This is a genomic window from Pseudomonas sp. GW823-FHT02C02 (assembly GCF_058797635.1).
Genome location: NZ_JBXAJV010000009.1, coordinates 1 through 57,671, shown reverse-complemented (window position 1 = coordinate 57,671; position 57,671 = coordinate 1). Strand labels below are relative to the sequence as shown.

Genomic DNA, 57,671 nt, shown 5'->3' with positions numbered 1-57,671 from the left:
GTTCGACGAACTGCAAATGTTCTCCGGCAGCCAGGACCGCTTTGACTACAAGCTGGTTGGTCGCAAGGAAATGTACATCCCGTACAACGCTTACAAGTTCTACTTTGGCGTCGGCAAGCAGGAAGATCAGTTCATGCCGCACCACGCCAACCCGGCGAACGAGCGTTGGGAGCTGCATCGGGTGTGGGTCGTGGAAGCGACGTTGAAGCCGGGCATGCGCCACGTCTACAGCAAACGCACCTATTACCTGGATGAAGATACTTTCGGGGTCGGCCTGTATGACGCCTGGGACAAGAGCGGCGCGTTGTATCGCTCGATCTTCCTCAGCGGCGTTCAGCTCTACGACAAAAACATTCCCTACAACGTGAAAAACGTCGTGTATGACTTCAACAAAGGCATGTACGCGTTGCTCAACGATGGTTTGAAAGGCGGCTACAAGTTCATCGACAAACCACTCTCCGAGCGTGACATGAACCCTGAAGCCATTGTGGCCCGGGTCACCCAGCGCTGATGTGATTTCGCCTGTCCTGCCTGCCGGTTTGCGCATCAAGCCGGGCAGGCAGAACAGGTGAGTTTGCCACGCGGGATGGTTAAGGAATAAAAATAATGACTAGCCCTTGCCCTGCTTCTTTTCTTCTTTCTACTTCGCGCCTGCTCCTGGCTGTCGCGTTGACGGTCGGCGCGAGCTCATTGCTGACAACGCCTGCCTACAGCGCCGCCGCGTTGTCGGCCGACTCGCTCGACGTGCCAGCGCAGCGGGTCGATGAACACCTGCCCGCACCCTTGCTGTCGGTCGCCACGGCGGGCAACACGATGATCGGCGTCGGCCTGCACGGGTTGATCCAGCGCTCCACCGATGAAGGCCGCACTTGGCAACAGGTCGCTAGCCCGGTGTCCAGCGATCTGGTGCAAGTACGGTTTCGCGGCGAGCGTGATGGCTGGATCGTCGGTCACGATGCGGTGGTCATGCACACCACCGACGGCGGTGAAAGCTGGCAAGTGCAACTCGACGGGCGCCGCCTGTTGACCTTGCTTAACGCTTACTACGGCCCTCGCGCTGAACAAGGCGATGAAGTCGCCGCCCAGATGCTCAAGGAAGTGGCGATGGCCGCCAGTACCTCGGCGACGCCGGACGTGTTGGCCGCACCCTTTCTCGATGTGATGTTCGATGAGCACGGCAGCGGGTTTGCCGTGGGTGCCTTCGGCATGTTGTTGCACAGCACGGACGACGGCCAGAACTGGCAACCGTGGACCGAGCGCAGTGACAACGATCGGCGCATGCACCTGTATGGCCTGGCGGAACAGGCCGGCACTTTTTACATCGGCGGTGAGCAGGGTCTGCTGCTGCGCCTGGATGGTCAGCAACAACGTTTCGTGAAAATCGATACGCCCTACACAGGCACGTACTTCGGCGTGCGCGCCTTCGACGGTCTGCTGCTGGCGTACGGACTGCGCGGCAATCTGTTTGCCAGCCGTGATGACGGCCAGCAGTGGCAGCCGGTGGCAACCAATCTCAATAGCAGCCTCGTCAGCATCGTCGAGCAGGGTGATGCCTTGATCGTCGTGAGCCAGGGTGGGCAACTGGTCAGTGTTGACCGGCAGAGTTTGCAGGTCACGCCGCTGGCAGACGCGCGGGTAGGCGAGGTGTATGCAGCCAGTGCCACCAAACAGGCTGGGAGCCTGCTTGTCACGCGCTTCAGCGGCGCCAAGGTCATCGATATCGCCCAGGCCAACTAACGCCGTCGGCACGATTCCCCTACGAGAAAGAAAAAATGGTCGAGCAAAAATTCAACAGCGGGATGCCAGTGATTGCCAACCTGGAGGACTTTGACAAAAACTCCGGTGGCTGGTTTGAACGGGTCATTTTCCGTCATCGCATGGTGGTCGTCGTTGCCTGCTTGCTCGCCACGGTGGTGTTGGGCTTCTTTGCTACACGGCTTCAGGTGAATGCCAGCTTCGAGAAAATGATTCCCAGCTCCAGCCCGTACATCAAGAATTACCTGGCCTATAAAAACCAGTTACCGGGCCTGGGTAACAGCATTCGCGTAGTGGTGGAAAACAAATCCGGTGATATCTACGACGCCGACTATCTGCTGGCGCTGCAAAAGGTCAACGACACCCTGTACCTGATTCCGGGAATCGACCGCTCCTGGATGAAATCGCTGTGGATGCCCATCGTTCGCTGGAAAGAAGTGACGGAGGAGGGCATTGATGGCGGTGCGGTCATGCCATCGGATTACGACGGCAGCGACAAGTCAATCAAGGCCCTGCGCCGCAATATCATGCGCTCCGGGATCATTGGCAACCTGGTGGCCAACGACGGTCAGTCGAGCATGATCGTCGCGCCGCTGCTCGATACCAATCCGCAGACCGGGCAACCCCTGGATTACGGTGATTTTTCCAAGCAGCTGGAAGCGCAGATTCGCTCGCTGGAAAGTGACAAGGTGGGCATCCACATTGTCGGTTTCAGCAAGCTGGTCGGCGACCTGATCGACGGCCTGTATTCGGTCATGCTGTTCTTTGGCGCATCGGTACTGATCGCCGGGTTGTTCGTCTATTTCTATACCCGCTGCCTGCGCAGCACGTTGCTGCTGGTGAGCGTGGCGGTGGCGGGGGTGGTGTGGCTGCTGGGTTTGATGCAAATCCTCGGTTACGAACTGGACCCTTACTCGATCCTGGTGCCGTTCCTGATTTTTGCCATCGGGATTTCCCATGGCACACAAAAAATGAACGGCATTCTTCAGGACATTGGCCGTGGCACCCATAAATACATCGCTGCGCGCTATACCTTCCGCCGTTTGTTTCTCACCGGCCTGACGGCGCTCCTGACCAATATCGTCGGTTTTGCCGTGCTGGTGATCATTGATATCCCGGTGATCCGCGACCTGGCCCTGACCACCAGCATCGGTGTCGCCGTGCTGATTTTCACTAAACTACTGCTGATTCCGGTGGCGCTGTCGTACCTGGGCGTCAGTAAGAAAGCCGCGCGTATTGCCATCGCCAAAGATCAGGCGGGCGCAGAAAATCGGGGCTTGCTCGGGCACCTCTGGCACAGTCTCGACCGCTTCACCGAACGTCCGTGGGCCACGGCGGTCATCGCCTTGTCGCTGCTGGTGACCTTGGGTTGCAGTGTGGTGATGATGCACCTCAAGGTGGGCGATCTGGACCCCGGCGCGCCCGAGTTGCGCGCGGATTCGCGCTACAACCTCGACAATGCCTACATCACCAGTCACTACGGACTTTCCAGTGACCAGTTTGTGGTCATCATGAAGACCAACGAAGACAGCTGCCGTCTGTACCAGTCGCTGCAAAGTATGGACAAACTGGCCTGGCGCCTGCGCCAGACGCCCGGTGTACAGACGACCCAGTCGCTGGCCGAAACCGTGCGGATGATCAGCTCTGGCATGGCTGAAGGCAGCCCTAAATGGCTGACCATCAGCCGTGACCAGGCGATCACCAACTCGGCGGTGGATGCGGCGATGATTTCTGCTCCGGGGATCACCAACCAGCAGTGCTCGGTCACTCCATTGATCGCCTACCTGGCCGATCACAAAGCGGACACCCTGAGCCGGGTTTTGAAGGTCTCAGAAGAGTTTGCCAAGGAAAATAACAGTCCTGCTGGCGCTGAACAGCCCGTGGAATTCCTCTTGGCCGCAGGAAATGCCGGCATCGAAGCCGCCACCAACATCGAGGTAGAGAAGGGCATCATCACCATGTACCTGGCGGTGTATGGCGCTACGGCCTTGCTCTGCCTGCTGACCTTCCGCAGTTGGCGCGCAACGTTGGTGGCACTGATTCCTTTGCTGATGACCACGATCATCTGCAAGGCGCTGATGGTCTGGTTGGGCATCGGCCTGAAAGTGGCGACCTTGCCGGTCATCGCCGTGGGTGTCGGTGTCGGGGTCGACTACGCGTTGTATCTGCTCAGTGTGCAACTGGCCGTGCAGGAACGCGGTGGCAGCCTGGCGGTTGCGTATCGCCGCTCGCTTGACTTCACCGGTCGTGTCGTTGCACTCGTTGGCCTGACCATGGCCGCCGGGGTGATTACCTGGGCCTGGTCGCCGATCAAGTTTCAGGCGGACATGGGCATTCTGCTGACCTTCATGTTCCTGTGGAACATGCTCGGTGCGCTGGTGCTGATACCGGCCCTCTCGCACTACCTGCTCAACCCTAAAGGCAACTCCAAGGCCGGCGTGACCCTCGATCTGGAGGACGCGCGCGCCCAGCAGGAACCGCGCAAACCCGCGGCTGGCGCACCTGCACCCCAATTGACTGAGCTCGCCTTACCCCGGCGCGTCCGCTGACTAATAGCCGGGCACAGACCTGGCTGGCAACTGCAAGGAGAGAACAATGTTCGAGTTATTGATGAGTGCCGACATGATGGTTCCGGACCCGGACGGCATGACGGAAATGTTGGTCGACAAGCTCGGCATCTACAAACACGAACGCTGGCGCCAGGCGTTCGATAATCACCCGTACATTGCGCATTTCCTGCGGGTGCACAAATCCCTGGCGGTGTCGCCCACGCGCATCGAACCGCAATGGCACCTGGACCGGCCGAACCCCGGTGATCCGTTGTTCCATGACTTTCTGGAAAGCCTGAAGGATTTCCAGGGGCATCATCGGCCGATGCTCACGCACTCCATCGTGCTGGCCCTGCACGGGGACAAGTTCGACTCGCTGGTCGACAAATTGATGCGTCGTCGCTTGCCGTTCCGCATGGCGCAGCGCACCCCGGAAATGCCCTTCGACCGCTTATGGCTGGGTGCTACTCCCGAGCAACCGTATTACCAACCCACTGTGGATGGCGGTTTGTGCATTGAAATCATGCCGACCGAGCCTTTGCAGATGCCGCCGGAAACCTATCAGATACCGCCGATGCAGCCGCGCGATCTCAAGCCTGGCGACATGGTCCGCGTCACTGCCCGTGGCTTCCTGGTGCGCGATCTCGACGAAACCCTGCGCAAGGTCTCGACCAACCTTGACTGGGAACCGAGCGGGCCTGTCGAGAACATCGGCAGCGAAGGTTACCGCCGTGCGCGAATGGGTTTCACCGTGCCGAACAGTGCCACCCTCGATGTGCTCGAGGCGACCTACTGGAACACCGACGCCGGCCACTACGTCAATAACTGGGGGCCGGGTCCGTACTACATCCGCATCGGTGTCAACGACCTGGCAGCCAAGGCTGAGGATCTGCGGTCTCGCGGCACGCGGTTCCAGTGGATCGAATCCTCGGAGGCCGTCGGTGGCCGTGCGTTGATCAAGATCGATCCACAAGAACTCAATGGCCAGGTCTTCGAGTTCGAGGAGTGCCCTGTATGAGCACAGCGCAAAAACCGCAGCCTCCCGTGCTGATCAACGACGCGGTGCGCCTTGAGCGTGATGCCATGGTGGGCTGGGTGGTACTGACCCGGCCCCGGCAGATCAACGCCATCAACGACGACATTCGTCAGGGCGTGCCGCAAGCACTGGCGCTGCTGCAGCAAGACCCGGACATTCGCGTGATCGTGATTCGCGGGGAAGGGGAGCGGGGCTTTTGTGCGGGGGCCGATATCAAGGAGCGCCGCGGCCCGGAATCGAGCCTGCAAGTGCGCCAGCGCATGGAACAGGTGCGCTGGATCGAAGCGCTGGATGGCATCAGCAAACCGGTGATCGCTGCCATTCATGGTTATTGCATGGGCGGTGGGCTGGAACTGGTGCTGGCGTGTGACATCCGCTTCGCCGCGCCCGATGCCGTGTTCGCCTTGCCGGAAACCGGCCTGGGGCTGATTCCCGGTGGCGGTGGTACGCAACGGCTTTCCCGAGTGGTCGCGCCGGGCCAGGCGTTGGACATGTTGCTCACCGGAGACCGGGTGGGTGCCGAGCAAGCGCAGCGCATTGGTCTGGTCAGTCGCTTGGCCAGTGATAATGCCAGCCTGCTGGACGAAGTCCGTGCCTTTGCTCAGCGCATCGCCAGCAAACCACCCACCGCGTCGGCTTTTGTCAAACAAGCGGCTCGGGCGGCACTGGACATGGACCTCAAACGTGGCCTGGATCTGGAGCTTGATCTGTTCGCCTTGCTGGCCCCGACCAAGGATGCCCGCGAAGCGGCCCAGGCGTTCAGCGAGCGGCGCGAACCGCGGTTTACCGGCGAGTAAAGCGCCACCCAAAACAATAAGGAACAGAACATGAGCACAGGAAAACTGGCAGGACGAGTGGCCATTATTACCGGCTCCGGTGGCGGCCTGGGCGCTGAGTGCGCACGGGTGCTGGCGTCGCATGGTGCAAGTATTGCGGTGGTCGATATCAATTTCGAGGGGGCCACAGCCGTGGCCCAATCACTCCTCGCGGAGGGTCATCAAGCCTTGGCGATCGCCACTGACGTGTCCTCGGAAGACGCCGTGCGGGCGATGGTTGCTCAGGTTAAACAGCATTTTGGCCGTATCGACATTCTGCACAACAACGCGGCGATCCTGAACGCCGAGCAACGTCAGCTGGACCGCGATTTCGTCAATCTCGACATGCAGGCCTGGGACCGCGCCATCGCCGTCAACCTTCGTGGCGCGGTGCTGTGCACCAAGCATGTGATACCGGTCATGCTGGAGACCGGCAAGGGCTCGATTATCTTCGCCACTTCGGGGCTGGGCATGCAGGGCGATATGTCCCTGACCGGCTACGCCACCTCGAAGGCGGGGCTGATGATGCTGCCGCGCATGGTCGCCTCGCAATACGGCAAACAAGGCATTCGCGGCAACGCCGTGCAGATCGGCCTGGCGCCTTCGGAACACGCCATGCCTGAACCCTTGCTCGACATCCTGCGAGACAACCACTGCACCGCCGAGCTGGGCACGCCTCGGCAGATTGCCGATGTGGTGGCGTTCCTGGCCAGTGACGAATCCTCCTTCGTCACCGGCACCACGCTGGTCGCCGACGGTGGTTTCAGCAGCCACACCCCCTCCCTGGTGGCGATGCGCGCGCTGTTTGCGCAGATGGGTCGCACCGGCATGTAACCCTTGCCCGGCGCACCCTGTGCGGTGCGCCGCGGCTGATCTTTGCCGCCATAGCCGCCGTGTGCCGCCGTGGTTGAACTTCGACTTGGAATTAATTGATGAACCAGAACCAAAATGCGAGCACTACGGATTTTGATGTGATCATCGTCGGCGGTGGCACCAATGGCCTTTCGGCTGGCTGCTACCTGGGCTTGGAAGGCAAGAAAGTGCTGGTTCTGGAGGCATTGGACAAGGTTGGCGGAATGGCCTCCTCGGGTTACCTGATACCGGAAGCGCCGCAGCATCTGGTTCATCCCTGTGCCCTGGACATGATGTCGATGCGCGTGCATTCCCATGTACCAGCGGAGTTGGGACTTGATCGACACGGTTTCAAATCGATAGAGCTTGCGCCGGGGTACGTGTACCTGCACCCGGATGGGCAATCTCTGATTTTCTGGCGCGATCGCGAGAAAACCGCCGCTGAGATCCGCCGGTTCAGCAGCAAGGACGCCGAGGCGTTTCTGCAGTTCATGAAAGTCATCGACATGTTCCTCGATATCGCGTTGCCGATGATGCGTGTCGATCCGGCCAAAACAAACCTCGGTGTGAAGCTGAAAATGCTTGGCACCGCGATCAAACACAAAGCCTTGAAACCCGAATTGATGGCGCTGATGACGGGCTCTGCATTGCAGGCGGCGCGTGAGCGCTTCGAACACCCGGTGACCATTTCCGCAATGTGCGCACTCACTGGCCTGGCGGGGGACATCAGCGCCGATGGCGGTGGCATCTATTACGCCTTGCTCGGTTTCCTCCATCGTTTTGGCGTGGGCCGGGTATTGGGTGGCATGCAGCAGTTGAGCAATGCCATGAAGGCTCGACTGGAAGAGCTGGGCGGGCAAGTGCTGGTGTCGGCCAGCGTCAGTGAAATCGTTGCAAGGGACGGTCTGATCAAAGGCGTGAAACTGGCGGATGGTCGCCAGTTCACCGCACGGGCAGTCATTGCTGGCTGCCACCCCAAGCCGGCGCTGGATATGGTTACCCCCGGCGAGATTCCCCAACACCTGTTGACCCGCATCGCCATGGCGCCTGCCAACGGCAAAGGCTCGGGGCCACTGAAGATAGATGTTGCCTTGCGTGGGCAGATTTCTGTGCCACGTTTCGCTGCCATTCGCGGCGATGGCGTGGATTTGCGTAAAACCGTCATGCTGATCGGTACCGAAGAAGCCGTGCTGGAAAACTTCGCCGCCTGCGCCCGTGGTGAAGTGCCGAAGTTGCCCTATATCACCGTGGCCGCACCGAGTGCGGCCGACCCGTCACAAGCGCCAGCCGGGCAAGATGTGTTGTACATCTATCCGCCGGTAATGCCGGTGAATCCCAATGAAGGTTGGGACGCGCTGCGTGACCGGGTGGCCGACCAAGTGCAGGAACAGCTATATGACTACATCGATGGGATCGAGGGGCAGGTGATTGGCCGACACATCGAGGCGGCTCCGGATTTTACTGCGCGCTTGAACACAGTGAATGGCTGCGTGGTGCATATCGACACCACCTCGATGCGCTCGAGCACCATGCGACCGGCGTACGGTTTGGGCGGCGATACCTTGCCGGTGGCGGGACTGTATTTAGGGAGTGCCGGCATTCATCCGGGCGGAGGGGTAAACGGTATGGCCGGGCGGTTGGCGGCCAAGCGGGTGAGTAAGTATTTGCGTAAAAAGGCTGACTGAAGCGCAGTCAGGTGTACATATCCATTCCTGCGGTAACGACCGCTATTGGTTTCGCCCTTACGGCGAGTCACTTGGAAAAGCCCCAAGTAACCAAGGGCTCTTGCCCCTTTCGTTCGGTGCCTCGCTGTGGCTCGGCATGCCCTCGCTCCGGTCCTGCTCCGTGGGCCCGCCGCCATCGGCCATCCATGGCCGGGGGCGGCTAACCCGGCATCCCTGCCGGGTTGCCCACTGCGCAGAACCTGCGCTCGGCCTCTCGAGGGGGCAAGAAGATCAAAAGCCAGATCAAAATCGTGCGAGGCGGCCTGATAGCCGACCTGGTTCTTTGGTCGTGCGCGATCCCTGTAGGAGCCGGCTTGCTGGCGATAGCGGCTGTCCAGTCAATAAACAGGTTGATTGACCCACCGCTATCGCCAGCAAGCCGGTTCCTACACGGTCATATTGCCAATTCAAATCATGTACACGATCAAACCAGCGAAGCACACCCGCTTGACGCCAAGGTCGGCTGTCAGGCCGCCTCGGTTTTGATTTTGATCTGAGGCGCCCCGTTAACTACGCTGGCCGAACGCAGGCATTGCGCAGCGGGGAAACCGGCAAGCATGCCGGTTTAGCCGCGCTGGGCCAGGGATGGCCCATCGCGGCGACCCGCGGAGCAATGCCTGCGTTCGGGCACACCGAGCCTAGGCGAGGTGCCAAGTGGTGGGGCAAGAGCCTTTGCTTACTTTGGGCTTTTCAAAGTGAGTCGCTGTAAAAGCGAAACCAATACCCGCCGTCGCCGCAGAAACGGATATGTACCCCTGAAAAAACTGCGTCATCCCCAACAATCAACCAAGGTCGACTGTTCTATCGGCCCCCAGCGAAATGCTAGCCAGAACAAAGTCCGCCGAGTACTGCCGCCACGTAGCCATGCCTTGCTCGGAGTCCGTATCCAGCCCGGCAAGTGCCGACATCGAATACCGATTGGTAAACCAGCCCGTAGTCACCAACGAAGCGCTGGCCAATAACAAACGCGGGTTGATGCCGGCGCGAAAATCACCACTGGCGGCGCCGCGCAACAGTATCGCGTCAAGCTTGGCAATCAGCTTCGGTGCCATTTCCAGAAAGTGGTTACGCGGTGTTTCGTGGGTGTCATGGTAGCGAATGCCTTCCAGCGCCAGGCTGCCGAGGAAGGGGTCCAGACGGTACTGGTCAAAAAAATGGTTGAGCACGGCGCGCATCGCCACTGGCGGTGAAAGCTCTTCGACATTGAGGTTGACCAGCTCGGACATGATGTTGTCCGAAGACTCATCCAGTACCGCTACAAACAGGCCTTCCTTGGAGTTGTAATAGTGGTAGACCAGTTGCTTGGTGACGCCGGCTTCCCGGGCAATTTCTTCCACGCGCGCACCGGCCAGGCCTTTTCTGGCGAACTCCACGCGCGCTGCCGCGAGCAGGCGATTCATCGTATTGCGTTTGCCCTGTTCGCCACCTTCGCCTGCCTTTACCGCCACCTTGTACTCCTTATGCCTGAATGGGTCTGGCTATTCATACCTTGAAGCATTTTCCCTGAGGGCTTCGTTTGACCCCGAGTCAAACGAAGCGGGTCACCGGTGTAGAGGCAACCGCATACCATGGGGTGGCAGCCGGGCAATCTTGGTATGCAAGAAGAACAAAAACAAGACTGGAGATCCTGATGAGCAACGAAAGCGCAGCGCTGGAGCTGGCAACCGCATACTCCGCCGTGTCGGAAATGTATCGTGGCACCGACCTGGATATTCACGCGGTGTGCCGCGAGCAACGGTTGAAATCGCCCATCTATGAAGGCGACTTCATCATCCAGTTTGGCGTCCCGACCAATGCCGGCACCCAGCAGGGTACTCGCCCGACCTTCGCCTTGTTCAAATACCAGGACGTGATGACGGTTCTGCGCGATGGTGCGACTTACACCAGTGGATTTATTGCCGAAGGACTGGGAGCGTTTTTCGATGGTTTGATCATTCTGGCCATGGACGGTGACGAGCACCGCAAAGTGCGTGCCTTGTTGCAACCGGCGTTCATGCCGGAGACCGTGAACAAGTGGCGCCCACAGATCGACCAGGTCATCCGTGAGGAGTACATCCTGCCGATGTTGCCGGCGAAGAAGGCCGACTTGATGAAGTTCGGTCTCGAGCTGCCGATTCGCGTCATGTACGCCCTGATGGGCTTCCCCTCGGATGAACCCTCCAAGTACAAGCAATACGCGGCCTGGGCCTTGGCAATTGTCGGCGGCAACCAGATTGACCCGAGTAAAATGGTCGAAGCGCGGCGACAGGCCGGGATCGCCGTCAAAGGTCTGTACGACGCGCTTGCCGAGGTCGTGGTGCAACGTCGTGCCGAGGGCAGCCAGGGCGATGATGTGGTCGGTCGTTTGCTGCGCGCGGAATACGAAGGGCGCACGCTGGATGACCACGAGGTGATCACCTTCACTCGCTCACTGTTGCCGGCCGCCGGCGAAACCACCACGCGCATGTTCGGCTCGGTGATGACCTTGCTGCTCACCACACCCGGGTTACTGGACCGGGTCAAGGCCGACCGCTCGCTGATCGGCAAGCTGATGGATGAAACCACGCGATTTGAACCGGTGGCCACTTTCAAAGTGCGCGAAACTGCCAAAGAAGTGGAATTTCATGGTGTGAAAATCCCGAAGGGTTCGTTCGTCCAGTGCATGGTGGTGTCTGCCAACCGCGACGAAGACGCATTTGAAAACCCCGATGAATTCGACATTGACCGCAAGCCCAAACCCTCCTTCGGTTTCGGCTTCGGCCCGCACATGTGCATCGGTCAGTTCGTTGCCAAGGTGGAGATCAGCTGCGCGGTCAACGCAATCCTCGACCTCCTCCCTAACTTGCGCCTCGACCCGAGCCAACCCGTCCCGCAGATCGGCGGCGCGCAGTTGCGTGGCGTGTCCACGCTCCCGGTGATCTGGGACTGAGCCACGCCGCAATCCCGTTTCCCTGCCTCAACAAAAACAACAGAGGGCATTATGAGAACGTTTAAAACCATCCCCGAACGCGGTGATTTCGGCTTCCAACAACTGGTTGGGCCGCACCAGGTCACCGGCGCGTCGATGTCATCAGAGCGCGGCTTCTTCGGCCTGCACCTGAGCAAGAGTTCGCCGTTCGGATCGGTGCGCGATGAGCAAGGCAATATCTATTCCTTCGTCCGCTCGCTGATGGCGCCAAATGGCACGCCGAATCCAACCAAGTTCTTCTACCTGAACAACCATGTCGACAACGTTCACCTGCGCATGGATCACGAAAAAATGGCCCGTCAGGCACTGACGCCGTTGCCGGTGCACAGCCTGGAAGGCGATGTCGCACGTTGGGCCAGCCAACCGGGTGAAGCCGGTAACGCTTGGGAAATAACGGCCAGCAGCGAACGCTTGACCTGGAAAGAAGAAGGCCTGTTTAACCTCGAAGGACGTCTGCTCGGTCCGGGACTGCAGTGGTATTTACCCGGCGTGGAATGGGGCACTTTCTACGTTTCGCAGTTGTGGGACATCGCCGGCGTCTGCGAAGGGCGTCCAGTCAAAGGCGCGATGGCACTGGATCAGTTTTACATGGCTGAAGGCGGCGCCATCCACTTCAAGAAAGACCTGGTGGTGAACAACAACAAGCATGTGATCTGGTGGTCTTTCGTCACCGTTTATAAAGACGGCACGTGGGATACCGGTTCTTTCATGGTCGGTCACGACCACTTGGGTTACGCCATTTTCAACAATGAAAAAGGCGAAGTGCGGGTGACCACCGATATCGAAGGACACACCGAGCACAAGGACGGCAGCTACTTCCTCAAGTCCGCGAAAATTGTGCTTGAGGGCGAGGAAGCGTGGGAGTTCCTGCCGGACGAGAAGGGCGAGATGATCGACTTCGTCGGCGGCTTCCCGATCACGGCGCAGCAGGAAGGCCGTTGGCGCCGGGTGGGCGATACCCGCGAGCCGTCTCACTGGCTGGGCTGGGGCGAATCGGACCGGCGTAACGGCTCGGCCCGCAACGTTCCAGGCAAGGACCTGTAATCAGCCGGATGCGCCGGGTTGCGATCATTATCCGGCGCATACGCTGCATCAGTAGCCTCTCTAATAACAACAATGAGGAATCACGATGAAATTCCGTGACAAAGTCGTGCTGGTCACTGGTGCCGGCCGAGGCATGGGCCGCGCCATTGCCCTGGCCTATGCCCGAGAGGGCGCCAAGGTAGTGGTGTCGGCACGCACCGCTCGATATGGCGAAGAAACCATTGCCCAGATCAAGGCCCTGGGCGCGCAAGCCTGTCTGGTCGGTGGCGACATCGCCGACCGCGAGGCGATCAAGTCAATGGTGCAAGGTGGTGTAGAGCATTTTGGTGGTCTGGATATTGTGGTGCATTGCGCCGCCGATACCAGCCACGGGCTGATCGCCGAAATGGCCGATGACACCTTTGATCACATCGTTCGCAGCAATATTCAGTCGCTGTTCTGGCTGGCCAAGGACAGCGCGCCATACCTGTCCAAAGCGGTCGACAAAGGCCGGCTGATTTTCATCTCGTCCGGCGAAGCCAACCGTAAATACACCCCTCGACTGATTGCCTATGGTTCCAGCAAAGCCTTCATGAATGCCTTCGCCCGTGGCCTGGCGGTGGAATTCGGCGCCATGAACATTCTGGTCAACGTCGTCGAGCCTGGACTGATCGGCACTGACCACATGCTCGAAACCCTTGGCAATGAACTGCCGCATAAACTCGCCGCACATTTCCCGGTAGGGCGTTTGGGCGAATCCGCCGACATTGCCAACGCCGTCCTGTTCCTGACCTCCAACGAGGCTTCCTATATCACCGGCACCTCGCTGCTGGTGGATGGCGGCGCCACCATGATCGCGCTGCCCAAAGTCGAAGAAATCCTCAAGGGCCATTAATCAAGTCGCACGTGCGCGATGGGAGTCAGGTCATGACATCGGATACACGCAGTAGCAGCACCACTGCCCACGCTGGCAATGATTTTTCCGAGTTCAAGCGCGGCTGGCGGGTGGTTGTCCTAGGCCTGTTTGGCATCTGCACCAGCATTACCGCTGCGTTGCTGTACGCCTTCGGCACACTGGTGATTCCACTGGAGCAGGCGTTCGGTTGGAGCCGTGGCGACTTGCAAGCCTCCATCACCTTTCTCTTCGCCGGGGTGGCGATTTCCACGCAACTGGTCGGCTGGCTGTACCGTCGTTTCGGTCTGCGCCGGGTGGCGATTGTTTCGATTGTGCTGCAGATCGTCGGTTACTTTGCGATCACGCGGATTCAGGGTTCAATCGGCTGGTTGTACCTGGCGTTTTTCAGCATGCCCATCATCTGTGCCGGGACCATTGCGATCACCTGGACACAATTGGTCAACCTCTGGTTCGAGCGTAACCGTGGACTGGCGTTGGCTGTGATTCTGTGTGGCACCGGGCTGATGGCGATGATTCTGCCACCCTTGTTGTCGCGGCTGATTGCCGCCTACGGTTGGCAAGCCGGATTTATTGCATTGGGCGCGATGCCGTTGCTGTTTACGCTGCCCTTGGCATTGATGTGGTTGCGCATGCCGGCGCTGCTCGCCAGTCCTGACACGACGACGCAAAAGGAACTTCCGGAGCTGTCCGGCATGTCCTTTAAACAAGCAGTGCGCTCAGGGATGTACTGGGGCTTTAACGTCGCGTTGATATTGTCGGTGTCGTTGACCGTCGGCATGGTCACCAACATGGTGCCGATGCTGCAAAGCAAGGGCCTGAGTGCGCAGCAAGCCAGCCAGATCTTCAGCACCTTTGGTATTTCCATCATCGGCGGACGCTTGTTGGTGGGTTATCTACTGGACCGCTATTCACCTTCGGTGGTGGCCGCCGTGAGCCTGGCGCTACCCGCATTTGGCTGCGCGATCTTTCTCTTTGGCGGCGCGCAGAACACACCGTTGCTGGTGCTGGCGACCCTGTGCATCGGCGCCAGTGCCGGGGCTGAGTTCGATCTAGCGGCATTCCTGATGGCGCGCTATTTCGGCTTGAAAGACTACGCGCGGATTTTTGGCCTGCACCTGTGCCTGATCACCATTGTGTCCGGTCTGGTGCCCATGCTGTTCGGCCATCTTTATGACCTGTACGGCAGCTATTCCGCCGTGCTGGTGTGCTGTTTCTGCTGCGCCATTATCGGCCCGACCATTCTGCTGTGGTTGAGGATGGAGCCGGCATTTCTCGCCCGTCAGCAAAAACTGCGCAACGGCAACACGCCTGAACCCACCCGAGGATGAACGTGATATGAGCATGGACAAATACGCAATCGAGCACTTTCTACACGGGCAGATCGACTGTTGGAACCGGGGCGATAAGGAGGGCTTTTTCGCTCACTACCGCAGCGTCTCGGCCAACGGCTTGAGTATAGAATACGTCGGCAAGCCGCAGGCTGATGCATGGCAGGTGCTGGAAGGCATGTGGGCGCAGCAGCAAACCAGGGTTCGCGTCGAGGTACGCCAGTGCATCGTCAATGGCAATGAAGCGGCGTGCCATCACCTGAACGCCTTTCGCGAGCAGGAAGGTGGCATCGAAACGATCGAGTTGTATCGGTTCGAAGATGGAAAGTTGTCCGTGCGTTATTTCATCAACCAGTAATCGTTGCGCACAGCCTCGTCAGAAAGGCTGTGCGCGTCGGCGCCTAGACACCATCGGTGGAATGGGACAACTGCTGCCATTGCTCGATTTCCGCGAGCATCCTGTTGAGCTTATCACTGACCTGCTGATAAGCGTCGGAGCCCGCCAGATAACGCAACGGTGGATGTTCGCTGTTGGCCAGGTGCACCAGCGCTTCGCCCAGTTTCGCCGGGTTGCCGTTTTCCTGATGGTTGTAGGCGGCCGACGCGCCTTTGACTTTGGCGGTGAAGGCGGCGTAATCCTCCAGCCCACGTTTACCGAAGACTGCTGAGCTGGGGTCGAGAAAGTCGGTACGGAAAACCCCGGGCTCCACCAGCGTGACCTTGATGCCGAACTGCGCTACTTCCTGGGCCAGGGATTCGGAAAAACCTTCCACAGCAAATTTAGACGCGCAGTACAGCGCCGCACCGCCCATCCCGACCACGCCCCCCATTGAAGACACGTTGAACACCCGGCCGCTGCGTTGCTGACGCATGACGGGCAGCACAGTGCGGCAGACGTTGAACACACCAAATACGTTGGTCGCGAATTGCTGGTCGGCGTCGCTGGCGAAATTGTCTTCAAACGGCGCCAGTTGGCCATAACCGGCGTTGTTGACCAGCACATCGATTTGGCCGAAATGCGCCATGGCGGTCTCTACGGCTGCCAATGCCTGGGCTTCGTCGGTCACATCCAGGGCCACGGCCAGCACACGTTCGCCGTACTCGGCGAAGACAGTTTCCAGCGCTTCGATACGCCGGGCGCTGACCACCACGCGGTCACCGTCGGCCAAGGCGGCCTTGGCAATGGCGGCACCCAAGCCTCGAGCCGCACCGGTAATAAACCAGACTTTGTTCATTGCATCGCTCCAGTCGTTGTGCAAAAAAATGCCGCGTCAGCTCTGAGGCGGGCGCGGCAGCGTGCGTGAAAGATCAGCGCAGTGTTCAGTCGCGGTTGGCCGCTTCCCAGGCTTTCAGGTCGAATCCGTCAGCGGCGGCCTCGACCGCCGTCAGCTTGGGTGCGCGGGCGAGAATCTTGCGCGCCGCCATGTGATCGCCCATGCGATTGCAGGATTCCACGGCCACCAGACGGTCATCGCGAAAGCACAGCACTGACGCTTGATGTTCTTCGACTGAACCGAGCACGACGGTAATGTCATAGCCATGGGAGAGACCGGCAATCTGCAGCTTCAAGTTGCCTTGATCAGTCCAGAACCAGGGGAGGGCGCTATAGGGCGCCAGTTTGCCCATCAATCGTGCGGCCACGGCGCGGGCCTGGTCGACGGCGTTCTGCACCGACTCGAGGCGGGTGTGTAACTCATTGTTTTGCAGGCACGGGAAGCTGGCGACATCCCCCACTGCGGAAATTTGTGGGTCAGAGGTCAGCAGACTGGCGTCCACCTTGATGCCGTTCTCGATGTCCAGACCGGCCTCAGTCGCCAGTTGCGCATTGGGAATCACACCGATACCAAACACCACCAGGTCAGCAGGGAGCGCACGTCCGTCACCGGTTTGCACCGCGCACACCTTGCCGTTGTCGCCGTCGATTCGGCTCAAGCCCTGGCGGAAGTCAAAATGCACACCCCAGCCTTCATGTGCCTGGCGAAACAACTCCGACATCTCCCGCGAAACGGCGCGGGCCATGGGGCGCTCGCCCAGCTCCAGTACGTGCACATTAGCCCCTAGGGCAGCGGCCACCGCCGCGAACTCAAGGCCGATAAACCCGGCACCAATCACCACCACGTTGCGCGCCTCTTTGGCCAGCGGCGCCAGGGCATCGGCATCGGCTTTGGTTTTGATACCGAACACTTGCGGCAGCTCTGCGCCGGGAACCGGCAGGGGGCGGTTGTGGGCTCCGGTAGCCAGCACCAAGTGGTCGTAACTGACGGCAGCACCCGAGGCCAACACCACGCGTCGGTTCAGGCGGTCGATCGCGGTCGCCTGGTCATGCAGCAGTTCAATGCGCTGGGTGGTGTAGAAATCAGCAGGACGAAACAGCAGATTGGTCGCCTGGATCTTGCCAAGCAGATAGGCCTTGGACAATGGCGGGCGCTGGTAGGGCAGGCCTGGCTCATCGCCGATCAGGGTGATGCGCCCGTCATAGCCTTCCTGACGCAGGGAGGCAGCGACCTGAAATCCGGCCTGGCCAGCACCGACGATAACGACTGAGGCGAGGGTCATGGGAGCTCCTTCAAGCGCATTCAGAATTGCGACGACGGCAGGTGCAGAACCATGCCGTCCATGTCTTCGCTGATGATCATTTGACAGCTCAAGCGGCTGCTGTCACGGCGTTCGAAAGCGTACTCGAGCATGTCGTTCTCCATGCCTTCCGCCGCTTGCACCTTGCCCAGCCAGGCCTCGTCGACATAGGTATGGCAGGTGGCGCAACTGCAGGCACCACCGCAGTCGGCAGAAATACCCGGCACCGAGGCGAAGGTCGCGGCTTGCATCACCGATTGGCCGATGTCGCCTTTGACCTGATGGGCGGTGCCGTTGTGTTCAATAAACGTCAATGTGGGCATGTTCTGCTCCGATTCTTGTTGGGGGGCTCAGGATTGGCTGGGAATGGTTTGCGCATTGAAGTGCGGTACGCGCCCCAGGGTCAGTAGCAACAGCGGACCGATGAGGCAGCAGGCGGCGCTGTAAACCAGCATCGCGTTATACGAACCAGTGCGCGCCAGCATGTACGCGAAGAGCAGCGGCGCCAGCGCCGAGGCCACGGTATTCAGGCCCTGATGCACACCGAACAGGCGGCCGTATTCGCGCAAGCCGAAGTAGCGGGCAATCAGGAATGCGGCAATATCGAACTCCGCCCCGGCGCCGAATCCCACCAGCACCGCCGCCAGCATCAGCGGAGCAAATTCGGTGGTCGGGCTCAGGTAGATGAAACAACCGACGGCGGGCAGCACCAGGCTGATCGCAGACACAATCGGCGGCCACAGACGATCGAGCAGATAGCCGATAAGCATGCGGCCGAAGATCAGCGAAATACCAAAGCAGCTGAAGATGGTGGCCGCGTCCCCGGCGGACAGACCTCGGGCTTGCAGCATGGGCACGGTGCTGGTGACCATGCCGACAATCGAAGAAATCACCAGGCTGAGCGCCAGGTTGCAGGTCCAGAATTTCAGCGAGCCCATACCTTCACGAAAAGACATGCCGGGCAATTGCTCCAGCGCATGACCGTCGTCACGCTGACCTGCAACAGTGGGTAGCTTGAACCACAGCAGGATCAGCGGCAGCAGCACCAACAGGTTGAGCAGCGCGAGAATCACGAAGGCCGCGCGCCAGTCCCATTGCACGATACCCCACGCCATCAGGCGAGGAATGGTGGCGGCGGTGACGCCGGTCCCGGACAGACCAATGGCCAGCGCCAGGCCGCGATTGCTGTCGAACCAAAGGCTTATCAGTTGGGTCCAGGTCACCGCCAGCGCGCCCATGCCAACGATGGGCAGTAGCGCAAAGGCGATGTACATCGACCAGATCGATTGGGTCAGTTGCGTGGTCGCCAGGTAGCCGAGTGACAACAGCAGCAGGGAAATAACCGTCACGCGCTTCATGCCGTAGCGCAGGTTGAACCAACCCACCAACTGCAATGACACCACCGCGCCGCCAAACAGAAAGGTGATGCAGGCTTGCAGTTCACTTTTGCTCCAGCCAAAGGCATCGCCTAGCGGCACCACCAGTGTGCCGAAGCCATAGAGCAGAGCAGCGTTGATGCTGATGGCCACTCCGGCGACCGACAAAATCAGGATTTTCCAGCTTTGGCGGAATTCGCGCAGATCGATTGCCGCTTCGTTTCTAGACGGGTGCATGAAGTTGGCTTCCTTATAGGTTTTGTTGAGCCAAGCACTGCTACAAGTGGTGATGTGGACCACCGCCAGCAGATTCTTTGAACAGAATCTGGTTTTTTAATCAGAATAAAATCAGAAATTCGCCTTTGTCCAGCGCCGCTATCTGACTAACGGACAAACGATTTTCATGCGTTGCACCCACTGTTGAATCACTCTGAAGCTAGCCGTGTTCAACATCCTGCTGCGATTCACCCGTTTCGATGCCAAGGCAGTGACTAGCGACAGCGGATGAGTCTCAGCATATCCGCGTTAAAAATTAATTGCACATAAAATAAATAAGTGTTCATAATTTGCAGAGGCTGAACCTGATAAAGGAGAAAAAAATGAGTTCAGAAAAAGCGCAATTCAAAGCGGTGGCCGACCGAAGCCGCTGCTGTGGTTATGGTTTGTGTGCTGCGATTTGTCCCAGCCTGTACAAGCTTGATGCCGATGGCATGGTGTACCTCGACGACGCCCGGGTGCCGCCCGAGTTGGAGGAGGAGGCGCGTGAGGGTGCGGCCGCCTGCCCAGCGGAGGCCATCTGGCTTGAACCCATCACCCCGGATGACGAAGCTGTTTGATGGCGTGAGCGTCAGCTGCAACGTGATAACCACTGAGGTGAGGATGTGCTAATGGGACGATTACCAGACAAGGTCGCGCTGATTACCGGTACTGGCGGCGGCCAGGGCAGGGCTGCGGCGCTGCGTTTTGCCCGTGAAGGGGCGATTGTGGTCGGTTGCGATTTCAACGCCGAAGGTCACGAGGAGACTGCAGCGTTGATGCAGACCGAGGGGTTTACCCTGTACGGCTCGGCACCCGTGGACCTGGGCGATCACGAACAGGCCAAGGCCTGGATCGATGCCGCCGTGGCTGAACACGGGCGCATCGACATTCTCTACAACAATGCTTCCGCCGCACGTTTCGGATTGGTCAGCGAGCTGTCGATCGAAGATTGGCAGTACACCATGCGCAATGAAATCGACCTGCTGTTCTATACGACCAAATATGCCTGGCACCACTTGGCCGAACAGCGCGGGGTGATCATCAACGTATCGTCCACCGCCGCCTGGGGTGGCTCGAAAGTTGCCGGCATTTCCGCGCATTCAGCTGCCAAGGGCGCGGTGGTGTCCTTCACTCGCCAATTGGCGGTAGAAGGGGCGCCGTTCGGTATCCGTGCGGTCAGTTTGAGCCCGGGATTTGTCGCGACGCCTGGCACCCGGCCGTTTCTGGAAGACCCCAAGATGCGTGCCATGTTGCTGGATGGCGTATTGATGGATCGCCCCGGCGAACCCGAGGAAGTGGTGGCTATGGCGGTCTTTGTCGCCTCGGATGAAGCTTCATTCATTACCGGTTCGGACTTCGTCATCGATGGCGGGTTACTCGCGATCTAGCACGCGCGGCGCCCCGGCAGGGGGTACCGGCACCCTTTCATCTCGAACAATAACAAGGTGAATAACGTGGACATCATCGGTATCGGTTACATGGGCTTTGAGACCCCAAATCTCGAAGCGTGGCGTGAGTATGGCCCGCAGGTGATGGGGTTTGGCATCGGCAAGAACCCCGAGAGTGATCCCGATTCGCTGTACTTCAAGATCGATGATCGCCGCCATCGCTTTGCTTTCCACCCAGGCAAGGTGGACCGAATTGTCTACATCGGCTGGGAAGCGGTGGGGCGCATGGCGTTCGAGGACGGTATCAAGAAGCTGGCGGCGGCCAATGTCGACTACACCCGCGGTGATGCCGAACTGTGCGAAAAGCGTGGCGTGCGTGAATTGGTGCGTTTTCGTGACCCGGTGGGGTATCAGCACGAATTGTTTTACGGGCAAAAATGGCTGCCGCGCTCGTTCCAGCCGGGCCGTCCGCACAGTGGTTTCCTTGCCGACGAACGAGGCGCGGGTCATGTGGTGCTGATCACCCCGGACTACACACCGGAACTGGAAGACTTCCTGCTTAACGTCATGGGTTTCAGCTGGTATGGCGCCGGTGCGGGCAAAGGACGAACCGGTTTCTTCCGCTCCAAACTCAACCATCACACCAGTCATGACATCGCGTATGGCCACGGCCCGGGTCGCATGGGCGTGCAACATGTCGGGCTGTTTGTGCGCAACGTGCGTGATGTCGGTGAGACCTACGACATCGTGCGTCAGCGTGAACTGCCGATGATGATGACCCTCGGCCAACATGCCCAGGACCCCCATCTGTCGTTCTACCATTTCAATCCGTCCGGGTTTGCCTTTGAGACCATTGCTGAAATCGAGCCATGGCAAGGCGATCCCTACGAGCTGAATCCGGAAAAGCTCAGTCTGTGGGGCCACGAAATGGTCGGGCCAATTCTTGGTGCCAGCGTCAAGACACCGGAAGAAGTACTCGACGCCGAGTACCTGCCGACGTACCTGGCCAAGCACTGATATGCGCCTGGCGCGGGTCGAGGTGGACGGGCAAGCGTTCTGGGCGTTGCTGGATGCGCAAACTGACCGCCTGCGGCGTATTCATGCGCCGTTCACCCACTGGGCCGGGCTAGGGGCGGATCTTACGCCAGACGCCCTGGACCTGAGTGGCGAATGGTTGCCGTTGTCGGCTTCGCGCCTGCTTGCGCCGCTGGAACCGGGCAGCCGGGTATTTGGTGTGGGTCTCAATTACCTCAGCCACCTCAAGCGCCTGGGCAGTGAGGCGCCGGCGCACCCGCTGGCCTACATGAAACCTGAGTCAGCGCTGGTCGGTGCCAATGACGAGATCGATTATTCGCCGCTGACCACCCAGCTTGATTACGAGGTGGAACTCGTCGCCGTGGTGGGTCGCCCTTTGCTGGATGAACCCCATGCCAGCGCTTGCCTACTGGGGTACACCGTAGGCAATGACATCAGCGCGCGGGATGCCGGCAAGCAGATTGGTCGTCTTGACCTGTTGACCCAGAAATCCATGGACCGCACCACGCCAGTGGGGCCCTGGATTGTGACCGCCGACGATCTGGGCATTACCGGGCAACCGACACTGGATATGCGCCTGAGCGTAAACGACGAAGTGCGCCAGCAGGACAATACGCGGCAAATGATTTTTCCCCTGGACGAGTTGCTCAATTATCTGGATGCACGCATCAGTCTGCGTCCTGGCGATCTGGTGTTCACTGGCTCAACCCACGGTGTAGGGCTGGAAAGCGGGCGTTTTCTGCAGCCGGGTGATTGGGTCGAGGCTGAAATCAAAGGCATCGGCCAACTGCGCAATTCCATCGCTCAGCCGCGTCAGCTCAGCCCTTCGCGGGCGATGGGGCGACTGGGTCAGCCGCTGGACAAATAATTCCTGATTTTGACTGGCGTAGCCGCTGAGGAGTGAAGATGAGCGAGGGCTCGGCGTGGGCGCCGTTTCGCAATAAAGCGTTCCGCGGCTTATGGCTGGCAGCCGCAGTGGTCAACATGGCTATCTGGATGCAGACGGTCGCCGCGGCGTGGATCATGACCACATTGACGACCTCGGCAGCCATGGTCTCTCTGGTGCAAACCGCCGTGACCCTGCCGGTGTTCCTGTTTGCCTTTCCCGGTGGGGTGATTGCCGATCGGGTGGACCGTCGCAGTTGGCTGATCATTACCCAGTGCATGATGCTGTTCGCCGCGCTGGTATTGTGTGGGCTGGCGTACAGCGCGCACCTGGAAACCTGGGGCTTGCTGGCGTTTACCTTTGTGCTCGGTACCGGCAGTGCGTTGGGCATGTCGGCGTGGATGGTGACCATGGTCGGTGTACTGCCCCGCGACCAAGTGCCGGCCGCAGTGTCCTTGAACGGAATTTCCATCAATGCCACCCGCGCTTTGGGCCCCGCGCTGGCGGGTGCACTGATTGCGTACTGGAACACGACCTCGGTATTTCTGGTAATCGCGCTGTGTATGTTCGCGGTGCTGCTCTTCCTCTTTCGTATCGCGCCCAACCCGCCCACCGTGGGCTTGCCACCGGAAACCATGACCGGCGGCATGCGCAGTGGCCTGCGCTACATCCGGCATTCAGCGGTCCTGTTCAGCGCCATGAAGCAGGTTCTGGTGTTCACCATGAGTGCCAGCGCTTTGTGGGCCTTGATGCCACTGGTGGCCAAGCAGGAATTGGGCATGGATGCCGGTGGTTATGGCTTGCTCATGGCGTTTCTTGGTGCCGGTGCCGTGTTGGCTGCACTCAGCTTGCCGCGGCTGTATCGCGTACTGGGCATGCGTCATCTGCTGGTTTGCGGCGCCTTCTCCTTTGCCCTCGCCACTCTCACTGCCGCGCTATCCAACAACCGCTATGCGGTCTGCGCGATGATGCTGCTGGCGGGGTTTGGCTGGATGGCGGTCAACGCGACCATTTCCACGGTGGTGCAAACCTATGCCGCCAACTGGGTACGCGCGCGGGTCGCATCGGTCTATGTGTTGATCCTGATGGGCGCGATGGCAGCCGGAGGTGCGATATGGGGGGCATTGGCCGAATACCTGGGGTTGAGCCAGAGCTTGCTGCTCTCGACACTGTTGTTGCTGGTCGGTATCGCGCTGACCCGCAATGGCCATGTGGAGCTGGGCCAGGAAGCAGACTTTGCCGAGGTTCATTTGACCGACACACTGCAACTGGCCAGTCCAGTGTCCCATTCCGATGGACCGGTATCGGTGGAGATTGTGTACCAGGTGGCGGCGCCAGATCGCGATGACTTTCTTGCCGCGGTGTACACGGTAGGCAAGGCACGACGGCGCAACGGCGCGCAAAACTGGCGTTTGTACCGCGACATGGCGGACCCGCAACTCTACAGCGAGCGCTTTATTGTCGAGTCCTGGCTGGAATACTTGCGCCAACAGGTTCGGGTGACCCAGGCCGACCATGCCCAAGAGCGTCTCATCGAGCGTTTTCGTCGCGAAGATCTGCAAACCCGCCGTTTGATCTATCAGCCGCCAGTGAAACTAACCGATTGAAGTGATCGAGTAATTCCCAGATAAAACTTTTACGGCGCCAATCATTCTCAGGCTAGAATGGCGCCACTCTAAAGTTACTGGATCGGGCATGGAACTCACTGACGTCAACGACAGCAGCAAATCGGCCGGCGCAACCCTCGTCAAGCCGGTTTCTAACGCCATGCGCATCTTGCGCTATCTCAGTCAGGTGGGTACGCCGGAACGCTCAGTGGACATCGCCCGGCAACTGAAAATCAACCCTAGCACCTGCTTCAACATCCTGCGTACCCTGGTGCAAGAGGAGGTGGTCGATTTCAGTGCGCTTTCCAAGCGTTACACCGTGGGCCTGGGCCTGGCGCGTCTGGTCGAACAATTGGTGACCCAGGGTCATCGCGTACAGATGGCCAAACCGCTGTTGCAGAACCTGGCTGCGCGCCAGCGGGTGACCATCACCCTGTGGCGCAAAATGAGCCCTGACCGAATCGTCATTGTCAGCTCCGCTGCGAGCCCGACCGATGTGCGTATCGACATGGCCGAAGGTCAGCGTCTGCCGATTCTGATGGGCGCCAGCGGCCGGTTGTTCGCCACACAGATCGACCTCGACGACCCGGAAGTACAGAGCAGCTTCGAGACGATTCGCTGGGCCCAGCCACTGTCGCTGGAGGTCTATCGCGAAGAGGTCCGGGAAGCTGCCGAGCGCGGTTGGGCAATGGACGATGGGCATTTCTCGGGAGGGATTCTAGCCATTGCAGCGCCGGTCTTTTCACCGACCAACAGCATCGATTTCACCGTGTCAGCGGTGATGTTCCGTGGCCAACGGGATGAAGAGGGCCTTGCCGAACTGGGCAAGGCGCTGATCGAGTTCTGTAGCGAAGTAGCCGGCGTACTCTACTGAGGCGCGCCGTTACTCGCGAACCAGAAGCAGGCTGCCCCCCAACGGGCCGCCTCCGGCTGCCACCGTGCTGACGCGGTGTTCGCGGATTTGCCGGCCTTCGGCACGACCCCACAGTTGCAGACAGGCTTCATGCACGTAACCCAGGCCGTGGGTGCGTCCGCCAGACAGCTGCCCGCCATTGGTATTGATGGGCAAGCTGCCCTGCAGCGCAATGCGCGTGCCACCCTCGACGAACGCACCACTTTGTCCGGTGGGGCACAGGCCCAGGGCTTCCAGCCAGATCAGGGTCAAGATCGAAAATCCGTCATACAACTGCGCAGATTCGACATCCTGCGGGGTGTAGTCGGTGCGCGCCCACATCATCTCGCCGACATCGAAGGCGGCCATTTTGGTCAGGGAGATCTGATCCCACGACCAGGGCTGGTTCAACGCTGCGCCCATGGCCTCAATGCGGATCGGTTTGTTCGGCTGGTCCTGGGCGATATCACGACGGGACAGGATGATGGCGGTGGACGCATCGCAATGCACGTCGCAGTCGAACATGCGCAGAGGCGTCGAAATCATCCGCGAGGCCATGTAGTCATCCATGCTCATCGGCGTGCGGTACAGCGCTTTCGGATTGCGCATGGCGTTCTGGCGACAAGTAAGGGCTATTTGCGCCAGCTGCTCCGGTCGGGTGCCGTACTCATGGAAGTGGCGCTGAGCATACAACGCCATCAGATTGATGCCCGATTGCACATTGAACGGCGTAAACCACTGCCAGGCGTAGCTGCTGTCGCGCCCCTGGGTTTTGTTGGTCAGTGCACCGGCCTGTTTGTTGACCATGCGCGCCGACGCTTCGGTGATGGTGCGAAACACCAGTACGTGCTTGCACAGGCCCGCCGCAATCGCCATGGCCCCGTTGATCACACCGGTGAGCGGGCCGGGCCCTTCATAACCACCACCGAACCAGTTGACGTTGAGCCCGAGGGCGCTCTTCAGCGCACTGGGACCGACCGGTGAAAACGGGTCGCCATTGTTGTTGTCGCCCGGCCAGCAGGCTACGCCGTCGATGTCGCTGCGTTGCAGGCCGGCGTCGGCAATGGCTTCGAGGCAGGCATCCAGGGTCAGGCGCATCGCTGACTTGTTCGAGGGTCGCCCGACTTCCGATTGGCCGATGCCGGTGATGGCTACGTCTTTCTCATAACGATGATCGAACATCACTGATCCTTCTCGAACAGAGGCAACCACACATCCTCGACATTGAGGAAGCTGACCCGTACCGGCATGTCGATATGCACATCCGTGACCGGTATGCCCACCACGTTGCTCACGAACTGCAAGCCGGGTTGTTCAACCAGCTCGATGATTGCCACCACATAGGGCACCTCCAGGTCGGGGGTCCAAGCCTGATAGTTGATGGTGAAGCTGAGCACTTTGCCCTTGCCGGACACCGCTTGCGGCGCGACGTCAAAGCTTGCGCAATGCGGGCACAGCGGCGCGGGCGGGTGGAAATACCGGCTACAGGCTGCGCAGCGATGAACGAGCAGTTCGCCCTGTTGACCGCCTTGCCAGAAGGCGCGGTTGTCGGCGTTGAGTGCAGGCAGTTTTCTAGGCATCAGCGGTCCGCAGGTGAGTGTTTGACTTGAAGTCATACGGTATCATTTGTACATATTTTCTAAAAGTGTCATATATTCATCCGGACAAAGGCGCGAATCGACCGTTCGCGCCGTAAAACAACAACAAGAGGATTTCGCGATGTTCCAATCACTATTGGACAAGAGGGTAGTCGTCACCGGCGGGTTTGGTGCCCTCGGCAGCGCACTTGGCAAATTTCTGCTGGCGCGTGGCGCCCGGGTGGCGTTGCTGGATCGTAGCGAGGCCCCAGCCGCTTTATTGGACACGGAAAATCTGCTGTGTGTGGGCGATGTTGACCTGACTTCGGTCGAATCGGCCAGCGCGGCGTTCGAGCAGATTGCGGCGCATTTGGGTGGTATCGACGGTTTGGTCAATGTCGCGGGCGGTTTTGCCTGGGAGACCGTCGAAGGTGGAAGCCTGCTGACCTGGGATCGGCTTTACCAGATGAACGTGCGTACCGCCGTGGTCAGTTCCCAATCGGCGTTGACGCACCTGCTGGATTCCGGGGCAGGGCGTATCGTCAACATTGGCGCGCTGGCCTCGGTCAAAGCCGCAACAGGTATGGGGGCTTACGCCGCCTCCAAGGCCGGTGTGGCCCGGTTGACCGAGGCGTTGGCCGAGGAGCTGAAGGATCGTGGTGTAACGGTTAACGCTGTGCTGCCGAGCATTATTGACACCCCCGCCAACCGCGCCGACATGCCTGATGCCGACAGCAGCCGCTGGGTCACCCCGCAGGCGTTGGCGGCGGTCGTGGCATTTCTGTTATCCGATGAAGCCGCAGCGGTAACCGGTGCGCTGCTGCCCGTGAGTGGCCGCGTATGAGACTGGTGACGTATACCGATGCCGAAGGTTTTGATCGCGCGGGAGCATTGCTCAATCGGGACCAGCAGGTCCTCGACCTGCAAGACGCTTACCGCTTGCTGGAAGGTCGCGACAGTGTGGCATTAAGCAGCATTCTGGCGCTGGTTGAGGCCGGTGAGCCGGCGCTTGAGTTAGCCCGTTCGTTGGTTGCCAAGGCTCCCTCGGCGGCAGTGCTGGAGCGTGACAGCGTGAAGCTGCGCGCACCGATCCAGCCACCTCCACAAATGCGCGACTGTTCCTGCTTCGAATTGCATCTGCGCCAGAGCTTCGCGGCGGCCCGTCGCGCCCGTGCGCTGCGTACCGAAGACCCCGAAGCCACCCTGAAAGCGATGAACACACGCGCCGACGACCGGGTCATCGAGACCTTCAACAAGCAGCCCATCTACTACAAGGGCAACCGTTTCGCGGTGATTGGCATCGACGATGAATTCCAATGGCCAAGTTTCAGTCGGGCGATGGATTTCGAACTGGAGTTCGGTTGCTACATCGGCAAGCGCGGCAAAGACATCAGCCGTGAAGCCGCCCGGGCGCATATCGTCGGCTACACCATCTTTAACGACATGAGTGCCCGCGACGCCCAGGCCCTGGAAATGCCGGGCATGCTCGGCCCGGCCAAGAGCAAGGATTTCGATACCGCCAACATCATGGGCCCCTGTCTGGTGACAGCCGATGAGCTGGGTGATCCCTATGACCTGAACATGGTCGCCCGGGTCAATGGCGAGGAGTGGGGGCGCGGCAATACCCGCGATATGCGCTGGAGTTTCGAAGACGTGATTGCCCACGTGTCTCGTTCGGAAACCCTGTACCCCGGTGAGTTTCTTGGTTCCGGCACAGTCGGAAACGGCTGCGGCCTGGAGCAATTGCGTTATTTGAAGCCTGGTGATGTGGTTGAACTGGAGATCGACGGCATTGGTGTGCTGCGCACTCAAGTGGGCAAGGCGTCGAGCAAGGATTGACGCGTACGTGAATGACGGAAGAATTCACTTACAAGTGCAAAGTGAATTCTATGTACATAAATAGAGAAAGTGTCTTATATTTCGCTGCGACTACTGTCGTGACGCTCTGATCAGGAGGCAATCATGCTAACAAGAACAAGCCCCGTATTGTCTGATGGAACCAAGGTCTCCGACCTCATCTATCCTTCTAGCCGTGAAGTACAAATGCGCGTGTTATCCGATCGCGAAATCTACGAGCTGGAGATGGAAAAAATCTTCGGCAAGATCTGGGTACTCCTGGGTCACGAGTCGGAGATTCCCAATTCCGGAGACTTCATGGTCCGCGACCTGGGCTCCGACTCGGTCATTGTTGCCCGTGGTAAAGAGGGCGAGGTGTACGTCAACCTCAACGTGTGCCCGCACCGCGGCATGCGCATCAGCACTGCCGATTGCGGCAACACGCAAATTCATAAATGCATCTATCACGGCTGGGCCTTCCGCCCGAATGGTGACTTCGTCGGCTCGCCTGTCGAGCGTGAATGCATGCACGGCAAGATGCTGCCCAAAGAAGAATTGGGCCTGAAAAAGGCTCGGGTCACACTGTATGGCGGTTTGGTTTTCGCGACCTGGAATATCGACGGGCCGTCGTTTGACGAATTCCTCGGCGATGCCAAGTGGTATTACGACATGCTCTTCTGCCGTTCCGACAAGGGCATGGAAGTACTCGGTCCACCGCAGCGCTTTATCGTTAACGCCAACTGGAAAACGGCTGGCGAGCAATCGGCGGCCGACGGTTTCCACACACTGACCTTGCATCGTTGGTTGGGTGAAGTGGGTAACTACGCCAAGAAAGGAGAGGGCGAAACAGCCGACCTCAGCCCGGAAATGATCGGCGTCGAGATCAGCTCGCCCCATGGCCATGCCCTGCGCTGCATCGACCTGGCGCGCAAGATCAAGCGCCTGACCGGCCTCGATCCGGCAGAGTTGAGTGTGCAGCAAAAGCTCGAAGCATTGCCGCCTGCCGGCATGACCGCCGACATGGTCGAACAGCTGGCACGCAATCTCACCGAAGATCAGTTGAAAGTGCTCACCAGCATGCCGCCGCAAGTTGGTGGGATGTTCCCGAACATTCTTTTCGGTTTTGTCTACATTCCGCAGCCGGATGGCACTGTCGTCGGCTCGATGACCCTGCACGCCTACGTGCCGCAAGGTCCGGACAAGCTCGAGTTCGTCAACTGGGTATTTGCTGAGAAAGACGCTTCCCCGGAACTGCGCGACAAGATGCTCAAGCAAACCATCCAGCTGTTCGGCACGTCCGGTATGGTTGAGCAGGATGACTCCGACACCTGGCCGCACATGACCCTGGCCGCCAAAGGCGCGATGGGCCGCAAGAGCACGATGAAATACCAGGCGGTATTTGAAACGGGCGCACCGGAGGGCTGGCCTGGCCCGGGCATCGTCAACGAAGGCTTTACCAAGGACGATACCCAGTGGCACTGGTGGTTGTACTGGCATGAGCTGATGACTGCATCGGACGACCAGTAAGCGTCCGTCACGCCTGGTTTGATCGCGGCCCTCGCGGGCCGCCGTCGCTGGTATCAGCATTCACAAGAATAAAAGTGAGGGAATGACTCATGGCTCAGGTTCAACAACGCGGTGTGGAGGATATCCAGCCGGGTTCCCCAGTCGGTACCAAGCGAGTACCGGTGGGTTCGCCGATTTACAACGATGTGGTGACCTTCCTCTACGAGGAGGCCACGCTGCTTGACCAGATTCGCCTGCAGGAGTGGGCCGAACGCCTGGACACCGACCTGGTGTACACCGTGCCGCTGCGTCAGACGCGCTTGGCCGCCGAGTTAAAAACCACCATCGTGCGCAGCGTTCAGCATTACCACGATGACTACCGCTCGATCATGGGCCGAATCCTGCGCCTGTCTGGCAAAAGCGCCTGGGCGGAAGACCCTCCCTCGCGTACCCGGCGTCTGGTGACCAACGTGTTTGTCGAAGAAACCGACAAGAGCGATGAGTTCGTGGTGACCAGTTATCTGCTACTGACCCGCAGCCGGTTCAAAGACCACCATGTCGACATCATCAGTGGCGAACGGCGGGATGTGCTGCGCCTGAGTGAGGCGGGATTCAAGCTGGCGCGGCGCGAAGTCATCATCGACCAAGCGGTGCTCGGAACCCCCAATCTGGCGGTCTTCCTCTAGTTCGTATCGGCGGTCTGGATTGAGCCCGGATCGCCGTGCTTTGAAAGCATTGGCCGCATTGCTCTTGACGCAAGAGCGGATCGACTAGTGCCGTTGTCTCAGCCATTCCTGATCCTGGGCGCACAATTTCAGCTGTTCATGACTGAAGTCCAGGGTCGAGCCCTTCATGCGCAATGCCTGCTCCGCGCGTTCGGGTTGTTGGCTGTAACAAAGAGCGGTGGTGGCGGCGTGAATCTGCTCGTCGAGGTTGTACGCGCGCCCCATGGAAATCAGGGTGCAGCGGCGCAGTAAAAGTGCCGCTTCGGCGGCTTCTTCATTGAGGGTATTCAGTGCCCAGCGTGCCATGCCTTCGCGAAGGTTGATGCCGCAATAAGGTGAAGGTCCTTCGATCAGGGTGCCGTTGACTTCCCAGGTCAGGTCTTCATTGCCGTCCCGTATCAACGTGGCGCGAGTGCGGTTGGCGATGCGCTGGCCGATGTTGACGTCATATCGGCGCTGGTGGGTACCTCGTGCGGCAGCGGCGACGGCAAGGCCCGTCAGGTCCAGCAGATGGGTGCATTGATGACTGGCATCGGTCTGTCGGGTGACGGAGTGGGCTATCCGGTCCAGTTTCATACCCAGCAGCTGCTGTAATTGATCGCAAGCCTGCGGACACAAGGAATAAGGGTAGCGTAGCGCTTCACCGCCAATGGCGGTGACTTCACCTTCATGGTGGCAGACCCAGACACGGAAGTGATGGAAGTCGTCCTCCAGGGTGGCGCGGACTTCACCCGTGCCATTGCCAGGATGAGCAATGATGTCCACGCGCCGACGAAATACACTCATCCTCAATATCCTTGTTCCAGTACTGTTCTGGCTGACGAAATCAGCTATATTTGAACACTATAACCAATAATGTTCACTAAAAAACAAGAAATGGAGTGGCTATGGCACTGCTAAACAAACAGGTCGCGTTGATTACCGGTGCAGGTGGCGGAATAGGCCGCGGCATCGCGCTGAACTTTGCCAAAGAGGGCGCTGCCGTGGTGGTCGCCGAGCTGGATGTCACCAGTGGCGAGGCCGTAGTCGCCGAACTCAAAGCGCTGGGTGCCCAAGCGATGTTCATCAAGACTGACGTGTGCAGCAAGGCCGATATCGAAGCCGCCGTGCAATTGGCCGTTGATCAGTTTGGTGGGCTGGACATTCTGGTCAACAACGCATTTGCGCCAACGCCCAATGTTCTTCTCGAAGAGAAGACCGATGCAATGCTGGAGAAAACCCTCGGTTCTACAGTGTGGGCGGCCTGGTGGGCGATGAAGGCCGCGCTGCCCCACATGAAAGCGCGGGGTGGCGGCAAGATTATCAACTTCTACTCCATCGATATCGAGATCGGTGCCTGGTTGCATGGCGACTACAACACGGCGAAGGCAGCGATCGTGGGGCTGACTCGCAGCGCGGCCTCTGAATGGGGGCGGTTCAACATTCGAACCAATGCCATCGCGCCTACCGCGATGGGCGCCACGTTCCACAAGCTTGCTGCGGAGAACCCGGGGTTTGCCGAAATGTCCGCATCGATGCGTCCTTTGGGGCGCTGTGGCGAGCCTGAGGCGGATATTGGGCCGGTGGTGGTGTTTTTAGCGTCCGAGATGTCGCGGTTTATCACGGGTGAAACCATCCACGTCGATGGTGGCCTTCATCTGCCCGGTTATAACTCCCGCCCCAAAGGTATTCCCGTACGCGAGTATTGAGTTCACCCGATTAATGCAGGAGCAAGCTCAAAGGCGACACCAAGGCCCTAGAGACGCGAAAGCCCGCTGCAAGGCGGGCTTCGACGTTGGGCGGCCGACACATGCGGCCAGGACAATTACTTTTTGGACACCACAATCGAAGTAGTTTCCAGATCCCAGGTTGTTTGGGTCTTGCCTTCATCACGCAGCAAATACTTCAACACTCGTCCCTGCGGATTTTTCGGCAAACTGCTGCGAAACTCGATATAGCGCGGCAAGGCATAGTAGGGCACCGAATCGGTAGCCCAATGGAACAGCTGCTCCGGGTCTAGCGTCACACCTTCATGCAGTACTGCAGTCACCTTCACATCATCCTCGCCTTTATCAGAAGGCACGGCATGCACTGCGACCTCAGCCAATGCCGGGTGTGAAGCAAAAGCGGCTTCCATTTCAAAGCTGGAAATATTCTCTCCCCGGCGACGCATGTAGTCCTTCTTGCGGTCGACAAAGTAGAAGAAGCCATCATCATCGAATTTGCCAACGTCGCCCGTGTGGAACCACATGTTGCGCATCAGCTTCTGGGTGTCTTCCGGGCGACGCCAGTAGCCTTGGAACATGATGTCCGGACGGAGAGGGCGCACCACGATTTCGCCAGCGGAGTTGGGCGGCACTTCTTGATCGAGGTCGTCGACGATTCTGACGTCAAAATCCGCAATTCGTTTACCCGACGAGCCGGGCGCGGCGTATTCCCCGGCAGCCAGCGAAGTTATAACGCAGGCTTCGGTCAGGCCATAGCCGTTGCCGCCGACCAGCCTGGTGCCGAAGCGCTCGCGCCAGATCTTCTTGGTGTCTTCGGTGTAAGGGTTGCCGCGGGCGGTATGGATCTGCCCGACGCAGCGCAACATCGCTTCGTTGTCTGGCGCCTGGGCGAGGAGGCCGCCCATGCCGCCCAGGATCGAGGCAATGGTCGCGCCCGAGCGCTCCACTTCCGGCCAGAAGTTCGAGACCGAGAATCGCGCAAGAATGGCGGCGCGCGCACCCACCAGAATGCTGGCAATGATCGATACGCACAGTGCATTCATGTGGAAAAGTGGCAGCGGCGTGATGGTCACGTCGTCGGCACTGGCCGGGCCGGCGCGAAGTTGCAGGCGCGCCAGATTGCACATGAAGTTGTAGCTGATCATGCAGCCCTTGGAAGGGCCCGTTGTACCCGAGGTGTAAATCAGGCAGGCAAGGTCTGAAGGTTGCGGTTTATTGACGAGTGGGGTGGCGTCATGGCCACGCCATTCATCCAGTGGCGCAATGCGAATCGGGCAATCAGGTACTGCCTCAAGGGTGCCACGGTGAAGAATGTGGTGGACGTCCTGCAGCTGTGCGGCGAGCGGGGTGATGCGTGGCAGGTAGGCTGCTTCGCAAATCACCACCGAGGTGCCGGTATCGGCGATCTGATGGCGGAGAAACTCGCCCTTGAGCGCGGTGTTGATCGGCACACTTACAGCGCAGAGCTTGTTGATGGCCAGCCAGGTGGTGACGGCATCGATGTTGTTGTCCAGCATCGTCAGCACGGTTTCACCGGCTTTGACGCCCAGGGTGGCCAGTGCGTTGGCCATCTTGGTCGAGAGTGAGTCAACCTGAGCATATGTGTATAACTCACCACTGAAATCCAGCAATATTTTGTCTGGATGCCTTGCTACCGCACGATCTAACGCATCAATGACAGTGTCTCGTTCTCCCACTGCCCAGGTGTCTGGATTTCCACTGCTGCCCATCAGTTTTCTCCTTTTAGGCACCCATACCGGTCGGGTTGCCTGATTTAATTTTTTAAAGAGAGAATCCGATTCTAAATACAAACTGCGCAAATGTCTTTAGCTAAAAGTTGAACATATAGTGTTATTTATGCACAGATCCTGTGTTAACGTTGCACAATTCTTACTCTTCATGAGCCCGTCACTTCATGCCAAAAGCCGCATCCAAGAAAGCAGAGGCGCCTGCGCCGGCTCCCAGATCCAAAAAAAATGCGGCACCTGATGTTGGGGCGAGCCCGGTTAAACCCGTAGAACGCCGTGCTGCCGCCAACTCTGTGGCAGGCACCAAGGTCAAGCCGAATCGCCGTTCAGAAGAAACCATTGCCAACATCCTCAAGGCCACTGAAGAAGTCGTGCTGATGTCTGGCGCGGATCGTATTTCGGTCCTGGATGTTTGCCAGGTCGCGGGTGTTTCCCGTGGCACCTTTTATCGCTATTTCGCCTCGCAAGAAGACTTGTTGGATACCTTTTCGCGCCACAAGCGCGAAAGTTTTCACAGCTCGCTGTCCCAGGAACTCGGTCACATCAGTGATCCGGAAGCGCGCTTGAATGCGCTGTTTGCCTATCTCGACAACTACCTGGAGCAAAGTCGGGCTCGGCGTCTTCTCGTGGTTGCACCCGACTACGCGCTGGGCTTCTTCCGACGGATTTTCCACGATTCGATCGTGCGCTTTCAGGATGGCCTGGGCATCGTTTTCGACGACTGGGACGAACGCCTCGGGGTGCGTCTTGATCGTGAACTGATCTGCGAAATGATCATTCGTTACGTGTTGAGCGAAATTCTCGTGCCAGAAGCCGCAGGGCGTCGATTGTTCCCGGTCCGGGTGAAAAAACTCCTGGGCGCGCTGATCATGGGGTCTACCTCGCGCACACGCCGCTGACGTTAAAGCACTGCCCATCACGCTATCCAAAGCCCCCGTATATCGGGGGCTTTGCGTTTCCGTACGCTAATTTTTCCCCGCCTGCATTCCACTCTTTTTCGAGGCTGACTCGAAGTTTTGGACCCCTCTAAGCATTTTTCGACGCGTGTTGAGGGCTCTGGGTCAGGCCTCTTCGTGCGTCGGAAAAATAAATTGAACAGTATTTTGATTTCTGCTCAATTTAATCTTAAGCTCTGGTCTTGGCAGTGAGCCGTCGGCTTCCCCTTTTCGTGGCTACTTGAACCAGGTCACGTGAAGGCACCGCACAAATAACCAACAAAAAGTGCCAACTTCGAGGTACCTAGACATGCTTATCGATCTTCACGCCCACGCACCGCACCCTGGCTATTACAACCAGCACCCTCACTGGGGGCCGTTCTTCGAGCAGCACGCCGATGGCGATATCAAGCTGCGTGTTGGTGACTGGATTCTCGGTCTTGGGTCGCCAGAGCGTAAGGCTGCCGTCCGCTCCGGCAAAGGTCCCAAGCTTGAAGAGTATTTTGCGCGCTGGGCTGATCCGAAAGTGCGCTTGGCTGGCATGGACGCTGCGGGACAAAACCTGCAGGTGGTTTCCGTCCCGTCCCACTGCTACATGTACTGGACCGAAGCCGAATTCGCCGTCCCGTTCGCCCGCACCGTCAACGAGACGTTGGCCGAATACTGCTCTGCAGCCCCAGATCGACTGATGTTCTGGGCTCACGTACCTTTGAATGCGCCAGAAGCAGCGGCGGCTGAATTGCGCTACGCCTGCACCGTACTGGGCGCTAAAGGTCTGGTCGCTGGCGGCGCCAACTTCGGCGGCCTGGAATTCGATTCGCCAGAACTCGACGTGGTGTGGAAAACCCTCTGCGACCTGGACTTGCCGATGTTTATTCACGGCTACAACCAGTCGGTCACCTGGGGCAAGAACGCCAACGACGACCGCTACGAAACCACCGCTATCGTTGGCATGCAGTACGACGAAAGCCGTTGTTTCTGGAACCTGATTTGCGGTGGCGTACTGGATCGCTTCCCTGACCTGAAGGTGTACATCACCCATGGTGGCGGCTATGTCCCGTACCAGCTCGGTCGTCTGGCCAAGACCAACGAGAACCTCGACGTCAAATATAATAAAAAGCCGCTGCTCGAGTACATGAAAAACTTCTACTTCGACGTAGAGCTGCATGAAGTACCGATGCGCCAGGCCTTGGTCGATATCATCGGTGCAGACCATGTGCTCTACGGCAGCAACTTTGGCGGTAGCGATGCCGTGCGTCACGACCTGACCCATGGCCTGAAGTTGTCCGACGCCGACTTGCGCAAGATTCGCTATGAAAACGCATGCCGCTTGCTGCACATCGATCCTGCCAAGTTGGGCAAGGTAGGTGCCTGATGAAACTGGCGCGATGTGAGTATTTTGAAACGGGCGTTTTTTGGGCGGTGGTCGATGTCGCCCAAGATCAGGTGACGCCGATTTCCGGCAATTTCAAAGAATGGGCGCCCGGCGTGGCTGCCGGACGCGGCATCAGTTCGTTGCGTTTCGCCGGCCCAGCGCTGCCACTCTCAAAAGTTCGTCTGTTGCCACCGATAGAGCCCGTCAACCGGGTGGTCGTGGCAGGCGCCAATTACGCCAAGCATTTGGTGGAGTTTGGATTGAGTGCGCCGTCCCAGCCAGTCGCCTTTCTCAAGGCCTATGGCGCGCTGATTGGCGCCAATGACCCGATCCGCTTTCCACCGTTGACTGAAGAGCTCGATCACGAAGTTGAATTGGTAGCGGTCATCGGCACTGACGAGATTGACCTGGAAAACCCGCTTGCTTGCGTGCTCGGTTACACCGTCGGCAATGACGTCAGCGCTCGAGACCTGCAGCGTAGCGGGCCGGCGGGTATTGGCATGGATCTGTTCGCAGCCAAAAGCCAGGATCAAACCACCGGACTTGGTCCCTGGATCGTCACGAAAGATGAATTTCCGCAAGGGTCACCGACGCTGCGCCTGACCTTGAAAGTCAATGGCGAAACGCGCCAGGACGGCTCCACCGGCGAAATGACCTGGGGTGTTGATCATCTGATCCGCTTTGTCCAGCAGCGCTCGAGTTTTGCCTGTGGCGATGTGTTGTTCACGGGGTCGCCGGCGGGAGTGGGGATGGGCACCGGTCTGTTCCTTAAGGAAGGCGATGTGGTCGAAGCCAGCGTCGAAGGCATTGGCACGTTGCGCAATGTGGTCAGTAAAAAGAACCGCGCCTAATCGAGAGCCAAACATGAACGCCAATAAAGAAAAAGTAGTCGTCGTCGGTGCGGGTCTGATGGGCACCGGTATTGCGCATGCGTTCGCCAGCTCAGGTTTCAGCACGGTGTTGGTCGACACCAATGCCGCTTCCCTGACAAGCGCCAGGGCGAGCATCGAAAAAATCCTCGCCGATGGCGTGCGCCTGGGCAAAGTCAGCGAAGAAAAAGCCCAGCAATCGTTGGCCAATCTGCTGACCTGCAGCGACTTGAGTGAAGCGGCGAGTGGTGCCAATTGGCTGGTAGAGACGGTCTCCGAGCAGTTGGCAGTGAAGAAGGCGGTGCTCGCGCAGGCGGCGCCACTGCTGGCGCCGGACGCGATTATCGCGACCAATACGTCGGCCCTCAGCGTGACCGAAATTGCGGCGTCAGTTGAGTGTGCAGATCGTGTGATCGGCATGCACTTCTTCAACCCCGTGCACAAAATGAAACTGGTGGAGCTCGTGCGGGGGTTGGCGACCAGTGATGAGGTGGTGGCGCGCACTCGCACCCTCTGCGAGCAGATTGGCAAAACCTCGATCATCGTCAACGAATCGCCAGGACTGACCACCAGTCGCATGTCTGCCCTATTGGGTAACGAGGCGATGTGGATGCTGCAGGAAGGCACCGCGACCGCCGAAGACATCGACACGGCACTGCGTCTGGGCTTCAACCATCCGATGGGCCCGTTGGAACTGGGTGACCTGACCGGTTGGGATACCCGGCTGTCTGTTCTGCGCTATCTGCACCAGACCCTGGGTGAGAAATTCAGGCCGTGCCCTTTGATCATCAAAATGGTTGCTGCCGGGCGGCTGGGGCGCAAGTCAGGGCAGGGGGTTTACCGCTACGAAGAGGGTAAACAGGTTCCGGGTTCAGGGCTCAAGGCGAGTGCGCTATGAAGGATATCGTCATTGTTGATGCGGTCCGCACGCCAATCGGTAAGTTCCGAGGCAGCCTGGCCGGCGTACGCGCCGATCACCTTGGGTCGCTGGTAATCAGTCGTTTGCTGGAGCGGGCCGATGTGTCGCCCACGCTGATCGATGACGTGATCTTCGGCAATGTCACGCAAATTGGTGAGCAGTCCGCCAACATTGCCCGCACGGCCTTGCTCGGTGCCGGTTGGCCGGTCACCGTGCCTGGGCTGACTATCGACCGTAAATGTGGTTCGGGCGAAGTGGCCGTGCATTTGGCCGTTGGTGCTATCGCGGCGGGCTCCGCTGATATCGTGGTGGCGGGTGGCGCGGAAAACATGAGCCGCGTGCCCATGGGCAGTAACCGTGAAATCCACGGCGAGGCGTTTGGCTGGATGGCAGCGCAACGCTATGAACTGACCAGTCAGGGCGAGGCTGCTGAACGTATCGCCGACAAATGGGCGCTCAGTCGCGATGCGCTGGATGATTTCGCTTTTGCCAGCCATCAGCGCGCTGCCGCGGCGTCCGATGCCGGTTATTTCGATAATGAAATAGTGCCGGTTGCGGTCGAGGAGATACGTGAGCAGGTGCTGACGGAGCCAGTTGCTGTGTTGCGCTACGACGAAACCATTCGCCGTGATACATCGCGGGAAAAACTGTCGACGCTTAAAACCAGTTTTCGTCCGGACACCGGTCGAATCACCGCTGGCAACTCGTCACAGATCTCCGACGGAGCAGCGGCATTGCTGTTAATGAGTGCCGAAACCGCGAAAAAACTCGGGCTCAGGGCTCGAGCGCGGATTGTGGCGTTCACAACCGTCGGTTCCGATCCGACATTAATGCTCACCGGCCCGATTGCTGCCACTCAAAAGGTGTTGAGCCAGGCTGGGCTGAACATCAACGACATCGACTTGTTCGAGGTCAATGAAGCGTTTGCCTCGGTGCCGCTAGCCTGGATGCAGGAGACAGGTGTGTCGCACGACAAGTTGAACGTCAACGGTGGCGCTATTGCCCTCGGTCATCCATTGGGCGCCAGTGGTGCACGATTGATGACCACCTTGTTGAACGAGCTTGAACGCCGAGGCGGGCGTTTTGGCTTGCAAGCCATTTGCTGCGCCGGCGGTATGGGTACGGCGACCATCATCGAACGGCTCGATTGAGATGGCACGTCTACCGCTGATCCCGCTGGATGCCATGCCGTCTGCGTTGCAAGACGCGGTAGAGCGGGGCCGGCGCAGTCGCATGCTCAGTTCAACGACGCCGGTGCAGGTCTGGGCTCACCGACCCAAGGTAGCCCTGGCCTGGCTGGGTTTGATGGAGAGCCTGCACAGCGACAGCCTGCTTGATGAGCGTTTGCGCGAGTTGGTGCGGCTGAAAATCGCCAGCATCACCACTTGCCAGGCCTGCCAACTGGCGCGCAAGTCCGACGCAGTGACGGAAGAGGATATTGCGTGCATGGCCACAGACAGCGAGTCCTTCACGCCAGCCGAGCGTGCCGCGTTGCGTTATGCCGAGTTGTTTGCCAGCGACTACCTGGAGATCGACGACACGCATTTCTTGCGACTCGGGGAGTTTTTCTCCGACGCCCAGGTGGCAGAGCTGGGGCTGTACTGCGCCCTGATGTTGGCGGGTGGCCGCATGACACTGGTGCAGCAGGCCTACTGACACGTCTCGCAGCACAAATAGTTGATCGAAATATTAATAAGTGTCCAATACAGATCTAGTCAGGCCTATTATCAGTCGGAAGGTATGGCCTTCAGCAGCTGCCTGACAAAAAATAATGACAAAAATAGCGGAGACGATCATGTCCACACCGGCGCAGAACGACCTGACGAAGGCTTTCACCGACGTAGCCAGTAATTATCGCGGTACCAGCGATATCGACCTACACGCGACTTACCGCGATATGCGCGCCAATTCGCCCGTGCTGCAAGGCAACTTCATGGCGAGTCTGGGCGTGCCGTCGATTGCCGGCCTGGATGCCAGTCGGCCGACGTTCACACTGTTCAAATACGACGATGTCATGGCGGTCATGCGTGACGCCGGCACCTTTACCAGCGGTTTTATCGCCGAGGGGCTGGGTGCGTTTTTCGATGGCTTGATCCTCACCGCAATGGACGGGGATGCTCACAAGAACATCCGTAACCTGCTGCAACCGGTATTCATGCCCGAGACGGTGAATCGCTGGAAAGAAACCAAGATCGATCGGGTGATTCGCGAGGAGTATCTCAAGCCGATGGTGCCGGCCAAGGGCGCCGACCTGATGGACTTTGCCCTGTATTTTCCGATCCGGGTGATTTACTCGTTGATCGGCTTTCCCGAGGATCGTCCCGAGCAGATCGAGCAGTACGCGGCCTGGGCGCTGGCCATCCTGGCGGGCCCGCAAGTCGATCCGGAAAAAGCCGCCGCGGCCCGTGGCGCCGCGATGCAGGCCGCTCAGGCTTTGTATGATGTGGTGAAAGTGGTGGTGTCCGAGCGTCGCGCAGAGGGCGCATCGGGCGATGACCTGATCAGCCGGCTGATCAACGCGGAGTATCAAGGACGGTCGCTGGACGATCATGAAATCGCCACTTTTGTACGCTCACTGCTCCCGGCTGCCAGCGAAACCACGACTCGCACCTTCGGTACCTTGATGTCGTTGCTGCTGCAAAATCCGGATGTGCTGGAGCGGGTGCGTAATGACCGAAGCCTTGTAAACAAGGCCATCGACGAAGCGGTGCGCTTCGAGCCTGTGGCTACTTTCAAGGTGCGTCAGGCCGCCAAGGACCTGGAGATTCGCGGTGTAGCCATCCCCAAAGGGGCAATGGTGCAATGCATCGTAACCTCAGCCAATCGCGACGAAGACGCCTTCGAAAACGCCGATAAATTCGACATCGACCGCAAGCCCAAACCTTCGTTTGGTTTTGGCTTTGGCCCACACATGTGTATCGGTCAATTCGTGGCCAAAACCGAGATCAACTGCGCACTGAATGCGATCCTCGATCTGATGCCCAACATCCGTCTCGACCCAGACAGACCCGGGCCGCAGATCGTCGGCGCACAGCTGCGCGGTCCGCACTATCTGCACGTGCTGTGGGACTGATGGACTGTGTGCTTGAATTAATATGAACACATTCAAAAAATGCGTTTAATTAGTTGGTGATGTGCACTATGATTCAGGCACAACAACAAGCCCGAATGCGAAGGGGAAAACAATGAAAGTTGAAGATCTGATTCTTGTCAGCGTCGATGACCACGCGATCGAGCCGCCGAATGCTTTTGCTCGCCATATGCCTGCCCGTTTCAAGGGGCGTGAGCCGCATGTGGTCAAAAAGGGTGATCGTGATGTGTGGGTCTTCGAGGAGCAGGCCACTGGCTACATGGGCCTTAACTCCGTGGTTGGCCGACCCAAAGAGGAATACGGCATGGAGCCACTGGGCTACGACCAGATGCGCCGTGGCACCTGGAACATCAAGGACCGCGTCGACGACATGAACGCCAACGGCGTGCTCGGTTCATTGTGTTTCCCCACCTTCCCGGGCTTTGCCGGCCAACGTTTTCAGGTACACGCTGACCGCGATGTGTCGATGGCAGCCATCCAGGCCTACAACGATTGGCATTTGCACGATTGGTGCAACGCTGCGCCAGGCCGCTTCATTCCGCTGATGATCGTGCCGTGGTGGGACATGAAAGCCGCCGCTGCTGAAGTCGAACGTCTGGCCAAACAGGGCGTGCACGCACTTTCGCTGTCGGACAACCCCGCTATTCATGGCTACCCGTCGATCCACAGTGATTACTGGGACCCGCTGTGGAAAGCCTGCAGCGATAACAAGGTGGTGATCTGCTGTCATATCGGTACCGGGGTGAAAGCTCAACACGCTTCGGATTTGTCGCCTATCGACGCCTGGATCACCTCCATGCCGATTTCCATCGCCAACTCCGCCGCTGACTGGATCTGGGCGCCGATGTGGAAGAAATTCCCGGACCTGCGCATGGCGCTTTCCGAAGGCGGCATCGGCTGGATTCCTTATTTGCTGGAGCGTGCTGACTTCACCCACCGTCACCACAACGCGTGGACCAATTCCAACTTCGACGGGAAGATGCCCAGCGACATCTTCAACAAGCACTTCATCACCTGCTTCATTGAAGATAATTTCGGCCTGAAGAACCTCGATTATCTGAACGCCGAGATGGTCACATGGGAAAGCGATTACCCGCACTCCGACTGCACCTGGCCGAACTCGCCAGAGACCGCGTGGGAAGGGTTGCAGCACCTGCCCAAGGAGATGATCGACAAGGTCACTCACTTGAACGCCATGCGTGAGTTTTCCTTTGATCCGTTCTCCATCCATGGTCGGGAAAACTGCACGGTCGGCGCGCTGCGGGCTCAGGCCACGCACGTCAGCATCGAGCCGGCCCTGGGCTTGGGTGGTGCCGATCACGGTCGCCATGACAACAAGCCGGTCACTTCCGGCGACATCAATGCGATGTTCGCCGACGCTGACGCGCAAACCGCGTTGTAAGTTGCCGCTGTTCCTACAGTCGCCGGCCAACGGCGACTGTGGAGCGGTTGCCGTTCTGTGGTCGCTTCGTTCGAAGCGATTGCGCCTGTGTTCAGCGTTAGAGAGCGCATATGGCCATCAGTCAATTTTCCTACAGCAATATTCCTCCCGAGGCGGAAGCGCTTCGCACCGAAGTGCGGGCGTTCATTCTCGACACACTGGCCGATTACCCCCCAACCTTGAGTGCGCAGTCCTGGATGGGCTTCGACGCTGAATTCAGCAAGAAACTCGGCGCGCGAGGCTGGGTCGGCATGGCATTGCCCAAAGCGTACGGTGGTGGCGAGGCGGGTCCTTTTGCGCGCTACGTGATCATTGAAGAATTGCTGGCCGCCGGTGCGCCGGTATCGGCCCACTGGATCGCCGACCGGCAAAGCGGGCCGCTGATCAATCGCTTCGGTACCGAGCAACAAAAACGGCACTACCTGCCAGCCATTTGCCGGGGTGAAAGCTACTTCTGCATTGGCATGAGCGAACCCAATTCCGGCTCGGACCTGGCTTCGATCAAAAGCACTGCGGTGCGTGATGGCGATAGCTGGCTAGTCAATGGCCAGAAGGTCTGGACCACCAACGCGCACCATTCGCAGTACATGATTGCTTTGGTGCGTACCGGTGAGAAACAAGCAGCCCGGCATGAGGGCATGTCGCAATTTATCGTCGACCTGAGCCTGCCCGGCATCACCATCCGCCCGATTCGCGATCTGGCCGGTGGCGAGCACTTCAACGAAGTGTTTTTCGACAATGTGCGGCTGCCCGCCGATGCCTTGATTGGCACTGAGGGCAAGGGTTGGGATCAGGTGACCGCTGAACTGGCCTTCGAACGCAGCGGCCCTGAACGTTTCCTCAGTTGCATGGCGTTGTTGAAAACACTGATCGACGCAGTGGGCAAGACCCCTGACGCACTACAAGCGCGGGAGATCGGACGGCTGTCGGCCAAGCTGCTGACGCTGCGCAATATGTCGTTGTCGGTCACGGCACAGTTGGCGGCGGGTGAACATCCAGCCTGGGCGGCCTCCTGTGTGAAAGACCTTGGCAATGCTTTTGAGCAGGAAATCCCCGAGGTAGCCCAGCTGTTGCTGGAAACCGAGCCACGGCAGGACGGCGGCAGCGAGCATGCACGCGTGCTGGCCTACCTGACACAGATGGCGCCCTCATTCTCACTGCGCGGGGGCACTCGCGAAATTCTGCGCGGCATCATTGCCCGCGGCCTGGGGTTGCGATAATGCGCGAGATATTCGAAGCGACGATTGAACGCCTGTTTGCCGATCTGGCGACGCCGGCTTACGTGATGGGCTGTGAAGGCGGCGAATGGCCGGCCGAGTTGTGGGCCGCGCTGGACGAGTCGGGCTTCACCCAGGCGGGTGTATCCGAAGCGCTGGGCGGCGCTGAAGCCAGTTGGGCCGATATGTATGTGTTGGTCCGTGCCGCCGGGCGCTTTTCAGTGCCCGCGCCACTGGGTGAGGCCTTGCTCGGCAACTGGCTGCTGAGCAAGGCCGGCCTGGAGGGAAGGGCGGGTGCAATCAGCGTGGCCGCCAATTCCGATCTGGTGCTTGATGGCGAGCGCGTTTATGGCACCGCCTGCTCGGTCCCTTGGGGGCGCAACGTTGAAGCGGTCGTCGCCATCGCCAATAGCCCAGCCGGTGTTGCGCATGTGGTGCTGCTGCCGCGTAGCGCTGCAAGCGAACTGACGTTGAGTCTGAATGTGGCGGGCGAACCGCGCGATGATTTGGGTTTCACTAGTGCCAAGGTATTGGCGCAAGCACCGTTGCCCAGCGGGCTCGACGCCAATGTCCTGGAATTGGGCGGCGCGATGCTGCGCGCGGCGCAGTCCGCCGGGGCGTTGCACGCGCTACTGGACATGACCGCCAACTATGCCGGTGAGCGCAAGCAGTTCGGCAAGGCAATCGGTTCTTTTCAAGCCATTCAACAACAGCTCGCAGTATTCGCTGAGCAGGCTGCCGCCGCCGGCATCGCGGCCGAGGCGGCCTTCACGGAATCCAGTGCGGGGCTCGCCGCGCTGACCATTGCCGCGGCAAAAATCAGCACAGCCGAAGCCGCCAGCGTCGGTGCCGGCATCGCCCATTCGGTGCATGGCGCCATCGGCTTTACCGAGGAATATCCGCTGCATCTGCTCACCCGTCGGTTGTGGGCGTGGCGCAGTGAATTCGGCTCGGCCAGCCTTTGGAGTCAGCGCCTGGGTACTCAAATATGCCAAGGCGGCAGCGATGGATACTGGCCGTTGCTCACCAGCCATGGCCAACAACCCTTAACCCGTCTCGCGAGTAATCCGGTATGAGCCCGTTTCTTCAGATTGAGCGTGAGGGCGGCATCGTCACTGTGCGCATGAACCATCCCGACACGCGCAATGCCCTGACGACGCGCGAGCAGATCCAGGAGTTTGTCGATCTCTGCGCCGAGCTGCGCCGTGATATGTCGGTGCGGGTCATGGTGCTTACCGGCAATGGCAGCGCTTTTTGTGCCGGTGGCAACGTCAAGGACATGCACGAGCGCGGCGGCATTTTCGCCGGCTCGCCGTATGAACTGCGCAATACCTACCGGGACGGCATTCAGCGTATTCCCCTGGCGATTTATGAGCTGGATATCCCGGTGATCGCCGCGGTTAACGGCCCGGCGATCGGTGCGGGCCTCGATCTTGCCTGTATGTGCGATATCCGGCTGGCGGCGCCCAAGGCGATCTTCGCCGAGAGTTTCGTGCGCCTGGGCATCGTTCCGGGTGACGGCGGCGCCTGGCTGTTGCCGCGCATCATTGGTATCCCGAAAGCCAGTCTGATGGCGTTTACCGGTGACGCTATCGATGCAGCCAAGGCGCTGGAATGGGGCCTGGTCGAGCAAGTCTGCACCCACGAAACGCTGCAATCGGAAGCGCAGGCGCTTGCGCGCCGAATCGCCAGTAATCCCGGTCATGCGTTGCGCCTGTGCAAGCGTCTGCTGCGTGAAGGCCAACATATGCGCCTCGATTCGCTTCTGGAATTGTCGGCGGCGTATCAGGCGTTGGCGCATCACACCGAAGACCATCATGAAGCGGTGGCGGCTTTTGTCGATAAGCGCGATCCCAATTACCAGGACCGCTGATTATCCATCGCCCAATACAAGAATCGATCTGGAGTAAGCAAAATGCGTGGCGTATTTCGAGAAGACCACAACATGTTCCGTGATCAGGCCCGCCGTTTCGTCGATCGCGAAATCGTGCCCTACCTGCATGAGTGGGAAAAGAACGGCATCGTTCCCAAGGAAGTCTGGCTCAAGGCCGGTGAGAACGGCTTGTTATGCTCCACGGTGCCCGAAGAATACGGTGGCCCCGGAGGCGACTTTGGTCACTCGGCGGTTATGATCGAAGAGCTGGCGCGGGCCAACGCTACCGCCGTGGGTTTCACCACCCACTCGGAAATCGTCACGCCTTACATCGTTGCCTATGGCAGCGAAGAGCAGAAGCAGCAATGGCTGCCGCGCATGGTCAGCGGTGAATTGATTGGCGTGATTGCCATGAGCGAACCGGGCATTGGCAGCGACCTGCGCGCCATGCGCACTTCGGCGCGGCGTGACGGTGATGACTACATCGTCAACGGCCAGAAGACCTTTATCACCAACGGTGGCAATGCCGGCCTGGTGGTCACCGCCACCAAGATTGATCCAGCGGCGAAGGAACTGACTCTGATCTGCGTTGAGGAAGACCGAGCCGGCTTCGCCAAGGGGCGTCTGCTGGAAAAGATTGGCCTGAAAGGGCAAGACACTGCCGAATTATTTTTTGATGAAGTCCGGGTGCCCGTCGGCAATCGATTGGGTGAGGAGGGGATGGGATTCAAATACCTGACTCATCAATTGGCTTGGGAACGCCTGATCATCGCGATCCGTGCTGCGCAATCCATCGACACGCTGCTGGAAGAAACAATCGGCTACACCCGGGAGCGCAAGGTCTTCGGGAAACCGGTGATCGACTTCCAGAACACCCGCTTCAAACTCGCTGAAGCCAAGGCCCAGGCCACCATGTTGCGGGTGTTCGTCGACGACTGCCTGGCCAAAGTGATGCGCGGTGAACTGACGCCGGAAATCGCGGCAATGGCCAAACTGCTGGGCTCGGAAATGCAAGGCAAGCTGCTTGACGAATTCCTGCAGTTACATGGGGGCTACGGCTTCATGAGCGAATACAAGATCAGCCGCGCCTGGGTCGACGCCCGAGTGGCCCGCATATACGGCGGCACTTCGGAAATCATGAAAGAAATTATCGGCCGTACCCTTTGAAGCACACTTGCATGGGGCAAACAGATGAGTAATTCCCTTTACGAAATTTCGCTAAAGCAGATCGATGGAAGCATCCGTACCCTTGGCGACTATCGGGGCAAAGTGCTGCTGGTGGTCAACGTCGCTTCAAAATGCGGGCTTACCCCGCAATACGAGGGCTTGGAAAAACTTTACCAAGACAAAAAATCCCAAGGCCTGGAAATACTGGGTTTCCCTGCTAACAACTTCAAGGAACAAGAACCGGGTAGCGATGTGGAAATCGTTGAGTTCTGTTCAGTGAACTATGACATTCACTTTCCGTTGTTCTCGAAAATCTCCGTTGTCGGTGCGGACCAGCATCCTCTCTACGCGGAACTGACTGCCGCACAACCCGAAACAACGGGTGAGGGACCTTTTCGGGAGCGTCTGCAGGGTTATGGCATCGAGTCAGGCAACACAACGGACGTACTCTGGAATTTCGAAAAGTTTCTGATTGATCGGCAGGGCATCGTCGTTGCTCGTTTCGCTCCGGACATTGCGGCTGATAATCCTCGTTTGCTTGAAGCAATCGAAGTTCAATTAGTCCAAGAGGCGTGAAGCGGTGTTGACAGTCGATACGGTTAGCTCGCTTCGTGCGCTCGTGGCCCGTGCACGAGGTGAAAACAAGAAAGTCGCGCTGGTGCCGACAATGGGCAACTTGCATGACGGTCATATCTCCCTGATTCATTGCGCGAAGCAGCGTGCTGACTTTGTCGTCGCGAGCATTTTTGTCAATCCACTCCAGTTTGGGGCTAATGAAGATCTTGCCAACTATCCCCGGACGCCCGACGCCGATCGAGAGAAATTGGTCAACGCCGGCTGCGATGTGCTCTTTGCCCCTGCTGTCGAACAAATCTATTCGGATGGAATGCTCAACCAGGCCATCGTCAGCGTGCCAAACGTGTCTGAAGGTCTTTGCGGCGCGATACGCCTTGGTCACTTTGACGGGATGGCCACTGTCGTTACCAAGCTGCTGAACATCGTTCAGCCAGACGTGGCGGTTTTCGGTGAAAAGGACTATCAGCAGCTGGCAGTCGTCCGCTCGATGGTCAGGGATCTCAATATGGTGACTGATGTTGTCGGTGCACCGACGATCCGGGCTGCGGACGGCTTGGCATTATCGTCGCGCAACGTCTATCTGAGTGACCATGAGCGTTCGGTGGCTCCCGTCCTTTACGCTTGTTTGAAGCAAACGGCGGCGAGTATCCAGGCTGAGGGGCGGGTGACTGAGCGCCAGTTGATTGAATGTCATCAACGTATAAGCGACGCCGGTTTTCAGCTGGAATACTTTGAAGTCAGGAATGCTCAGGATTTAAAACCTCTGACCAGCTCCGATACTCACTTTGTGATTCTGGTGGCCGCGCGCATCGGCAAAACGCGGCTCATTGACAATCTGACGGTGGACCTTCGGCCATCAAAAAGATCACCAGAGGAACAACATCCATGAGCCTCTATCGAGCGTTCACTGTTCTTGGTCTGTGCCTTGTCTCTCTTGTCGGTATGGCTCAACAAGCGCCAGCGGATGCCTATGGTGCCGACACCCAGCGTGCCAACGCCTTGTTGTTAAAAGCTGTCGCCGAATACAAAGCCAAGGGCGACACCGCCCTGGCCGAGTTTAGTCGCCAGGGAGCCTATGTCGATGGTGAACTGTACATCTACGTGGTCGATACCTCCGGTGTGATGCTTGCCAGCGGAGGGCCTTCGGTATCACTGGTCGGAAAACCGGTGGTCAGCGTTCTGGACGACGACCTCAAGGCTGCATTCCAGCAAGCCATTTCGCAGCCAGACGACGGCATTGTGCGTAGCGCCGAATACCGCTGGTGGAACTGGCAACACGGTAAGGTCGAGCGTAAGCGCGTGTTCTATCAACGTGTGAAAGATCGGGTGATCTCCGTGGGTTATTACATGCCACGGTCCAGCCCTGAAAAGGCACAACAGCTGCTTCGCCAGATTTCGTCGCAAGTTGCCAGCGACGCGAAAGCCACTGTCGGGCTCATTAATCAGCACGATAAGCAGCTTACCCAGGATGATCTCTATGCCTTTGTGGTGGACCTGAAAACCAAGCGGTTCGTCGCTCACGGCTTTTCGCCCCGGCTGATCGGTACCGACTTCAAGTCATTGCGCTCAACCGACGGCAAGCCGATTGGCGAGGACATTCTCAAGCAAATGAATACGCATGAAGCAGGGGAAATCACCTATCAATGGCGCAACCCTATGACCGGGCAGAACGAATACAAGAGGACTTTTCTGCAGCGAGTGAATGGATACGTCGTCGCCGTGGGCTGCTATGCAATCAAGTGATCAGAACAGGGGCCACCGGAGTCCGCAGCAAGGAGTGTGCGCATGACTGATTTAGTGTTGCTGCATGGCGGCAACCATGGCTCGTGGTGTTGGGGGCCTTTTGTGGAGGCGTTAAACCAGCAACCCGGATGTTTCGAACGAGTGATCACTCTGGATATGCCTGGGTGCGGCAAGAAGCGTGGTCGGGATGTTGCATCCCTGCGGCTGGACGATGTAGTCAACGAACTCAATGAAGACCTGCATGCTTTGGGTGTGAGCCAGGCTATGTTGCTTGGGCATTCCATCGCCGGGGCCGTGCTGCCGATGATGGTGCTGGCCGCTCCTCAGTTGTATTCGCAGCTGGTGTACCTGGCCTGCGCATTGCCCAGTGAAGGCCAATCCATTCTGGAGTTGCTTGGCAATACGTTACACGGCGAAAGCCCGGAACATGTCGGTTGGCCGCTGGATCCAGCGCAAACTACTCCTCAAGCGCTGGCTGTGGTCATGTTCGGTCACGACCTGGATGAGCAAACCCTGGGTTGGTTGTTAGGCGAAGTGAGCCAGGACACAACACCACTCTGTGTGGCGACAGACTCTATTAGCCGTGAGGGATACTCGGGAATGATTCCGGCGAGTTACATCATCACACTGCGCGACAACATTTTGCCCGTGGACTGGCAGCGCCGTTTTGCGCAACGTGCCGGTGCTGGCGTGGTGATCGAAATCGATACCGCGCATGAGCCGTTCGTATCACACCCGCAGCTGCTGGCGGATGTCGTACGAGGTATAGAGCGGCATGAGTGATGAGCGAGTTCGTTGTTTTAAGTCATGGCAACGGTAAGACAATCCGCAGCAATCGGTTGATCCTTTCCATTATCGTCTTCAACTTTATCTCCTACGTTTGCAGTGGCTTGCCGCTTGCGGTGTTGCCGGGCTACGTCCTCAATGACTTGGGCCTGACCTCAGTTTTCGCTGGTGTAATGATCAGCTCGCAGTACTTTGCAACACTACTGGCTCGTCCGTTGGCCGGCGGTGTAGCAGATCGACTGGGAGCCAAATACGCGGTGGTGTGTGGGTTCGGTGGCCTGATGGTGAGCGGCAGCCTGACGACACTCGCCATCATGCTTCCCACCCACCTCTGGTTGACCCTGACTCTGTTACTGCTGGGCAGGCTGGTGCTAGGTGCGTCCACGGCCATGATCTCCACGCCTTGCTGCACCTGGGCCATCGGGTTATGTGGTGCCCCTCGGGCAGCACAGGTCATGTCGTGGAATGGGATCGCGGCCTACGGCGGTACGGCGGTCGGCGCGCCATTGGGTGTGTTGCTTCGCCATTCACTGGGCCTCGCCAGTGTTGGGTTGTGCACGGTATTGTTCGGATTGGTGTTCCTGGTTTTGGCACTGGGCAAGCGTCCGGCGCCGTTGGTGGCAGGTGCCCGTCTGGCCTTTCATCGAGTGCTGTTCGCCGTCATGCCCAATGGCCTCGTTCTGGTCTGTAGCTCGGTAGGGTTTGGCGGACTGACCGCTTTCGTCGCACTGTATTTCGACAGCCTGGGCTGGGATCACGCGGCCTACTGCCTGAGTGGTTTCGGGGCGGGTTTTATCGTTGCGCGCTTGTCGTCGCCGGGGATACTGCAGCGATACAGGGGGTACAGCGTGGTGGGGGGGTGCCTACTTGTACAGACTTTGGGCATGCTGCTGATATGGCTCGCGCCGTCTCCTGCTCTGGCCATTGCCGGTGGAGTGCTGACCGGAATAGGGGTGTCATGGATTTATCCGGGGCTAGGCGTGGAGACATTGGCGAGCACTCCTCCCGCGAACCGAAATTCGGCGCTCAGTGCTCTCTCGTTGTTCTTTGATATTGCAGTGGGGATGGCCGGGCCGGTTATGGGGCTTATTGCTTCAGGATTTGGCTATGCCGCGATTTTTCTCTGTGCGGCGCTGATGTCGATAGGCGGGTTTTTGGTGGTGCTCTGCCTATGTTGGCGAAGTGATCATCTGGGTAACTGATAATGACTTGTCAGCCAGATCTGAACGCGACTTGCAGTACCGCTTCAAAGTGCGACACGTCGAAAGGTTCCCCATGGGCTAGTCTCGGACTCGCAGCTTGGTTAAGTCCCAGGCACGTAGTTTGCTGTCGATGGTCAAGTTGAAGAGCGCCAAATCACGTGTCTTCTTCGCAAGCTGGAGTCTGACCCGGATTGCCGAGAGTCCGCTACTGGCCGATTGATGCCTGTCACAAGGGGCAGCAATCGGCCAATAGCGGACGTTCGACCAAGGACTGCCACTGGCTAAAGGCAGCCGCTCATGATGAAAAATTAATCTGTCCTATTTTGCTGGCCATTTTTTGCTGAGTAGAAATCCAAGCCTAGATTGGGAGTTGAGGGGCGAGCGAAATGAGTACATCTGGTGGGTTATGACCCCCCACCCAGGTAGGCATCTCCGTCCTGTACAACATGGCATGTAAAGATCAGTGTCGACTGCATGCTACCGATCACGGTCGTTCGGCAGCCTTCAGCCAATCGACTACGCCATTGACTCCAAGTGAAAGTAGAGTGTCTTGTATTCCCACAACGCGCCGTAGCATCGCGCCACAGTCAGATTCTTCTCGTTCTTCTGCTTCCGCAAAGAGCCGGGTCATAAGCTGGGTAAGACTATTTTTATGATCAAATAAATGTCGCTTTTCATGACGGACATAAGCCAGATAGCGTTCGGTTGCGTACAAAGCTTGTTCTGGATCATTTTGTACAATCGCGTTAAGCCATTCATGAAATCCGAAGAGACGATGATGTCTATTTTCGCTATCTTCATCATTCTCAAATACTGAAAAACAGCAATCAATTAGTTCTATTGGAACCGAAATCGCATCAGCTTCATCGTTGAATATTTGAGTCATCTGCTCGGCAACGTTTAGGGCACGAGTGCCGCCTGTGTTTAAACCTGACTTTATACCGGCAAGACACTGTTCTCGATTCTGCCGAATATTTCCATGGTTTGTCCACACGGTTGCTGCACCACGCCAAGCGTCTGTGTTATCCAGAGCGTTCAAGTCTCCTAGGAATTCCGCAAAATTGATGTGCTGGGTCATGGTAGCTAAAGCCGAAATACGTCCCCATGTTTCTAGGTCTTTGCCGCTCCCCTTGTTGCGAAGACACGCTAGCAGAGGTCTTACTACTTCAAAATGATTGTGGTAAGAATAATAAAGACACGGTTCGGCGACTTGCCAAAGTCCACCTCCATCTTGTACGGCGAGATCGAACAACTCCCATCCTAGATCGAAATAAGTGCTTTGCAAATACGGTAAGCGACGTAAGATCATGGCACGGATAGCAGGGTGTTCGTCACTCGCAAAGCGACGCAACATGGGCGCTAGCAATTCAGGAAATTCAATGCCTCTCTGTAGAAAATTATTAGCCAAGATCATCAAGGCATCAGAAACGTCTCCCTTTGCCATATTGATTCCGAGATCTATTAAATCTACACCGTCCCCCTCGACTGGATCAGCTTCTTGAAGTCCCACAAAGTCTTCGGCCAAAGATATGAGCCGCGATGCCTCTCGAGCATCCTGTATGACGTTTGCACAGGCTTCAAGTGCTTTGGCCGTGGAGCGTTTGTGTTGCCATTCGGCTGAATGAAGCTCTAGCTCATCAAAAATTCGGCATACCAAGAGGGAGACCTGAGGCTCTTCGACCGATTGCCATGCATCGTGGGGGCGTAAATTTCCATAACGATAAGCTAGATATGTAGCTACCCCATCCATAATGTCATCACGAAAACTTTCTGGAATTACTAACCAGTGAATAGACAAAAAGCCCAAGAATCGGGAGGGGTTCCGAGATGAGGCCTCTCGCAATTGCGAGCCAACCTCCCGCTCGCCCCCGATAAGAAAGTCAGCCATATGCCAATTCGAGTATCCGTTGTAGTGCGCTAATAATTTCAATACCCCGCTATCGCTCGCACCTAAAAATATTTCAAATGAGAATGGTGCGCTTACCATACCGCCAGCCGAACGGATTTTCGGCTGACGAACCAGTACTCCTGCTTTTTCCTCATATGAATCCACTACCGCTTGCACTTCGGGGGAGCGCAGGTAGCAAGGAATCGGCAAAATCAGCTCCGCTTGCGCTCTCAATACCCAAAGTCTGGATTCCTCGGCAACTTCTTCGTTCCAAATAGTTAAAATGCTCGTCGTCACTGCATCTTGCACTGGCACGGCCAAAAGATTAAATGCCGACTGTATTAGCGAACCCAGTTCGTAAGATAATTCAAATTCCAACATCCTTGTATCACACAACATACGGGCTATTATTTCAATATTCGCCACAGGCGAGGCAGTGCAGGCGAGTATCGCGAAATACAGCAACGCTCCTTCATGATTAAAACAAAGACGCTCTTGGTTTTTTTGCCACCAGCCTGAGTTGTTTTTTGCTTGCTGCAGAATAGCCGCCTCAACTGCATCAAGTAGAACGTTCATGCTGCTCGAGTGAACTGTATCTCTTTGGCTATGCAAATCTTCGTATGAACTCTCGTTCAAAAAAACATTCCTGTAGCCTACGCGAGTATTACCATAGCGTAAGGCGCGAACATTGCTCCAGTGCTCGATTGACTCTATTGCTAAATCCAGCAAAGCAACGGACTGCAACATACGTTTACTTATAAATTTTTCATCCCGCCCCCCGAATTCATGTTTTTGGCAACGCAACTTGTTATTGAGTCTAAATTTAAGTAAATCCTCGTCGTTAATGTCACCTGAGATATACTGCCAGAGCAGGGCATCTTCCACTACACCTGCCTCTACGCATCTAGCGATGACCCGGCCAAGAACGCTGTGCTCAGTTAGCGGCATATTGATCAGCCGCTCAAGCAATGGAGCAACCAGTGCCATATTTTCTAATTTGATTTCAGACAGGTGGATTCCGAGTCGGTCAGCAATTTCATTCCTATCAAGCCAGCCTAGTGAAAGCGCATCCATCCAGAATGACAACACTCCCGCACAATCTTCATTGCTCCATTGAGCAATGCGATAAGCATGCCCAATCAATCCGTCGGAATCCTGGGCAGACTTCAGAGTTGGAACCAGATGTTTGAGCCAGAAACGATGCCACTCAATCGCACTAGCCAAGGCATAGATCACCTGAAAAATATCACGGTGTTTTTCCCGCAAATCACGTAGCAATGGCCAGTCTTCTTCCTGGGGCATCTGCTCGGCAAATGACTCCGCTACTAGGCGCCTGATGTGGAAGGCCGCGCTACCAGTCAAGACGGATCTAAGTTGTTTTCTAAATTCGCGACGCTCACCTAGTGCCAACTGTGCGACAAAACTGCGGATGCTGGGGCGTACAAAGGGTACCGGCGGCAAGCCATGTATGAACTTATTCAAAGTAACGCCAGTTCGCACGGCTCCGCTTATCACCAATACATCCAATAGGGTTTGATGTCCGAATGTCAGCTTTCCATCCTGGGTTTCTCGCAGCACATTTAAGCTACACAGTTTCCGCTGAATGTCTTGAGAGGCTGAGAAGCGCTGATGCGGCACCGCCAAGCTTCTTAATTTCAGCATTTCCGAGGCAATTGATTCAATTGCTTGTATTGCCGCATCTCCCAAAGCGTTGTCGGCTCGCACGATCGTATCGAGATAACGTTGTGCCAGTGCTTGGCTAGTCACAACGTTGAAGCTACCGCCTCGTTGGGCCAGTTCAACAAACAATGCTAGTTCGCGTGGATTTCTTATCAGTACGCGAGTGGCGCCATCAATAGTTGCAGTCGCAATCCCTAGCGTATCAAGTAAGGGTGCAATGTCGGCCTCCCAGTCCATCGGTTGGCACTTCAATTCGCAATCCCATTGTCGTTCCGCAATTCGCCGGTCGTACTGCCTGTCGAAGTCACGGCAGGCAGTAACGACAGTAATATTAGGAATCAGTAGCAGGCGGTCTATCTGCGCAAGAAAATATTGAAGAACGCGATGATCGCGGGCGATGGAGAGCACATCCAAAGAGTCAATTACTACAATCACTTGAGCGTTTTCAGCCAATCGAGCAGCTTTTTCGACCCATTGCTCAGAAAGGCCTTGGGCTAGACGATCTTCCGATGTAGCCAAGTCGGCGAATTCGCGGGACTGGATAAAGAGTGGCACGATGTCAGAATTGCTTTCGGCCCGCTTCTCCAATGTTTCTTGTAACGCAAGCATCACGCACGTTTTACCCGATCCCGGAAGGCCCGTCAGCAAGATGGATCTTTTTTTATCATCAATAGATACAAGTAGCTCATCCAGGGTTGGGTTGGAAATACGTTGTCCCGCAATATCCCTTCGCCACGATCTGCCAATGGCAGATGTACTGGAAAAAGAAAGACGTACCTCAGCAAGATTCATTGGCGGAACTAGTGTTGCTCCCGCCTTTTGAAGAATAGTCTTGAGGTCGCTTTTAGTTAATCGGTGCTGCGAGGCTGTAGTTGTGCTATCGCCCCCTGTGCGCGCGCCGAGTTGGTCGAGGCTCGCCCAAAGTGCCGCGAATGCAGCGTCAGTATTGCTCACCATGTTGCGTAAGCGTTCGCGGAGCAGTTCCTCCATACGATCTAGGTCATCACTGGTGATAAAGTTCGTTCGGCACAGGAATTTATAGGTGGAAAGATCGGGGGAGAATTTAGCAAGTAGCGCCGAAAAACTTTTATCTACTGCTTGGTGCTCTTGGCCTAGACTTGCTAGGTAGCTCGCTTCGTTATGCTGGGTAGAACTGTGTTCTCTTAATTTTGCAAGAGGGCCAAAGTTGTTTCTTGAATAGAAACGAACATTTACGTTCGGATTATCTTCCAGCAAGCAGGAGGCTTTGCCCAACTCATCTGCAAGATCGCTTATCGACCAAGATTTGAAATCGGTTTGATTTTTTTTGCACTGACACGCAATCAAAGTGCCGTCAGTTTTGCCTACTACCACATCATCTACGGAATAGCTGATCGAATCTATTTCGAGCCATTGAAAGTCTTGATCGGATAATACTGTCAATGCCCAATCAAATGCCACCAACGTCTGGTAAATGTCACCTCGATTGGAACGGATACCAGCGATGCTCATAAATTTCTCCTATTGGGGGGGATTCATCCCCTCAAATTAGCGTCAGCAGTTTCAATGGATTGAGCATGATATTCAAATTTAGGGCGCTTAACTACGGATCACCCTTGTCAAAAAAAGGACGTTCATCAGGACTACATGACAATCGAGGACAGACCATAAGACTAATGATGCTGAACGTCCGTTATTGGCCGATTGCTGCCTGTCGCGACCGGCAGAAAACGACCCAAAGCTGCCTTTGGCAGACGCAGCTATCGGCCAGGAGCGGCCGCTCGTTGACGTGTTGTTTTAGCGAGAGGGCCTTGGGCGCACACTGCCGCAAAACAGTGAGTTACTGGGGGCTCGATGCTCGAACAATCGTGGTCCGGCGGTAACATGGTGTCCTTTTAAAGTCCTGATGGTAGGATGGACTCGTCTCGACATCCTCCCATATCTGGTTGTTATACCCAACGGCCGTACCTCTAAAACATCCCCGCTTGGAATATATCGAGTGACGAATACACCATTTTTTGACGCAGATCACTGGCACTTTAAAGCGCTAATGGATTTTATAGCAATCAGAGACCTGCACGAATTACTTTCTAGCAAAGCCGCGATTGATGCTCACCTCAATTCCCGCACTCTGATGTCTTTAAAGGATAATGGTGGCGATGTCGAAATTAAAAATAGAATAGATGCTCATCTTTCGAGTTCTCTGACAAATTCAATCGATCATTTTTCGGCATTAACGGTTCTAGCGTTGTCTACAACCTTTGAAGTGGCCACCAAAGATTTTTTTCGTAATATTTTTGTTTCACAGCCGCTGCTCATGCATGATTTTCTCACCTCGGCGGATCAATCTGGAGTTGTTTTTCTTGCCGACGTGGTAAAGGCAGGTGATTTTAATAATCTGATTAACAGTCTAGCTGAGAAAGCATCAAATTCCGCAGCTAAAGGTAAGTACAGCAGTGTGCTTGCACGTATATTCAGACTCTGCAAATGGAAAGACACTACGGGAATCAAGGATAAAATTGATTCTATTCAAGCGGATAGAAACTTCATTGCGCACGAAAAAGCGATCAACAGCCGCTCGATAGAGAGCATTTCAGATGCGCATTCAGTAGTTGCTCATGCGCTGGAAATACTTGCGGAGTGCGCCATCAAAAAGAATATTCCGGGACGTTATACGTGTGTACAGCGTACGCATTTTTTGTTATTAGGTGATCTACATGTCTTGGCTGACGACGTGGTGAAAAATACCTGACCAAGCATTAGCTGGTGGTTAATTATTCACGGGCTATCTTGAACGTCCGTATATGGACTCCTCCTCGTTGCAAGCCTCCTTTGCTTTGGCGCCCGTGCCGACTGCACACGTATATTCGG

General features: G+C 57.6%; 51 protein-coding genes (1 of these 51 running past the window's edge). 41 read left to right on the top strand and 10 right to left on the bottom strand.

The features are described 5' to 3' along the window. The 7 genes from AC1ROI_RS17565 to AC1ROI_RS17535 all read left to right on the top strand — a co-directional run. Positions 1-511, top strand: partial view of a DUF1329 domain-containing protein gene (locus tag AC1ROI_RS17565; RefSeq protein WP_083376112.1) — the 3' end only. 857 nt of this gene lie to the left of the window's left edge; only the last 511 of its 1,368 coding nucleotides appear in the window; its start codon lies beyond the left edge, outside the window; it ends in the stop codon at positions 509-511. Between the two features lie 95 nt (positions 512-606). Beyond that, the gene (locus AC1ROI_RS17560) at positions 607-1,737 is read left to right on the top strand and encodes a YCF48-related protein (RefSeq protein WP_083376113.1); all 1,131 of its coding nucleotides are present in this window, start codon (positions 607-609) and stop codon (positions 1,735-1,737) included. Between the two features lie 35 nt (positions 1,738-1,772). Further along, a complete protein-coding gene (locus tag AC1ROI_RS17555; RefSeq protein WP_083376114.1) occupies positions 1,773-4,304 on the top strand; it encodes an efflux RND transporter permease subunit in 2,532 nt (843 codons plus the stop codon). A gap of 46 nt (positions 4,305-4,350) precedes the next feature. Next, on the top strand, positions 4,351-5,322 hold the full coding sequence (locus AC1ROI_RS17550; protein ID WP_083376115.1) for a VOC family protein: 972 nt from the start codon (positions 4,351-4,353) through the stop codon (positions 5,320-5,322). Beyond that, positions 5,319-6,137 carry an enoyl-CoA hydratase/isomerase family protein gene (locus tag AC1ROI_RS17545; protein WP_083376116.1) on the top strand — a complete coding sequence of 273 codons (819 nt, stop codon included), beginning with the start codon at positions 5,319-5,321 and terminating at the stop codon, positions 6,135-6,137. The genes AC1ROI_RS17550 and AC1ROI_RS17545 overlap by 4 nt, the downstream gene beginning before the upstream one ends. 30 nt (positions 6,138-6,167) lie before the next feature. Further along, a complete protein-coding gene (locus AC1ROI_RS17540; protein ID WP_083376117.1) occupies positions 6,168-6,989 on the top strand; it encodes an SDR family NAD(P)-dependent oxidoreductase in 822 nt (273 codons plus the stop codon). 98 nt (positions 6,990-7,087) lie between these two features. Next, a complete protein-coding gene (locus AC1ROI_RS17535) occupies positions 7,088-8,692 on the top strand; it encodes a phytoene desaturase family protein (protein WP_083376118.1) in 1,605 nt (534 codons plus the stop codon). A gap of 821 nt (positions 8,693-9,513) precedes the next feature. Here AC1ROI_RS17535 and AC1ROI_RS17530 read toward each other — a convergent pair. Beyond that, positions 9,514-10,179: a TetR/AcrR family transcriptional regulator gene (locus AC1ROI_RS17530; RefSeq protein ID WP_083376119.1), complete on the bottom strand. Its 666-nt coding sequence runs from the start codon at positions 10,177-10,179 to the stop codon at positions 9,514-9,516. 182 nt (positions 10,180-10,361) lie between these two features. Between AC1ROI_RS17530 and AC1ROI_RS17525 the strand changes: the two genes are divergently transcribed. The 5 genes from AC1ROI_RS17525 (at position 10,362) to AC1ROI_RS17505 (ending at position 15,303) form a co-directional block, all read left to right on the top strand. Next, positions 10,362-11,639, top strand: coding sequence for a cytochrome P450 (locus tag AC1ROI_RS17525; RefSeq protein WP_172962146.1), 1,278 nt, complete (start codon positions 10,362-10,364; stop codon positions 11,637-11,639). Positions 11,640-11,690: 51 nt separating this feature from the next. After that, a complete protein-coding gene (locus AC1ROI_RS17520; RefSeq protein ID WP_083376120.1) occupies positions 11,691-12,722 on the top strand; it encodes a hypothetical protein in 1,032 nt (343 codons plus the stop codon). A gap of 85 nt (positions 12,723-12,807) precedes the next feature. Further along, the gene (locus tag AC1ROI_RS17515) at positions 12,808-13,596 is read left to right on the top strand and encodes an SDR family NAD(P)-dependent oxidoreductase (RefSeq protein WP_083376121.1); all 789 of its coding nucleotides are present in this window, start codon (positions 12,808-12,810) and stop codon (positions 13,594-13,596) included. A 32-nt stretch (positions 13,597-13,628) separates the two neighbouring features. Beyond that, a complete protein-coding gene (locus AC1ROI_RS17510; RefSeq protein WP_083376122.1) occupies positions 13,629-14,945 on the top strand; it encodes an MFS transporter in 1,317 nt (438 codons plus the stop codon). A 7-nt stretch (positions 14,946-14,952) separates the two neighbouring features. Continuing rightward, on the top strand, positions 14,953-15,303 hold the full coding sequence (locus AC1ROI_RS17505; RefSeq protein ID WP_083376123.1) for a nuclear transport factor 2 family protein: 351 nt from the start codon (positions 14,953-14,955) through the stop codon (positions 15,301-15,303). Between the two features lie 43 nt (positions 15,304-15,346). Here the strand turns inward: AC1ROI_RS17505 and AC1ROI_RS17500 are convergent, their stop codons facing one another. The 4 genes from AC1ROI_RS17500 to AC1ROI_RS17485 all read right to left on the bottom strand — a co-directional run bounded on the left by AC1ROI_RS17500 (position 15,347) and on the right by AC1ROI_RS17485 (position 19,132). Then, the gene (locus tag AC1ROI_RS17500) at positions 15,347-16,180 is read right to left on the bottom strand and encodes an oxidoreductase (protein WP_102594487.1); all 834 of its coding nucleotides are present in this window, start codon (positions 16,178-16,180) and stop codon (positions 15,347-15,349) included. Between the two features lie 85 nt (positions 16,181-16,265). Then, positions 16,266-17,501: an NAD(P)/FAD-dependent oxidoreductase gene (locus AC1ROI_RS17495; protein WP_083376125.1), complete on the bottom strand. Its 1,236-nt coding sequence runs from the start codon at positions 17,499-17,501 to the stop codon at positions 16,266-16,268. A 20-nt stretch (positions 17,502-17,521) separates the two neighbouring features. Continuing rightward, positions 17,522-17,842, bottom strand: coding sequence for a 2Fe-2S iron-sulfur cluster-binding protein (locus tag AC1ROI_RS17490; protein ID WP_020300799.1), 321 nt, complete (start codon positions 17,840-17,842; stop codon positions 17,522-17,524). A gap of 27 nt (positions 17,843-17,869) precedes the next feature. Beyond that, positions 17,870-19,132, bottom strand: coding sequence for an MFS transporter (locus tag AC1ROI_RS17485; RefSeq protein ID WP_102594488.1), 1,263 nt, complete (start codon positions 19,130-19,132; stop codon positions 17,870-17,872). Between the two features lie 362 nt (positions 19,133-19,494). Between AC1ROI_RS17485 and AC1ROI_RS17480 the strand changes: the two genes are divergently transcribed. The 6 genes from AC1ROI_RS17480 (at position 19,495) to AC1ROI_RS17455 (ending at position 24,943) form a co-directional block, all read left to right on the top strand. Then, complete coding sequence (locus AC1ROI_RS17480; protein ID WP_020300797.1) at positions 19,495-19,731, top strand: ferredoxin; 237 nt, start codon at positions 19,495-19,497, stop codon at positions 19,729-19,731. A 51-nt stretch (positions 19,732-19,782) separates the two neighbouring features. Further along, positions 19,783-20,541 (top strand): SDR family NAD(P)-dependent oxidoreductase, encoded by a 759-nt coding sequence (locus AC1ROI_RS17475; protein ID WP_083376127.1) that lies wholly within the window; start codon positions 19,783-19,785, stop codon positions 20,539-20,541. A 66-nt stretch (positions 20,542-20,607) separates the two neighbouring features. Continuing rightward, positions 20,608-21,558 (top strand): VOC family protein, encoded by a 951-nt coding sequence (locus AC1ROI_RS17470; protein ID WP_083376128.1) that lies wholly within the window; start codon positions 20,608-20,610, stop codon positions 21,556-21,558. Position 21,559: 1 nt separating this feature from the next. After that, positions 21,560-22,444, top strand: coding sequence for a fumarylacetoacetate hydrolase family protein (locus tag AC1ROI_RS17465; protein WP_083376129.1), 885 nt, complete (start codon positions 21,560-21,562; stop codon positions 22,442-22,444). Between the two features lie 38 nt (positions 22,445-22,482). Continuing rightward, a complete protein-coding gene (locus AC1ROI_RS17460) occupies positions 22,483-24,069 on the top strand; it encodes an MFS transporter (RefSeq protein WP_083376130.1) in 1,587 nt (528 codons plus the stop codon). Positions 24,070-24,157: 88 nt separating this feature from the next. Continuing rightward, positions 24,158-24,943: an IclR family transcriptional regulator gene (locus tag AC1ROI_RS17455; RefSeq protein WP_083376131.1), complete on the top strand. Its 786-nt coding sequence runs from the start codon at positions 24,158-24,160 to the stop codon at positions 24,941-24,943. A 9-nt stretch (positions 24,944-24,952) separates the two neighbouring features. Here AC1ROI_RS17455 and AC1ROI_RS17450 read toward each other — a convergent pair whose 3' ends face one another. Then, positions 24,953-26,143, bottom strand: coding sequence for a thiolase family protein (locus AC1ROI_RS17450; protein WP_083376132.1), 1,191 nt, complete (start codon positions 26,141-26,143; stop codon positions 24,953-24,955). Next, positions 26,143-26,541, bottom strand: a complete 399-nt coding sequence (locus AC1ROI_RS17445; protein WP_083377286.1) for a Zn-ribbon domain-containing OB-fold protein — start codon at positions 26,539-26,541, stop codon at positions 26,143-26,145. Before AC1ROI_RS17445 ends, AC1ROI_RS17450 begins: the two co-directional genes overlap by 1 nt. A gap of 139 nt (positions 26,542-26,680) precedes the next feature. Here AC1ROI_RS17445 and AC1ROI_RS17440 point away from each other — a divergent pair, with 139 nt between their 5' ends. The 4 genes from AC1ROI_RS17440 (at position 26,681) to AC1ROI_RS17425 (ending at position 30,566) form a co-directional block, all read left to right on the top strand. Beyond that, entirely contained in the window at positions 26,681-27,382 is a 702-nt protein-coding gene (locus tag AC1ROI_RS17440) for an SDR family NAD(P)-dependent oxidoreductase (RefSeq protein ID WP_083376133.1), read from the top strand. Then, entirely contained in the window at positions 27,379-28,377 is a 999-nt protein-coding gene (locus AC1ROI_RS17435) for a fumarylacetoacetate hydrolase family protein (RefSeq protein ID WP_102594489.1), read from the top strand. The genes AC1ROI_RS17440 and AC1ROI_RS17435 overlap by 4 nt, the downstream gene beginning before the upstream one ends. Positions 28,378-28,500: 123 nt before the next feature. Then, positions 28,501-29,901 carry a Rieske 2Fe-2S domain-containing protein gene (locus tag AC1ROI_RS17430; protein ID WP_083376135.1) on the top strand — a complete coding sequence of 467 codons (1,401 nt, stop codon included), beginning with the start codon at positions 28,501-28,503 and terminating at the stop codon, positions 29,899-29,901. An 89-nt stretch (positions 29,902-29,990) separates the two neighbouring features. After that, on the top strand, positions 29,991-30,566 hold the full coding sequence (locus tag AC1ROI_RS17425; RefSeq protein ID WP_020300786.1) for an aromatic-ring-hydroxylating dioxygenase subunit beta: 576 nt from the start codon (positions 29,991-29,993) through the stop codon (positions 30,564-30,566). Between the two features lie 84 nt (positions 30,567-30,650). Here AC1ROI_RS17425 and AC1ROI_RS17420 read toward each other — a convergent pair whose 3' ends face one another. Next, a complete protein-coding gene (locus AC1ROI_RS17420) occupies positions 30,651-31,391 on the bottom strand; it encodes a DUF2889 domain-containing protein (RefSeq protein WP_083376136.1) in 741 nt (246 codons plus the stop codon). 101 nt (positions 31,392-31,492) lie between these two features. Between AC1ROI_RS17420 and AC1ROI_RS17415 the strand changes: the two genes are divergently transcribed. Next, positions 31,493-32,293 carry an SDR family NAD(P)-dependent oxidoreductase gene (locus AC1ROI_RS17415; RefSeq protein ID WP_083376137.1) on the top strand — a complete coding sequence of 267 codons (801 nt, stop codon included), beginning with the start codon at positions 31,493-31,495 and terminating at the stop codon, positions 32,291-32,293. 116 nt (positions 32,294-32,409) lie between these two features. On the opposite strand, the gene AC1ROI_RS17410 is transcribed toward AC1ROI_RS17415, so the two are convergent. Continuing rightward, positions 32,410-34,041, bottom strand: a complete 1,632-nt coding sequence (locus AC1ROI_RS17410) for an ATP-dependent acyl-CoA ligase (RefSeq protein WP_083376138.1) — start codon at positions 34,039-34,041, stop codon at positions 32,410-32,412. Positions 34,042-34,226: 185 nt separating this feature from the next. On the opposite strand from AC1ROI_RS17410, the gene AC1ROI_RS17405 reads away from it, so the two are divergent. The 17 genes from AC1ROI_RS17405 to AC1ROI_RS17325 all read left to right on the top strand — a co-directional run bounded on the left by AC1ROI_RS17405 (position 34,227) and on the right by AC1ROI_RS17325 (position 51,253). Next, positions 34,227-34,958 (top strand): TetR/AcrR family transcriptional regulator, encoded by a 732-nt coding sequence (locus tag AC1ROI_RS17405; RefSeq protein WP_083376139.1) that lies wholly within the window; start codon positions 34,227-34,229, stop codon positions 34,956-34,958. A gap of 346 nt (positions 34,959-35,304) precedes the next feature. After that, positions 35,305-36,369: an amidohydrolase family protein gene (locus AC1ROI_RS17400; RefSeq protein WP_020300781.1), complete on the top strand. Its 1,065-nt coding sequence runs from the start codon at positions 35,305-35,307 to the stop codon at positions 36,367-36,369. Beyond that, on the top strand, positions 36,369-37,220 hold the full coding sequence (locus AC1ROI_RS17395) for a fumarylacetoacetate hydrolase family protein (RefSeq protein ID WP_083376140.1): 852 nt from the start codon (positions 36,369-36,371) through the stop codon (positions 37,218-37,220). The genes AC1ROI_RS17400 and AC1ROI_RS17395 overlap by 1 nt, the downstream gene beginning before the upstream one ends. Positions 37,221-37,233: 13 nt before the next feature. Then, entirely contained in the window at positions 37,234-38,136 is a 903-nt protein-coding gene (locus tag AC1ROI_RS17390; RefSeq protein WP_083376141.1) for a 3-hydroxyacyl-CoA dehydrogenase, read from the top strand. After that, positions 38,133-39,308 carry a thiolase family protein gene (locus tag AC1ROI_RS17385; RefSeq protein ID WP_083376142.1) on the top strand — a complete coding sequence of 392 codons (1,176 nt, stop codon included), beginning with the start codon at positions 38,133-38,135 and terminating at the stop codon, positions 39,306-39,308. Before AC1ROI_RS17390 ends, AC1ROI_RS17385 begins: the two co-directional genes overlap by 4 nt. 1 nt (position 39,309) lies before the next feature. Then, positions 39,310-39,813, top strand: coding sequence for a carboxymuconolactone decarboxylase family protein (locus tag AC1ROI_RS17380; protein WP_172962145.1), 504 nt, complete (start codon positions 39,310-39,312; stop codon positions 39,811-39,813). A 139-nt stretch (positions 39,814-39,952) separates the two neighbouring features. Beyond that, positions 39,953-41,230: a cytochrome P450 gene (locus AC1ROI_RS17375; RefSeq protein ID WP_083376143.1), complete on the top strand. Its 1,278-nt coding sequence runs from the start codon at positions 39,953-39,955 to the stop codon at positions 41,228-41,230. 112 nt (positions 41,231-41,342) lie between these two features. Beyond that, the gene (locus AC1ROI_RS17370) at positions 41,343-42,650 is read left to right on the top strand and encodes an amidohydrolase family protein (protein ID WP_083376144.1); all 1,308 of its coding nucleotides are present in this window, start codon (positions 41,343-41,345) and stop codon (positions 42,648-42,650) included. A 110-nt stretch (positions 42,651-42,760) separates the two neighbouring features. Continuing rightward, positions 42,761-43,909, top strand: coding sequence for an acyl-CoA dehydrogenase family protein (locus tag AC1ROI_RS17365; RefSeq protein ID WP_083376145.1), 1,149 nt, complete (start codon positions 42,761-42,763; stop codon positions 43,907-43,909). Continuing rightward, complete coding sequence (locus AC1ROI_RS17360; RefSeq protein WP_077748097.1) at positions 43,909-44,982, top strand: acyl-CoA dehydrogenase family protein; 1,074 nt, start codon at positions 43,909-43,911, stop codon at positions 44,980-44,982. Before AC1ROI_RS17365 ends, AC1ROI_RS17360 begins: the two co-directional genes overlap by 1 nt. Continuing rightward, a complete protein-coding gene (locus AC1ROI_RS17355) occupies positions 44,979-45,779 on the top strand; it encodes a crotonase/enoyl-CoA hydratase family protein (protein ID WP_057005059.1) in 801 nt (266 codons plus the stop codon). The genes AC1ROI_RS17360 and AC1ROI_RS17355 overlap by 4 nt, the downstream gene beginning before the upstream one ends. A 42-nt stretch (positions 45,780-45,821) precedes the next feature. After that, positions 45,822-46,946: an acyl-CoA dehydrogenase family protein gene (locus tag AC1ROI_RS17350; RefSeq protein WP_083376146.1), complete on the top strand. Its 1,125-nt coding sequence runs from the start codon at positions 45,822-45,824 to the stop codon at positions 46,944-46,946. Positions 46,947-46,970: 24 nt separating this feature from the next. Beyond that, positions 46,971-47,522 carry a glutathione peroxidase gene (locus tag AC1ROI_RS17345; protein ID WP_083376147.1) on the top strand — a complete coding sequence of 184 codons (552 nt, stop codon included), beginning with the start codon at positions 46,971-46,973 and terminating at the stop codon, positions 47,520-47,522. 4 nt (positions 47,523-47,526) lie between these two features. Beyond that, complete coding sequence (panC, locus tag AC1ROI_RS17340) at positions 47,527-48,411, top strand: pantoate--beta-alanine ligase (protein WP_102594490.1); 885 nt, start codon at positions 47,527-47,529, stop codon at positions 48,409-48,411. Next, positions 48,408-49,265, top strand: coding sequence for a cache domain-containing protein (locus AC1ROI_RS17335; protein WP_083376149.1), 858 nt, complete (start codon positions 48,408-48,410; stop codon positions 49,263-49,265). Before panC ends, AC1ROI_RS17335 begins: the two co-directional genes overlap by 4 nt. A 42-nt stretch (positions 49,266-49,307) precedes the next feature. Then, positions 49,308-50,048 carry an alpha/beta fold hydrolase gene (locus AC1ROI_RS17330; RefSeq protein WP_083376150.1) on the top strand — a complete coding sequence of 247 codons (741 nt, stop codon included), beginning with the start codon at positions 49,308-49,310 and terminating at the stop codon, positions 50,046-50,048. Further along, the gene (locus AC1ROI_RS17325; protein ID WP_083376151.1) at positions 50,048-51,253 is read left to right on the top strand and encodes an MFS transporter; all 1,206 of its coding nucleotides are present in this window, start codon (positions 50,048-50,050) and stop codon (positions 51,251-51,253) included. The genes AC1ROI_RS17330 and AC1ROI_RS17325 overlap by 1 nt, the downstream gene beginning before the upstream one ends. Positions 51,254-51,737: 484 nt before the next feature. Here AC1ROI_RS17325 and AC1ROI_RS17320 read toward each other — a convergent pair whose 3' ends face one another. Further along, positions 51,738-56,312: an AAA family ATPase gene (locus AC1ROI_RS17320; protein ID WP_102594491.1), complete on the bottom strand. Its 4,575-nt coding sequence runs from the start codon at positions 56,310-56,312 to the stop codon at positions 51,738-51,740. Between the two features lie 487 nt (positions 56,313-56,799). Here AC1ROI_RS17320 and AC1ROI_RS17315 point away from each other — a divergent pair, with 487 nt between their 5' ends. Beyond that, complete coding sequence (locus tag AC1ROI_RS17315) at positions 56,800-57,552, top strand: hypothetical protein (RefSeq protein WP_102594492.1); 753 nt, start codon at positions 56,800-56,802, stop codon at positions 57,550-57,552. Positions 57,553-57,671 lie beyond the last annotated feature (119 nt).

Coding starts and splice junctions, on each gene's coding strand:
- AC1ROI_RS17325 (WP_083376151.1), top strand. CDS start 50,048: ATGAGCGAGTTCGTTGTTTTAAGTCATGGCAACGGTAAGACAATCCGC.
- AC1ROI_RS17435 (WP_102594489.1), top strand. CDS start 27,379: ATGAGACTGGTGACGTATACCGATGCCGAAGGTTTTGATCGCGCGGGA.
- AC1ROI_RS17400 (WP_020300781.1), top strand. CDS start 35,305: ATGCTTATCGATCTTCACGCCCACGCACCGCACCCTGGCTATTACAAC.
- AC1ROI_RS17460 (WP_083376130.1), top strand. CDS start 22,483: ATGAGCGAGGGCTCGGCGTGGGCGCCGTTTCGCAATAAAGCGTTCCGC.
- AC1ROI_RS17550 (WP_083376115.1), top strand. CDS start 4,351: ATGTTCGAGTTATTGATGAGTGCCGACATGATGGTTCCGGACCCGGAC.
- AC1ROI_RS17320 (WP_102594491.1), bottom strand. CDS start 56,312: ATGAGCATCGCTGGTATCCGTTCCAATCGAGGTGACATTTACCAGACG.
- AC1ROI_RS17525 (WP_172962146.1), top strand. CDS start 10,362: ATGAGCAACGAAAGCGCAGCGCTGGAGCTGGCAACCGCATACTCCGCC.
- AC1ROI_RS17425 (WP_020300786.1), top strand. CDS start 29,991: ATGGCTCAGGTTCAACAACGCGGTGTGGAGGATATCCAGCCGGGTTCC.
- AC1ROI_RS17360 (WP_077748097.1), top strand. CDS start 43,909: ATGCGCGAGATATTCGAAGCGACGATTGAACGCCTGTTTGCCGATCTG.
- AC1ROI_RS17535 (WP_083376118.1), top strand. CDS start 7,088: ATGAACCAGAACCAAAATGCGAGCACTACGGATTTTGATGTGATCATC.
- AC1ROI_RS17420 (WP_083376136.1), bottom strand. CDS start 31,391: ATGAGTGTATTTCGTCGGCGCGTGGACATCATTGCTCATCCTGGCAAT.
- AC1ROI_RS17445 (WP_083377286.1), bottom strand. CDS start 26,541: ATGCCTAGAAAACTGCCTGCACTCAACGCCGACAACCGCGCCTTCTGG.
- AC1ROI_RS17540 (WP_083376117.1), top strand. CDS start 6,168: ATGAGCACAGGAAAACTGGCAGGACGAGTGGCCATTATTACCGGCTCC.
- AC1ROI_RS17415 (WP_083376137.1), top strand. CDS start 31,493: ATGGCACTGCTAAACAAACAGGTCGCGTTGATTACCGGTGCAGGTGGC.
- AC1ROI_RS17365 (WP_083376145.1), top strand. CDS start 42,761: ATGGCCATCAGTCAATTTTCCTACAGCAATATTCCTCCCGAGGCGGAA.
- AC1ROI_RS17480 (WP_020300797.1), top strand. CDS start 19,495: ATGAGTTCAGAAAAAGCGCAATTCAAAGCGGTGGCCGACCGAAGCCGC.
- AC1ROI_RS17410 (WP_083376138.1), bottom strand. CDS start 34,041: ATGGGCAGCAGTGGAAATCCAGACACCTGGGCAGTGGGAGAACGAGAC.
- AC1ROI_RS17355 (WP_057005059.1), top strand. CDS start 44,979: ATGAGCCCGTTTCTTCAGATTGAGCGTGAGGGCGGCATCGTCACTGTG.
- AC1ROI_RS17490 (WP_020300799.1), bottom strand. CDS start 17,842: ATGCCCACATTGACGTTTATTGAACACAACGGCACCGCCCATCAGGTC.
- AC1ROI_RS17430 (WP_083376135.1), top strand. CDS start 28,501: ATGCTAACAAGAACAAGCCCCGTATTGTCTGATGGAACCAAGGTCTCC.
- AC1ROI_RS17350 (WP_083376146.1), top strand. CDS start 45,822: ATGCGTGGCGTATTTCGAGAAGACCACAACATGTTCCGTGATCAGGCC.
- AC1ROI_RS17475 (WP_083376127.1), top strand. CDS start 19,783: ATGGGACGATTACCAGACAAGGTCGCGCTGATTACCGGTACTGGCGGC.
- AC1ROI_RS17405 (WP_083376139.1), top strand. CDS start 34,227: ATGCCAAAAGCCGCATCCAAGAAAGCAGAGGCGCCTGCGCCGGCTCCC.
- AC1ROI_RS17495 (WP_083376125.1), bottom strand. CDS start 17,501: ATGACCCTCGCCTCAGTCGTTATCGTCGGTGCTGGCCAGGCCGGATTT.
- AC1ROI_RS17500 (WP_102594487.1), bottom strand. CDS start 16,180: ATGAACAAAGTCTGGTTTATTACCGGTGCGGCTCGAGGCTTGGGTGCC.
- AC1ROI_RS17485 (WP_102594488.1), bottom strand. CDS start 19,132: ATGCACCCGTCTAGAAACGAAGCGGCAATCGATCTGCGCGAATTCCGC.
- AC1ROI_RS17335 (WP_083376149.1), top strand. CDS start 48,408: ATGAGCCTCTATCGAGCGTTCACTGTTCTTGGTCTGTGCCTTGTCTCT.
- AC1ROI_RS17555 (WP_083376114.1), top strand. CDS start 1,773: ATGGTCGAGCAAAAATTCAACAGCGGGATGCCAGTGATTGCCAACCTG.
- AC1ROI_RS17515 (WP_083376121.1), top strand. CDS start 12,808: ATGAAATTCCGTGACAAAGTCGTGCTGGTCACTGGTGCCGGCCGAGGC.
- AC1ROI_RS17380 (WP_172962145.1), top strand. CDS start 39,310: ATGGCACGTCTACCGCTGATCCCGCTGGATGCCATGCCGTCTGCGTTG.
- AC1ROI_RS17440 (WP_083376133.1), top strand. CDS start 26,681: ATGTTCCAATCACTATTGGACAAGAGGGTAGTCGTCACCGGCGGGTTT.
- AC1ROI_RS17345 (WP_083376147.1), top strand. CDS start 46,971: ATGAGTAATTCCCTTTACGAAATTTCGCTAAAGCAGATCGATGGAAGC.
- AC1ROI_RS17375 (WP_083376143.1), top strand. CDS start 39,953: ATGTCCACACCGGCGCAGAACGACCTGACGAAGGCTTTCACCGACGTA.
- AC1ROI_RS17505 (WP_083376123.1), top strand. CDS start 14,953: ATGAGCATGGACAAATACGCAATCGAGCACTTTCTACACGGGCAGATC.
- AC1ROI_RS17510 (WP_083376122.1), top strand. CDS start 13,629: ATGACATCGGATACACGCAGTAGCAGCACCACTGCCCACGCTGGCAAT.
- AC1ROI_RS17450 (WP_083376132.1), bottom strand. CDS start 26,143: ATGTTCGATCATCGTTATGAGAAAGACGTAGCCATCACCGGCATCGGC.
- AC1ROI_RS17330 (WP_083376150.1), top strand. CDS start 49,308: ATGACTGATTTAGTGTTGCTGCATGGCGGCAACCATGGCTCGTGGTGT.
- AC1ROI_RS17455 (WP_083376131.1), top strand. CDS start 24,158: ATGGAACTCACTGACGTCAACGACAGCAGCAAATCGGCCGGCGCAACC.
- AC1ROI_RS17465 (WP_083376129.1), top strand. CDS start 21,560: ATGCGCCTGGCGCGGGTCGAGGTGGACGGGCAAGCGTTCTGGGCGTTG.
- AC1ROI_RS17390 (WP_083376141.1), top strand. CDS start 37,234: ATGAACGCCAATAAAGAAAAAGTAGTCGTCGTCGGTGCGGGTCTGATG.
- AC1ROI_RS17370 (WP_083376144.1), top strand. CDS start 41,343: ATGAAAGTTGAAGATCTGATTCTTGTCAGCGTCGATGACCACGCGATC.
- AC1ROI_RS17545 (WP_083376116.1), top strand. CDS start 5,319: ATGAGCACAGCGCAAAAACCGCAGCCTCCCGTGCTGATCAACGACGCG.
- AC1ROI_RS17385 (WP_083376142.1), top strand. CDS start 38,133: ATGAAGGATATCGTCATTGTTGATGCGGTCCGCACGCCAATCGGTAAG.
- AC1ROI_RS17395 (WP_083376140.1), top strand. CDS start 36,369: ATGAAACTGGCGCGATGTGAGTATTTTGAAACGGGCGTTTTTTGGGCG.
- AC1ROI_RS17560 (WP_083376113.1), top strand. CDS start 607: ATGACTAGCCCTTGCCCTGCTTCTTTTCTTCTTTCTACTTCGCGCCTG.
- AC1ROI_RS17520 (WP_083376120.1), top strand. CDS start 11,691: ATGAGAACGTTTAAAACCATCCCCGAACGCGGTGATTTCGGCTTCCAA.